The organism is Bacillus sp. IS1, from assembly GCF_032461585.1.
Taxonomy (GTDB): Bacteria; Bacillota; Bacilli; order Bacillales; family Bacillaceae; genus Bacillus; species Bacillus velezensis.
This window is the reverse complement of the sequence record NZ_JAWCWR010000002.1, coordinates 461,370-517,536: the sequence shown is the minus strand read 5'-3', so window position 1 is coordinate 517,536 and position 56,167 is coordinate 461,370. Positions and strand designations below refer to the sequence as shown.

61 protein-coding genes and 2 pseudogenes (2 of these 63 only partly in view) are annotated in these 56,167 nt (G+C 47.1%); 27 read left to right on the top strand and 36 right to left on the bottom strand.

Annotated features, from left to right (window positions below; genetic code table 11):
- Window positions 1–324, bottom strand: the beginning of a protein-coding gene (locus RUW00_RS10730) for a sugar porter family MFS transporter (protein WP_007407509.1). Its footprint begins 1,053 nt before the window's first position; only the first 324 of its 1,377 coding nucleotides appear in the window; the start codon lies at window positions 322–324; its stop codon lies off the left edge, out of view.
- Window positions 325–628: 304 nt separating this feature from the next.
- Between RUW00_RS10730 and RUW00_RS10725 the strand changes: the two genes are divergently transcribed.
- The 3 genes from RUW00_RS10725 (at window position 629) to RUW00_RS10715 (ending at window position 3,458) form a co-directional block, all read left to right on the top strand.
- Complete coding sequence (locus tag RUW00_RS10725) at window positions 629–1,615, top strand: LCP family protein (protein WP_014419036.1); 987 nt, start codon at window positions 629–631, stop codon at window positions 1,613–1,615.
- Window positions 1,616–1,769: 154 nt separating this feature from the next.
- Entirely contained in the window at window positions 1,770–2,627 is an 858-nt protein-coding gene (locus RUW00_RS10720; RefSeq protein ID WP_222885038.1) for a Cof-type HAD-IIB family hydrolase, read from the top strand.
- 105 nt (window positions 2,628–2,732) lie between these two features.
- Window positions 2,733–3,458 carry a sunset domain-containing protein gene (locus RUW00_RS10715; RefSeq protein ID WP_280145416.1) on the top strand — a complete coding sequence of 242 codons (726 nt, stop codon included), beginning with the start codon at window positions 2,733–2,735 and terminating at the stop codon, window positions 3,456–3,458.
- A gap of 38 nt (window positions 3,459–3,496) precedes the next feature.
- On the opposite strand, the gene RUW00_RS10710 is transcribed toward RUW00_RS10715, so the two are convergent.
- The 5 genes from RUW00_RS10710 to pgsB form a co-directional block, all read right to left on the bottom strand.
- Complete coding sequence (locus RUW00_RS10710; RefSeq protein WP_280144674.1) at window positions 3,497–4,732, bottom strand: C40 family peptidase; 1,236 nt, start codon at window positions 4,730–4,732, stop codon at window positions 3,497–3,499.
- A gap of 150 nt (window positions 4,733–4,882) precedes the next feature.
- Window positions 4,883–5,044, bottom strand: a complete 162-nt coding sequence (gene edmS, locus RUW00_RS10705; protein WP_003151344.1) for an extrachromosomal elements maintenance protein EdmS — start codon at window positions 5,042–5,044, stop codon at window positions 4,883–4,885.
- 7 nt (window positions 5,045–5,051) lie between these two features.
- The gene (locus RUW00_RS10700; RefSeq protein WP_007614174.1) at window positions 5,052–6,200 is read right to left on the bottom strand and encodes a CapA family protein; all 1,149 of its coding nucleotides are present in this window, start codon (window positions 6,198–6,200) and stop codon (window positions 5,052–5,054) included.
- A gap of 18 nt (window positions 6,201–6,218) precedes the next feature.
- Window positions 6,219–6,668, bottom strand: coding sequence for a poly-gamma-glutamate biosynthesis protein PgsC (gene pgsC, locus RUW00_RS10695; RefSeq protein ID WP_003151340.1), 450 nt, complete (start codon window positions 6,666–6,668; stop codon window positions 6,219–6,221).
- Window positions 6,669–6,682: 14 nt separating this feature from the next.
- Window positions 6,683–7,864 carry a poly-gamma-glutamate synthase PgsB gene (gene pgsB / locus RUW00_RS10690; RefSeq protein WP_003151337.1) on the bottom strand — a complete coding sequence of 394 codons (1,182 nt, stop codon included), beginning with the start codon at window positions 7,862–7,864 and terminating at the stop codon, window positions 6,683–6,685.
- Window positions 7,865–8,595: 731 nt separating this feature from the next.
- On the opposite strand from pgsB, the gene RUW00_RS10685 reads away from it, so the two are divergent.
- From RUW00_RS10685 to RUW00_RS10640, 10 genes are all read left to right on the top strand, one after another.
- The gene (locus RUW00_RS10685; RefSeq protein WP_072177023.1) at window positions 8,596–10,065 is read left to right on the top strand and encodes a spore germination protein; all 1,470 of its coding nucleotides are present in this window, start codon (window positions 8,596–8,598) and stop codon (window positions 10,063–10,065) included.
- Window positions 10,055–11,146 (top strand): GerAB/ArcD/ProY family transporter, encoded by a 1,092-nt coding sequence (locus RUW00_RS10680; RefSeq protein ID WP_012118599.1) that lies wholly within the window; start codon window positions 10,055–10,057, stop codon window positions 11,144–11,146. Before RUW00_RS10685 ends, RUW00_RS10680 begins: the two co-directional genes overlap by 11 nt.
- Window positions 11,136–12,269 carry a Ger(x)C family spore germination protein gene (locus tag RUW00_RS10675; protein ID WP_014419042.1) on the top strand — a complete coding sequence of 378 codons (1,134 nt, stop codon included), beginning with the start codon at window positions 11,136–11,138 and terminating at the stop codon, window positions 12,267–12,269. Before RUW00_RS10680 ends, RUW00_RS10675 begins: the two co-directional genes overlap by 11 nt.
- Window positions 12,270–12,362: 93 nt before the next feature.
- The gene (locus RUW00_RS10670; RefSeq protein WP_280144675.1) at window positions 12,363–13,352 is read left to right on the top strand and encodes a LacI family DNA-binding transcriptional regulator; all 990 of its coding nucleotides are present in this window, start codon (window positions 12,363–12,365) and stop codon (window positions 13,350–13,352) included.
- Window positions 13,345–14,226 carry a ribokinase gene (gene rbsK / locus RUW00_RS10665; RefSeq protein WP_022553886.1) on the top strand — a complete coding sequence of 294 codons (882 nt, stop codon included), beginning with the start codon at window positions 13,345–13,347 and terminating at the stop codon, window positions 14,224–14,226. The genes RUW00_RS10670 and rbsK overlap by 8 nt, the downstream gene beginning before the upstream one ends.
- Complete coding sequence (gene rbsD / locus RUW00_RS10660; protein WP_061860931.1) at window positions 14,223–14,618, top strand: D-ribose pyranase; 396 nt, start codon at window positions 14,223–14,225, stop codon at window positions 14,616–14,618. The genes rbsK and rbsD overlap by 4 nt, the downstream gene beginning before the upstream one ends.
- 16 nt (window positions 14,619–14,634) lie before the next feature.
- Entirely contained in the window at window positions 14,635–16,128 is a 1,494-nt protein-coding gene (locus RUW00_RS10655; RefSeq protein WP_014419046.1) for a sugar ABC transporter ATP-binding protein, read from the top strand.
- Complete coding sequence (rbsC, locus tag RUW00_RS10650) at window positions 16,118–17,089, top strand: ribose ABC transporter permease RbsC (protein WP_012118605.1); 972 nt, start codon at window positions 16,118–16,120, stop codon at window positions 17,087–17,089. Before RUW00_RS10655 ends, rbsC begins: the two co-directional genes overlap by 11 nt.
- A 13-nt stretch (window positions 17,090–17,102) precedes the next feature.
- Complete coding sequence (gene rbsB, locus RUW00_RS10645; protein WP_014419047.1) at window positions 17,103–18,020, top strand: ribose ABC transporter substrate-binding protein RbsB; 918 nt, start codon at window positions 17,103–17,105, stop codon at window positions 18,018–18,020.
- Between the two features lie 60 nt (window positions 18,021–18,080).
- A complete protein-coding gene (locus tag RUW00_RS10640) occupies window positions 18,081–18,614 on the top strand; it encodes an SH3 domain-containing protein (RefSeq protein WP_007407525.1) in 534 nt (177 codons plus the stop codon).
- Window positions 18,615–18,738: 124 nt separating this feature from the next.
- Here the strand turns inward: RUW00_RS10640 and RUW00_RS10635 are convergent, their stop codons facing one another.
- From RUW00_RS10635 to alsS, 3 genes are all read right to left on the bottom strand, one after another.
- Window positions 18,739–19,263: an NAD(P)H-dependent oxidoreductase gene (locus tag RUW00_RS10635; RefSeq protein ID WP_280144676.1), complete on the bottom strand. Its 525-nt coding sequence runs from the start codon at window positions 19,261–19,263 to the stop codon at window positions 18,739–18,741.
- 102 nt (window positions 19,264–19,365) lie between these two features.
- On the bottom strand, window positions 19,366–20,133 hold the full coding sequence (gene budA / locus RUW00_RS10630; RefSeq protein WP_003151318.1) for an acetolactate decarboxylase: 768 nt from the start codon (window positions 20,131–20,133) through the stop codon (window positions 19,366–19,368).
- Between the two features lie 60 nt (window positions 20,134–20,193).
- Entirely contained in the window at window positions 20,194–21,906 is a 1,713-nt protein-coding gene (gene alsS / locus RUW00_RS10625) for an acetolactate synthase AlsS (protein WP_072177020.1), read from the bottom strand.
- Window positions 21,907–22,062: 156 nt separating this feature from the next.
- Here alsS and alsR point away from each other — a divergent pair, with 156 nt between their 5' ends.
- Window positions 22,063–22,971, top strand: a complete 909-nt coding sequence (alsR, locus tag RUW00_RS10620; RefSeq protein ID WP_007407528.1) for an acetoin biosynthesis transcriptional regulator AlsR — start codon at window positions 22,063–22,065, stop codon at window positions 22,969–22,971.
- Window positions 22,972–23,166: 195 nt separating this feature from the next.
- Complete coding sequence (locus RUW00_RS10615) at window positions 23,167–24,498, top strand: arsenic transporter (RefSeq protein WP_012118610.1); 1,332 nt, start codon at window positions 23,167–23,169, stop codon at window positions 24,496–24,498.
- 47 nt (window positions 24,499–24,545) lie between these two features.
- On the opposite strand, the gene RUW00_RS10610 is transcribed toward RUW00_RS10615, so the two are convergent.
- From RUW00_RS10610 to RUW00_RS10600, 3 genes are all read right to left on the bottom strand, one after another.
- Window positions 24,546–25,220 carry a hypothetical protein gene (locus RUW00_RS10610; protein WP_007407530.1) on the bottom strand — a complete coding sequence of 225 codons (675 nt, stop codon included), beginning with the start codon at window positions 25,218–25,220 and terminating at the stop codon, window positions 24,546–24,548.
- Between the two features lie 41 nt (window positions 25,221–25,261).
- Window positions 25,262–26,155 carry a spore coat protein gene (locus RUW00_RS10605; protein WP_209387664.1) on the bottom strand — a complete coding sequence of 298 codons (894 nt, stop codon included), beginning with the start codon at window positions 26,153–26,155 and terminating at the stop codon, window positions 25,262–25,264.
- Window positions 26,156–26,277: 122 nt separating this feature from the next.
- The gene (locus tag RUW00_RS10600; protein ID WP_095060229.1) at window positions 26,278–27,372 is read right to left on the bottom strand and encodes a CotH kinase family protein; all 1,095 of its coding nucleotides are present in this window, start codon (window positions 27,370–27,372) and stop codon (window positions 26,278–26,280) included.
- Window positions 27,373–27,512: 140 nt separating this feature from the next.
- Between RUW00_RS10600 and RUW00_RS10595 the strand changes: the two genes are divergently transcribed.
- The 3 genes from RUW00_RS10595 to RUW00_RS10585 all read left to right on the top strand — a co-directional run bounded on the left by RUW00_RS10595 (window position 27,513) and on the right by RUW00_RS10585 (window position 29,365).
- Window positions 27,513–28,079 carry a CotG/ExsB N-terminal domain-containing protein gene (locus RUW00_RS10595; protein ID WP_280144677.1) on the top strand — a complete coding sequence of 189 codons (567 nt, stop codon included), beginning with the start codon at window positions 27,513–27,515 and terminating at the stop codon, window positions 28,077–28,079.
- 156 nt (window positions 28,080–28,235) lie between these two features.
- Window positions 28,236–28,856, top strand: a complete 621-nt coding sequence (locus RUW00_RS10590) for a flavin reductase family protein (RefSeq protein ID WP_280144678.1) — start codon at window positions 28,236–28,238, stop codon at window positions 28,854–28,856.
- A gap of 164 nt (window positions 28,857–29,020) precedes the next feature.
- Window positions 29,021–29,365: a DUF4181 domain-containing protein gene (locus tag RUW00_RS10585; RefSeq protein WP_014419052.1), complete on the top strand. Its 345-nt coding sequence runs from the start codon at window positions 29,021–29,023 to the stop codon at window positions 29,363–29,365.
- A gap of 7 nt (window positions 29,366–29,372) precedes the next feature.
- Here RUW00_RS10585 and ggt read toward each other — a convergent pair whose 3' ends face one another.
- Window positions 29,373–30,950, bottom strand: a complete 1,578-nt coding sequence (gene ggt / locus RUW00_RS10580; protein WP_315956611.1) for a gamma-glutamyltransferase — start codon at window positions 30,948–30,950, stop codon at window positions 29,373–29,375.
- A gap of 207 nt (window positions 30,951–31,157) precedes the next feature.
- Here ggt and chrS point away from each other — a divergent pair, with 207 nt between their 5' ends.
- The 3 genes from chrS to chrA are packed head-to-tail and all read left to right on the top strand — an operon-like array spanning window position 31,158 to window position 32,771.
- Window positions 31,158–31,634 (top strand): chromate efflux transcriptional regulator ChrS, encoded by a 477-nt coding sequence (gene chrS, locus RUW00_RS10575; RefSeq protein ID WP_007407537.1) that lies wholly within the window; start codon window positions 31,158–31,160, stop codon window positions 31,632–31,634.
- A gap of 13 nt (window positions 31,635–31,647) precedes the next feature.
- Window positions 31,648–32,238: a chromate efflux transporter subunit ChrB gene (chrB, locus tag RUW00_RS10570; RefSeq protein WP_280144680.1), complete on the top strand. Its 591-nt coding sequence runs from the start codon at window positions 31,648–31,650 to the stop codon at window positions 32,236–32,238.
- Window positions 32,235–32,771, top strand: coding sequence for a chromate resistance efflux protein ChrA (chrA, locus tag RUW00_RS10565; RefSeq protein ID WP_021494837.1), 537 nt, complete (start codon window positions 32,235–32,237; stop codon window positions 32,769–32,771). The genes chrB and chrA overlap by 4 nt, the downstream gene beginning before the upstream one ends.
- A 26-nt stretch (window positions 32,772–32,797) precedes the next feature.
- On the opposite strand, the gene RUW00_RS10560 is transcribed toward chrA, so the two are convergent.
- The 13 genes and pseudogenes from RUW00_RS10560 to RUW00_RS10500 form a co-directional block, all read right to left on the bottom strand.
- The gene (locus RUW00_RS10560; protein WP_017418770.1) at window positions 32,798–33,016 is read right to left on the bottom strand and encodes a hypothetical protein; all 219 of its coding nucleotides are present in this window, start codon (window positions 33,014–33,016) and stop codon (window positions 32,798–32,800) included.
- Window positions 33,013–33,171: pseudogene (locus RUW00_RS10555) on the bottom strand (flavodoxin family protein); the annotation flags it as partial. The gene RUW00_RS10560 and the pseudogene RUW00_RS10555, both read right to left, overlap by 4 nt.
- A pseudogene (locus RUW00_RS10550) lies at window positions 33,160–33,453 on the bottom strand (endonuclease V); the annotation flags it as partial. The pseudogenes RUW00_RS10550 and RUW00_RS10555, both read right to left, overlap by 12 nt.
- Window positions 33,454–33,582: 129 nt before the next feature.
- On the bottom strand, window positions 33,583–33,936 hold the full coding sequence (locus tag RUW00_RS10545) for a hypothetical protein (RefSeq protein ID WP_017418767.1): 354 nt from the start codon (window positions 33,934–33,936) through the stop codon (window positions 33,583–33,585).
- A gap of 12 nt (window positions 33,937–33,948) precedes the next feature.
- Window positions 33,949–35,814, bottom strand: coding sequence for a ribonuclease YeeF family protein (locus RUW00_RS10540; RefSeq protein WP_280144681.1), 1,866 nt, complete (start codon window positions 35,812–35,814; stop codon window positions 33,949–33,951).
- A 19-nt stretch (window positions 35,815–35,833) separates the two neighbouring features.
- Entirely contained in the window at window positions 35,834–36,094 is a 261-nt protein-coding gene (locus RUW00_RS10535) for a YwqI/YxiC family protein (protein ID WP_007614257.1), read from the bottom strand.
- The gene (locus RUW00_RS10530; RefSeq protein WP_007407544.1) at window positions 36,094–36,528 is read right to left on the bottom strand and encodes a coiled-coil domain-containing protein; all 435 of its coding nucleotides are present in this window, start codon (window positions 36,526–36,528) and stop codon (window positions 36,094–36,096) included. The genes RUW00_RS10535 and RUW00_RS10530 overlap by 1 nt, the downstream gene beginning before the upstream one ends.
- A gap of 279 nt (window positions 36,529–36,807) precedes the next feature.
- Window positions 36,808–37,596, bottom strand: coding sequence for a YwqG family protein (locus RUW00_RS10525; RefSeq protein WP_061860938.1), 789 nt, complete (start codon window positions 37,594–37,596; stop codon window positions 36,808–36,810).
- Window positions 37,597–37,659: 63 nt separating this feature from the next.
- Complete coding sequence (locus RUW00_RS10520) at window positions 37,660–38,985, bottom strand: UDP-glucose dehydrogenase family protein (RefSeq protein WP_061860939.1); 1,326 nt, start codon at window positions 38,983–38,985, stop codon at window positions 37,660–37,662.
- Window positions 38,986–39,184: 199 nt separating this feature from the next.
- Window positions 39,185–39,949, bottom strand: coding sequence for a tyrosine-protein phosphatase (locus tag RUW00_RS10515; protein ID WP_103526575.1), 765 nt, complete (start codon window positions 39,947–39,949; stop codon window positions 39,185–39,187).
- A 45-nt stretch (window positions 39,950–39,994) separates the two neighbouring features.
- Window positions 39,995–40,684 (bottom strand): CpsD/CapB family tyrosine-protein kinase, encoded by a 690-nt coding sequence (locus RUW00_RS10510; protein ID WP_021494829.1) that lies wholly within the window; start codon window positions 40,682–40,684, stop codon window positions 39,995–39,997.
- Window positions 40,671–41,417 carry a protein-tyrosine kinase activator TkmA gene (tkmA, locus tag RUW00_RS10505; protein WP_007407552.1) on the bottom strand — a complete coding sequence of 249 codons (747 nt, stop codon included), beginning with the start codon at window positions 41,415–41,417 and terminating at the stop codon, window positions 40,671–40,673. Before tkmA ends, RUW00_RS10510 begins: the two co-directional genes overlap by 14 nt.
- A 215-nt stretch (window positions 41,418–41,632) precedes the next feature.
- On the bottom strand, window positions 41,633–41,776 hold the full coding sequence (locus tag RUW00_RS10500; protein ID WP_003151259.1) for a YwzD family small protein: 144 nt from the start codon (window positions 41,774–41,776) through the stop codon (window positions 41,633–41,635).
- A 203-nt stretch (window positions 41,777–41,979) separates the two neighbouring features.
- Between RUW00_RS10500 and RUW00_RS10495 the strand changes: the two genes are divergently transcribed.
- Window positions 41,980–43,590: an SWIM zinc finger family protein gene (locus tag RUW00_RS10495; protein WP_014419070.1), complete on the top strand. Its 1,611-nt coding sequence runs from the start codon at window positions 41,980–41,982 to the stop codon at window positions 43,588–43,590.
- Complete coding sequence (locus tag RUW00_RS10490; RefSeq protein ID WP_103526574.1) at window positions 43,577–46,351, top strand: DEAD/DEAH box helicase; 2,775 nt, start codon at window positions 43,577–43,579, stop codon at window positions 46,349–46,351. Before RUW00_RS10495 ends, RUW00_RS10490 begins: the two co-directional genes overlap by 14 nt.
- A 112-nt stretch (window positions 46,352–46,463) precedes the next feature.
- On the opposite strand, the gene RUW00_RS10485 is transcribed toward RUW00_RS10490, so the two are convergent.
- The 4 genes from RUW00_RS10485 to RUW00_RS10470 all read right to left on the bottom strand — a co-directional run bounded on the left by RUW00_RS10485 (window position 46,464) and on the right by RUW00_RS10470 (window position 49,101).
- On the bottom strand, window positions 46,464–47,321 hold the full coding sequence (locus RUW00_RS10485) for a Cof-type HAD-IIB family hydrolase (protein WP_014419072.1): 858 nt from the start codon (window positions 47,319–47,321) through the stop codon (window positions 46,464–46,466).
- Complete coding sequence (locus tag RUW00_RS10480; RefSeq protein ID WP_003151250.1) at window positions 47,318–48,100, bottom strand: transcriptional regulator GlcR; 783 nt, start codon at window positions 48,098–48,100, stop codon at window positions 47,318–47,320. Before RUW00_RS10480 ends, RUW00_RS10485 begins: the two co-directional genes overlap by 4 nt.
- A gap of 208 nt (window positions 48,101–48,308) precedes the next feature.
- A complete protein-coding gene (locus RUW00_RS10475; protein WP_007614303.1) occupies window positions 48,309–48,650 on the bottom strand; it encodes a single-stranded DNA-binding protein in 342 nt (113 codons plus the stop codon).
- Between the two features lie 97 nt (window positions 48,651–48,747).
- On the bottom strand, window positions 48,748–49,101 hold the full coding sequence (locus tag RUW00_RS10470; protein ID WP_003151247.1) for a hypothetical protein: 354 nt from the start codon (window positions 49,099–49,101) through the stop codon (window positions 48,748–48,750).
- A gap of 172 nt (window positions 49,102–49,273) precedes the next feature.
- On the opposite strand from RUW00_RS10470, the gene RUW00_RS10465 reads away from it, so the two are divergent.
- The gene (locus tag RUW00_RS10465; RefSeq protein ID WP_007407558.1) at window positions 49,274–49,684 is read left to right on the top strand and encodes a YwpF-like family protein; all 411 of its coding nucleotides are present in this window, start codon (window positions 49,274–49,276) and stop codon (window positions 49,682–49,684) included.
- A gap of 45 nt (window positions 49,685–49,729) precedes the next feature.
- On the opposite strand, the gene mscL is transcribed toward RUW00_RS10465, so the two are convergent.
- Both mscL and fabZ read right to left on the bottom strand, forming a co-directional pair.
- Window positions 49,730–50,125, bottom strand: coding sequence for a large conductance mechanosensitive channel protein MscL (mscL, locus tag RUW00_RS10460; protein ID WP_014419073.1), 396 nt, complete (start codon window positions 50,123–50,125; stop codon window positions 49,730–49,732).
- Between the two features lie 56 nt (window positions 50,126–50,181).
- Complete coding sequence (fabZ, locus tag RUW00_RS10455) at window positions 50,182–50,607, bottom strand: 3-hydroxyacyl-ACP dehydratase FabZ (protein ID WP_003151242.1); 426 nt, start codon at window positions 50,605–50,607, stop codon at window positions 50,182–50,184.
- A 195-nt stretch (window positions 50,608–50,802) separates the two neighbouring features.
- Between fabZ and RUW00_RS10450 the strand changes: the two genes are divergently transcribed.
- A complete protein-coding gene (locus tag RUW00_RS10450) occupies window positions 50,803–51,867 on the top strand; it encodes a tetratricopeptide repeat protein (RefSeq protein WP_017418759.1) in 1,065 nt (354 codons plus the stop codon).
- A 17-nt stretch (window positions 51,868–51,884) separates the two neighbouring features.
- Here RUW00_RS10450 and RUW00_RS10445 read toward each other — a convergent pair whose 3' ends face one another.
- From RUW00_RS10445 to spoIIID, 4 genes are all read right to left on the bottom strand, one after another.
- The gene (locus RUW00_RS10445) at window positions 51,885–52,706 is read right to left on the bottom strand and encodes a flagellar hook-basal body protein (RefSeq protein ID WP_014419076.1); all 822 of its coding nucleotides are present in this window, start codon (window positions 52,704–52,706) and stop codon (window positions 51,885–51,887) included.
- A 24-nt stretch (window positions 52,707–52,730) separates the two neighbouring features.
- A complete protein-coding gene (locus RUW00_RS10440; protein WP_007614310.1) occupies window positions 52,731–53,528 on the bottom strand; it encodes a flagellar hook-basal body complex protein FlhO in 798 nt (265 codons plus the stop codon).
- Window positions 53,529–53,687: 159 nt separating this feature from the next.
- Window positions 53,688–54,689, bottom strand: coding sequence for a cell shape-determining protein Mbl (gene mbl, locus RUW00_RS10435; protein WP_003151237.1), 1,002 nt, complete (start codon window positions 54,687–54,689; stop codon window positions 53,688–53,690).
- A gap of 180 nt (window positions 54,690–54,869) precedes the next feature.
- Window positions 54,870–55,151, bottom strand: a complete 282-nt coding sequence (spoIIID, locus tag RUW00_RS10430; RefSeq protein WP_003151236.1) for a sporulation transcriptional regulator SpoIIID — start codon at window positions 55,149–55,151, stop codon at window positions 54,870–54,872.
- A gap of 331 nt (window positions 55,152–55,482) precedes the next feature.
- Here spoIIID and RUW00_RS10425 point away from each other — a divergent pair, with 331 nt between their 5' ends.
- On the top strand, window positions 55,483–55,896 hold the full coding sequence (locus tag RUW00_RS10425) for a MarR family winged helix-turn-helix transcriptional regulator (RefSeq protein ID WP_007407562.1): 414 nt from the start codon (window positions 55,483–55,485) through the stop codon (window positions 55,894–55,896).
- Between the two features lie 22 nt (window positions 55,897–55,918).
- On the top strand, window positions 55,919–56,167 hold the 5' portion of the coding sequence (locus RUW00_RS10420) for an MFS transporter (RefSeq protein WP_014419077.1). 948 nt of this gene lie beyond the right edge of the window; 249 of the gene's 1,197 nt are visible here — the first part of the coding sequence; it begins with the start codon at window positions 55,919–55,921; the stop codon falls past the right edge of the window.

Below are 56,167 nucleotides of genomic sequence, written 5' to 3'. Positions count from 1 at the left end.
TCCGAGAATGATCCGGAAAAGAACCATCACCTCTGTATTCGGGGCAAAAGCGACTCCTAAACCGCCTATACAAAACAGCAGCGCCGCTCCCATGATGGCCTTCCGCCTGCCGAACCGGTCGGTCAGTTTGCCGGCGAATCCCGATCCGAGAATCGCCCCCGCCAATAACGAACTGACGACGAGGCCTTCTGTAAAGGCGTTCAGTCCCAGTTCTTTTTTCATAAATAAAATAGCTCCGGAAATGACTCCGGTATCATATCCGTATAACGCGCCGCCGAGTGCGCCGAAAAAATAGAGCCATTTATTCGAGTGTATGCTTTTCATGTTATTTAGACTCCCTTCATCCAACGCTGTATCCGCGCGGAATTGTTCTACTGCTTCTTTTGCCTGTTTCCGTCCGTTTCAAACCTTCCGCACCGTTAATATCCATTATTTTACTAATTATTTTTTACAAAGCGACGAAACATTTCCCGCTTCCTGCCGTCCAATATAATGTGAACCTGATGCAAAAATAACAGTAGATGTTGTCGAAATAGAGAGAAAGATTTGGAATTTTCTCATTTACAGAGTTGCTCCAAGTCAACAATTATGGTACGCTTCACAAAGAATAGAAACGAGAGGTAATGATATGGAAGAACGATCTCAACGCAGAAAAAAGAAAAGACGCCTCAGAAAATGGGTGAAATTTGTACTGGTATTCGCCGCTTTCTTATTGGTGATCGCCGGTTCCGTCGGCACCTACGCATTTGTGAAATTGAATAATGCGACCAAAGAAGCGCACGTCAGCCTTGACCGCGGCGACCAGTCCGTAAAACGGATCAAAGAATTTGACCCGAAGAAGGATTCTTTCACCGTATTGCTTTTAGGAATAGACGCCCGTGACAGTAAGGGCGAATCAGTAGATGACGCAAGAAGTGACGCCAACGTGCTCGTCACCTTCAACCGGAAAAAGAAAACAGCGACGATGCTCAGCATTCCGCGGGATTCCTATGTCAACATCCCGGGACACGGCTATGACAAATTCGCGCACGCACATGCTTACGGCGGTTATAATTTAACTTATAAAACAGTAGAAAACATGCTTGATATTCCGGTAGATTATGTGGTTGAGAGCAACTTCGACGCGTTCCGCGATGTCGTCAATGAGTTGAACGGCGTTACGGTAAATGTGAAAAGCCAGAAAATTGCCGATCGTATTAAAGTCGATACAAAAGGAAAAGTCGTGCTGAAGCCGGGCGTCCAAACGCTTGACGGTGAGCAGGCACTGGCTTATGTAAGAACACGCAAAGCGGACACCGATCTGATGCGCGGACAAAGACAGATGGAAGTGCTGAGCGCCATTATTAAAAAATCTAAATCGTTAAGCTCGATCCCATCTTATGACGATATCGTCGACAGCTTAGGGAAAAACTTAAAAATGAACTTATCTCTTAATGACGCCATCGGTCTGTTCCCGTTTATCACATCGCTGAAATCGGTGGATTCTTTGCAGCTGACAGGTTCAGACAGCTATATTTACACTCCTCAGTACGGCAAAAATATTTATTACTTCAAGCTGAATGAGGAAAACCTTCAAGAAGTGAAAACGAAATTAAAAAATGATTTAAACGCGTAAGATGTCACGGCGGGGTTAGCAAATCCCGCCGTTTTTCTGTTGAAAAAAAGGACATGAAGGTATAGCCTTTTAACTGACGGCTTTCTGCTGATTTCGCACAAAGCTGAACATACTACATGAAGCAGCTTTATTTTTAAGGAGGGCATCCATACATATGAAATTGATAGCCATTGACTTAGACGGCACATTACTGAACTCGGACAGTGTGATTTCTCCGGAAAACAGAGCGGCTTTACAAAGAGCGGATGAAGCGGGCATTCTCGTGGCCATCTGCACGGGCAGAGCCACGTTTGATGTAAAAGCGCTCTTAAAGGATTTGGATATTCCGATCATTGCGGCAAACGGCGGGACAGTCCATGACAAAGGATACCGCCTCGTCAGCCGGCTCTTAATGGATCAGCAGGCCGGGAAGGATATCGCCGCTTATTTAACGGACAACGACATTTACTTTGAGGTCTATACAGATGATCATCTGCTGTCCCCGTTTGACGGCGAGTCCAAACTGCAGGCAGAACTGGACATTCTGAAAAGCGCCAATCCCAAGGAAGATATTCGGACATTATGGGAGGGCGCAAAGACGCAGTTTAAACAATTCGGCATTAAACCCGTGCAGGATATACAGGCGATTTTTAACGGAGACGAACATGTTTACAAGCTTCTTTGTTTCTCTTTTGATATGGAAAAACTGAGAAACGCCAAAGAAGAAATTACACATCATCCGAAATTATCCCAGACATCTTCCGGGAAACACATTATCGAAATCCTCCCTGCCGGTTCCGGAAAGGGACGTGCTCTGACGGAGCTTGCCTCACTGTACGGAATTGAAAAACAGGATATTTACGCCATCGGCGACAGCCCGAATGATTTCTCCATGTTTGAAGCGGCGGGAAACCGCATCGCCATGGGCAATGCGATTGATGAACTGAAGGAAAAAAGCACGTATATTACAAAAAGCAACGATGAAAACGGCGTCGCATATTTCATCAACCGGCTTCTCGACAACGATCAATAAAAGGCAAAAGCCAGGTCTTTCACGGCCTGGCTTTTCACGTTTCCCAAAAAAGGAATTCCCAAAAATGAAAATAAATTGTAAGATGAAGAAAAAAGGAGTTTCATGATGTCGAATGCAATCGCTATTATAGGATGTTTAGCTTTTCTCTGCGCAGTCGGATACGGAATATTCCACCTCATATGCAAAGCGGCAAAAAAAGAAAAACATTTTTCAAAAAAGCTGTTTTGGCCCCTTCTCATCGGCGGATTTATCCTGCTTCTGACCGGTGCCTCCCTCGCAGAGCCGGACGCCTCGGCCGTGAAGGCAGAGGAGAAATACAGCACCCTTGATACCGCTTATCAAAAATTGACGAAAGAACACCAGGCGCTTGAGAAAAAATATGAAAGCATCAGTGCCGCGGCCGAAAAGGAGAAATCCGAAGCCGAAGCCGGCAATGAAGAAAAACTCAGCAAACTCAGCCAAGAGATAAGCGAGCTGAAAAAAACAAACAAATCACTCAAACAAGACAATGAGAAATTAAAAAATTCACAAAAGAAGCTTGAAAAGACCGCTGAAACGCTTCAGTCAGAAAATAAAACTTTAAAGCGGCAGAAAGCAGAAACAAAAACATCCGAAAACGCGGAAACGGCGCAAAACAACGCCCCTTCCTCCAGCGGACATGCAGAAACGAAAGCAGCCGGCACCTCACAGGGATGCGACATTAAAGGCAGCCGGAACGGCATTTATCACACGCCGGGAAGTACATACTACGACCGGACGACAGATCCCGCGGAAATGTTCTGTTCCGTAGAGGATGCGGTAGCGGCCGGATACAGAGCGCCGAAACGGTAAAAGAAAAAGACGTCAGAGACACTCTCTGACGTCTTTTTTTACGGAAGCCGGATGCTGCCCGCATATTTGTCCTTCCAATAAGCGCTTGTGTTCATATTTGTTATGGTAACGCCTGCGGACACGGTGACATGAATCACTTGTCCGTTCCCGATATAAATGGCCGGATTCAGGCTTTCCGCTTTAAAGAAGACCAGATCACCGGGCTTCAGATCTTGTTTATCGACCGGAACGCCCGCCTCCATCTGCTTGTCCGCATAACGCGGCAGGCTGATTCCTTTCGCTTTTTGATAGATGTATTGAACAAATCCCGCCGTATCAAAGCCGGTTTCCGGTGAAACGCCGCCTTTCAGATAAGAAATTCCGATATGATCGGCCGCTGTGGACACAACGGGATTTTCTTTAGAAATGGCTAAATTGCTGAATCGGCGCACCCCCGTAAAATGTTTTTTCCAGTAATCTTCCGACAAGTAAGAAATGGTGACTTTTGCGGAGCGGCTTGCTTGGATGAACCTTCCCTCTCCCGCATAAATGCCCGCATGGGAAATTCCTTTTTTATACGTGTCGCTGAAATAAATCACGTCCCCGGGCTTTATGCCGCTCAGTTTGATTTTCTCACCGACCAGCCACTGCTGTTCCGCAGATCTCGGCAGGTAAATGTGAAGCTTGTTTTCAAAAACATATTGGACCAGCCCCGAACAGTCGAATCCCTCCTCGGGCGTGCTTCCGCCGAATACATACGGAATGTCGAGGTAACGGGCTGCCTCCTGAACGATCGGATCATCAGCCAGTTCCGGATCTTTTGTAATCCGCTTGGCGCCAAGATATAAATTCATCCAATAACTGCTTTTTTGAAAGCGTGTGACGGTTACGCCTTCAGACGGAGAACTGTGTATCATCTCTCCGTTTCCGATATAAAGACCGTCATGGACGGGCGCGTTTTGTGTTGAATCCGACTTTTTGAAAAACACAAGATCTCCCGGTGAAAGGTCATTTTCTTTGACGGCGGCTCCGACTTTCCATTGATCACTGACCGTTCTCGGCAGATGGATGTTCTGTCTGCTGAAAAGATAATGGATCAATCCGGACGGATCAAAACCGTCCTCAGGCTCTTCGCCTCCGTAAACATATTTATTTCCGACAAGTTTTTGCGCGTCTGAAACGATCAGGACAGAAACTTGAGAATCCGCTTCAGCAATTTCCGTTCTCGTCACTGCAGGTGCCACAAGACAAATCATAAGGCCGGCAAGGATGTACTTCCTCCAGCTTGTGAGCATGTTTTCTATTCACTCTCCTTATTTTTGGTAGTTTTTACATCGGTAACTTTTAACAAATGTTTAGGAGAGTACACAAAAAAAGAATGCCCGATATGGGCATTCTTTACTGGATTCGGAACAAACAATATGCCGGCAAGCGGAATCATGCGCTTATTTTGCGCCCGCTGTGTCCTCTTGCTGAATTTTTTGCATTTCCGTGTCAATTTTTTGTTTTTCCTGATCTGTGAGCTGATCATTGTATTTAAACGCTGACATAAACATAAAGACCATAATGATCGCGGCAAACGGCCATCCCGCTTTAATGATTTTCATTTGTTTTTCACTCCGCTTTCTTTTTTAAGATATCGCTGTGATCCACATCAAACGTTAATTTTCCATCCTTGACGCTCCAATCGAAATTCGATTCTTTCGTCAGTTCACGTACGATCGTTTTATGATTGATGCTGCCTTTTTTAACCGGTGCAGGCGTTGCTTCATGAATATTCATCGGCGTGACTTCAAAGCGTCCCGTGCCGTTTTTCTGCAGATGATATTGAACAAGCGCCGTGTCTCTCGTTCTTGTCCACCCCTGGTCGAATACGAAGTTGCCCAGGCTGTAGAAAATTACGGTGCCGTGGTACATTTCGATCGGTTCTAGCACGTGCGGATGGTGTCCGACGATAATATCCGCTCCGGCATCTGACATTGCTCTTGCCAATTGGCGCTGTCTGTCATTCGGATCATTATCGTATTCCTGTCCCCAGTGTGTTTGAACAATGACAAGATCGGCTTTCTTTTTGGCTTTAGAAATCATCGGAATAAACAGCTCTGGATCGGCCGGAAGCACACCCGGCGCATTTCGTTTAGCTGCAAAGCCTTTTCCTGAAACATCAGTGAAACCCAGTGTTGCGATTTTGATTCCGTTTACATCTTGATACGAAATGTTCTGCTCGGCTTCCTTCAGCGTGAGGCCCGCGCCGACAAGTTCAAGATTTTGCTTTGAAAACTCTTCAACCGTATCCCGCATTCCTTGAGGGCCGTAATCCATCGCATGGTTGTTGGCTGCCGTAAGAACGGTGAAATTCATGTCCTTCAATACTTTTACGGCATCTTTGTTTGACTGAAGGTGGATATTTTTTTCTGCTTCTTTGTAGTTCTTTTTATATGTAACCGGGTTTTCAAAGTTCCCCGACACATAGTCGGATGCTTCGAAGAATGGCTTTGCGTAACGGAAGACACTCTCCGTGCCTTTATGCTTTGTCACTTTCTCGACATTCCGGCCCATCATAATATCTCCGACGAATGAGGCTGATACAAGGTCATCTGCATTCCTTTTCACACTCGGCGTTTCCGCCTTCCCTGTCAGGATGCAGACGAACATCAGGCAAAAGACGATCGGCAGCGCGATAAAAACGTGAAGATTGGTCTTCTTTTTCTGCTGTTTGGTCAGCTTCAGCAGTTTTTCTTGAAAGCTTAATTGTTTTTTCATCGTTTGACACACCTTACATTAGATTAAGTAGTAAGCAAACATAATGGCAAAAGTTGCGCCGCTTAAGAACAGCGTGCTGGCAAATGTAATCGTTAATCCCTGTTTCTGAATGGTATTGGCGATCAGACCCGGTACGATGATACCGATTCCGCGGAATTCTGATATCTCAAACGGTACGATCGGGTAAAGGAAATCAAGGGCGATTTTTAAGCAGATTCCCGTTATCAGCATAGCTGCGAACTTTCTGCGTCCGTACAAAATCATAAATCTGGATAAACCGTATTTGACGATCACGTATGTAAGAAGACTCACTAACAATACGAGTAAAATAAAGACCGGCTGGTTAAAAACGAGCCCTAAATAACCCGGCACGACTAAACCGGCAGGTACGATACCTGTTTTTTCCGCGAAAATTAAACTGATTAACACGCCTAAAATAAGTGAGATGTATAAATCTGATCCGAACATTTATCCTTTTCCTCCTAGCTAACGAGCTGTTTCACCTTATACTCTTGAATTTTTTCAATTAATGGTTCCGCTGAACCGTGGATATTGCCGACGCCATATATGACACGGTTTTGCATTCTTGTTTTCAGCACGTCCATGATTTCGTCTGTTGATTTATATTCCAGATCGTGCAATGTATCGGCAGGAATCTTGCCTTCTTCATAAGCTCTGACGATCGGTTCTGTCGTCTCGCCGATGAGTATGAGTTCCTTCGTTTTAATGTACGGAAGCACGTCGTTTGCGAACTGAATCGTTCTGTCCACACGGTCGGCGCGGCAGTTCATGATGACGATCGGTTCATCTGTCGGGTAGCCGATTTCCTTTACACGTTTCCATATATTCAAAGTAGAAGATGCATCATTTGCGGCAAAGCCGTTTACGAAATGACCGGGCTCCTTCGTGCTGAGCAGCGGCAGGATTCTCATGGCGCCAGGATCAGGCGGCGCATTCAGCATTCCTTTAAACGCCGTTTCTTCATCTATCCCAAGAGCCTGGGCAACGCCGAGCGCAAGGGAAGCGTTATCAGGAAAGACCATATATTCAAATTTTCGAAGGTATTCATCTGTAATTTTAGAGTTATCCGCAATAATGACCTCGGTATTCCGCTCTGCGGCTTTTTCTTTAAAGAAGTCTGTGTATTCACTGTCTGTAATGACAAGGTGACCGTTATACGGTATCGTCGCGGTAAAAGCTTCAGCGATTTCATCAAGCGTCGGCCCCATGACATCCATATGGTCTTCAAGCACATTCACGATGACGCCGATGTTGGCTTGAAGGAGTTCTTCCTGAAAGATAATCTGATAATCCGGGTTTACCGCCATACATTCACTGACAATGGCATTGGCGCCCCGTTCTACGGTTTCCTTCATTACTTCTTTTTGCTCGCCGATATTCGGGCCCTGCGGTTTCCGTTTGATCGGTTTCTCCTCAGGTGTATCCCAATAGATCATCCTTGCATCTGTTCCCGTCGTTTTTCCGACTGTTTTGTAGCCCGCCTCCATCAGTATTCCGGTCGTCAGCCTTGTTACGGTTGACTTTCCGCGGATACCATTAATATTGACGCGTACTGGCAGAGCATCGATATTCTTCTGATGCCGCCTTTTTTCAATGATTCCGATGATTAGTACGGCAGCACAGGCTATAATGAGTAACCACATTGATTTTTGACATCTCCTTCTGTATTGATAAATTCATTCATCAGTATATAGCTTCACTATGAATTCTCAATCGGCATTATGTAACATAATCTTCCCGCTTTCACTGAGCCAAACTTCTCTATTAGTGACGCTATTCTTCCTATTATCGAATTGCTTTTTTTGGGAATAGGCAGGACTTCAACCTTACTTTAATTTTTCAAAAGAAAAATGAATGCGTTTACATTTCCGCGCAGAAATTCATTTAGACCAATGGAACTATTCGCGTTCCGGAAGAAAAAGATGTAATGATAATCCATCTTTTCCAGCCCGTTTGTATCAGCGTTTTTCGCACTGCGCATACGTTTCGGGACTCTCTGTCCGCTGTATGCAGACTGCCTGTTTTGTTAAGGATAAGGTCTTAAAGTCATTCATTTCTCCCCCGTATCCTGCTTTCAGTCCCATTCCAAAATAACTAGCGGAATGACTGGTACATGACAGAAAAAGACGGGTCCGGAGTGTTTACAAGAAATACACATTTTATATGCGGAAAGCCTTTCTCCTTTTAAACCATTTACAGGACATTTATCCCTCTTTTGAAATAATTTTAATAAATCTTTATATTCGTTCAAGAAATATTCATCCATAAATGTGAAGTTCTTGGTAAAACATCGAGGAGCTCCTCTATTTTATAAAATGCATAAAAAAGGAATACCCGCTGAAAACTACAGATAACCAGGAAAGGAGGCGGTCTGATGTCTGCGGATAAACAAAACAAACGGATTCCCGGCGATTTTGAATCGGCTGTACGGGAAATGCAGGAGCTGATGTGTGTTTGCGGTGATTTTAAAATACGAAGGATCAAACTGCAGGACCGTCATACCGCTTTCTTTTATATTGAACAAATGATAGAAGAACAGAAGCTGAATGAGTTTCTGTTAAGCGACACCCTGCAGAACGGCCCGCTTGAGGAAACGATGAATGCCGTCAGCAGTGCGGAAACGGATGAAACCAGAAAACTCATTGACGGGATTTTGGCAGGACAGGTTGTTTTTCTCAGCGATGCATCGAGGAAAGCGAAGCTGTTTTCCGTCGGGCAGAATCCGCTGCGTTCCATTATGGAACCCGAATCTGAAAGTATCGTCCGCGGCGCCCATGACGGGTTTGTGGAAAGTTTGGAAACGAACATTCATCAGCTGCGGTTTCACATACAGGACCGCCATCTCTCCGTTCATTATATGGATATCGGGGAAAGAGCCAAATCAAAGGTTGCGGTTATCTTTGTTGAGAATATCGCCAATCCGGAGATTGTCGAGGAAGTGAAGCGGCGCCTGTCATACCTGCGTATAGACAGCGTGCTTGCGCCCGGGATTATCGAGGAATCAATAGAAGATAATTCGTTTTCCATTTTTCCGCAGATCATTCATACGGAACGGCCGGATAAAGCAAAAGCATGCGTGATGGAAGGCTGTGTACTGATCATGATGGATGGGAGCCCGTCGGCTTTGATTGCGCCGATCACATTCTTTTCTTTTTTTCAATCGCCGGATGACTACAGCACGAGATGGATTTCCGCCAGTTTTTTAAGAGTGCTGAGATTTTTCGCCTTTATGATCGCGATTACGCTGCCCGCTTTTTATATCGCGCTGATTGCATTTCATTTTGAAGTCATTCCCAACGATCTGATTATCACCATGAAAAATTCGATTGTTGATATTCCCTTCCCTCCGCTGATAGAAGCAATGATTATGGAGATTACGATTGAACTGATCCGCGAAGCCGGTATCAGGCTGCCGAAACCGATCAGTCAGACGATCGGCATTGTCGGCGGTCTCGTGATCGGTGACGCAGTCGTTCAGGCGGGACTCATTTCTAATATGATGATTATCGTCGTAGCCGTTACGGCCGTTTCTTCTTTTGTGCTTCCTTCATATGAAATGAGCACCTCCATCCGAACGCTTAGATTTCCGCTTATGTTTCTGGCATCTTCGTTCGGTTTTATCGGCATCGCACTCGGCTTCGGGCTTATTCTGATGAACCTGTGCAAGCTTGAATCACTCGGCGTCCCTTATTTATCATCTCTGACGCCGTTTCATTTCAGCGACTTGAAGGATGCATTTATCCGGCTGCCGGCTTGGTTTATTAAAAGAAGGCCTTTTTATTTGAGACCGCAAGACTCAAAGCAGATAAAACATGTTCGGGGGTGGAGAAAAGATGAAGCCTAAAAAAATCAGCCCGCTTCAAGGCGTGTTTTTCATCAATCAGACGCAGATCAGCATCGGCATTTTGGCGCTGCCCCATTTACTGATGATGAAATCGGGAAGCAGCGGATGGATTTCCATTCTGCTTACCGGATTGCTCGTCCAGCTTACATTCAGCCTGTATATGATATTATTTCACCGGTTTCCGAAGCTGAACCTGTACGAAATGCTGGAGGAGGTGTTCGGAACACTTGCCGGCAAAGGGGTGCAGGTGCTGTATATTTTATATTTCGCGTTTCTCTGCACGCTCATTCTTTCTGTATTTACACGGATATTGGATATCTGGGTGCTCCCGCAGACTCCGAATTGGGTGGTCAGCTTAATGCTGATCCTCGGTTCTGTCTATATCGCCCAGGCCCCGCTGAATGCGATCGCCAGGTTCAGCTTTATCTTAACACCGTTTTTGCTGCTGATCTCTCTGCCGATTTTATACACGCTGGGAAAAGCCGATATCACATACATTATGCCGATTTTTCACGGAACCGCAAAAGACATGCTTACCGGGGTGCAGCAAACACTTGTCAGCATTACCGGCTTTCAGGCGGCGCTCGTGATCGGGCCCCTAATCAACTGCACCGTCAGCCAGCGCTACAAAATACTGACGATTTCAAACATCTTGATTATCCTTTATTACCTGTATATCACCCTTACTTGCTTTGTCACAATCAGCCCCGAAGAAATAAAAATGATCCCGGAGCCTGTGCTGTACCTGTTAAAAACCGTTTCATTCAGAATTATCGAACGGACGGATCTGCTCTTTTTGACGTTTTGGTTCGTGACCGTCTTTTCAACACTGGCCAACGTGTTTTACTTGGCAAGCACCGGCATCGCCAAGCTGTTCAATCAAAAAGACCACAGCCGGTTTGTTTATCCGCTGGCCCTGCTCGTCTTCCTTCTGTCTATTTGGGCCACAAGCACGGATAAAACGATACAGCAGCTGGATCAGTTTTTCCGCATTTCCGATATTGTGTTTGTGTATTTGTTTCCGTTATTTATGGTATTGATTGTCCTTGTACGCAAAAAGGGTGTCCGCCATGCGCATTAAAAAAGCGGTTCTTATCAGTCTCATGTGCGCAAGCCTGACACTTGCGGGCTGCTGGGATCAAAATTTGCTGAAAGATATTTCTCTCGTGCTGACCGCAAGCCTTGATGTTGATCATGACGGTAAAAATAAAATCGGCATCACCTATCGGAAGGTTCAGTCGTCCCAGGCGGAACAGGAAACGGGCGGCTCATTCATTACGACGGTGCTCAGCGCTTCCGGGCACACCATCCGTGAAGCGCGGTTTCAATTGGATAAGCTTGTCGATCAGCGCATTGACACGTCCAAGCAAAGAGTCTTATTAATCGGTGAGAAAATGGCGGAAAAACCGCTTTTTCCTTATCTCGATGTCTTTTACAGAGATCCGAAAAGTCCGCTTCTCGCTCATCCGGCGGTTGTAAAAGACGGCGAGGCGATTGAAGTGCTGAAGCTGATCGTCCGGCAGAAATTGATCGTCAGCAAGTATTTAACGAATTTATTAACAAGCGCTAATGCGGAATCAAATATCAGCATGGAAAATTTGCAATCCATCCGTTCAAGCATGCTGACGGCTGATAAGGATTTCGCCCTTCCTTATTTATCGATTAACGGACAGACGATAAAGGTAGAGGGTTCTGCCCTGTTCAGCGGCCAGCGGAAAGTGACTGAGGTGCTCGGTCAGGATTCGACCCTCCTGACCCTTTTAAGCGGGCAATTTAATAAATCGGCTAATATTAATCTGAAGCTGTGGGACAAATACAAAATGGATATTGAAAATTATCTTTCTCTCGGCATCACGGATGCCACGCGAAAGATTGTATTTATAGATACAGATCCGCAGCATATAAAAGTGAAAATCCGTTTAAAACTGAATGCACGCGTCTTGGAATATCCGAAGGACAAGCTGAATTCTTATACGGCAATCGACCAAATGAACAAACAAGCATCAGCAAATCTGAACGGGCAGGCCAGATCGGTGATCAGCCATATTCAGGAGCACAACTCGGATATCCTCGGCATCGGCCGGAACTATCAAACCCATTATTATGAGCGGGGCAAGCGGCTCAATTGGCGTGAGGTCTATCCTTCCATCGAGATCGTCCCTGATATCAAAGTGAATATCTCGCAAATCGGTATCGTGAATTAGTAGAGGCCCCGGCCTCTTTTTTTGTTGCCAACCGAAATTATTCGTGTTACTCTTTTTATGTAAACGGTTACATAAATGAAGGAGGAGTGTTTGTTGGCAACGATTAAAGATGTCGCAGGCGCTGCCGGCGTCTCTGTTGCCACGGTTTCGCGTGTCCTCAATGACAACGGCTACGTGCATGAAGATACACGAACGAAGGTCATGCTTGCCATGGAGAAGCTGAATTATTATCCGAATGAAGTTGCCCGCTCTCTTTATAAAAGAGAATCCAGACTGGTCGGGCTTTTGCTTCCGGATATTACGAATCCCTTTTTCCCTCAGCTTGCCCGCGGGGCTGAAGACGAGTTGCAGCGGGAAGGATACCGGCTGATCATCGGCAACAGCGATGAAGAATTGGAAAAAGAACTCGACTACCTGCAAACATTTAAACAAAATCAAGTTGCCGGTATTTTGGCGGCCACCCATTACCCCGACCTTCCCGAATACAGCGGCAGCCTTTACCCGGTCGTATTTCTGGACCGGACAAAAGAAGGCGCCCCATCCGTATTCAGTGACGGACGGGCAGGCGGAAAACGGGCGGCTGAGGAAATGCTTCGCGGCAAAAGCACAAGCATCACGCTTGTCAAAGGCCCAGCCCACCTTCCGACCGCTCAGGAACGTTTTAACGGCGCACTTGATGTGCTGCAAAAAGCGGGCGCGCAGTTCAATGTCATCTCCGCCGCTTCATTTTCCATCAAGGATGCCGCCATTTTAGCAGAAGAATTGTTTGCAGCATACCCGGAAACCGACGGAGTCATTGCCAGCAACGACATTGCGGCGGCTGCCGTCCTCCATGAGGCGCTGCGGCTCGGCAAAAAAGTTCCGGAGGAGATTCAGATCATCGGATACGACGATATTCCGCAGAGCAGGCTTTTGTTTCCGCCTCTTTCAACCATCCGCCAGCCTGCATATGAGATGGGAAAAAAAGCGGCAAACCTGCTGCTGCAATTGATAAAGAAAGAGCCGCCGAAAGAGACGGCCATTCAAATGCCCGTGACTTACATAAGAAGACAAACGACGAGAAAGGATGATCACCATGAGTGAAATTTGTGTTATCGGAAGCTGTTCTATGGATCTGGTCGTCACATCCGATCGGCGTCCGAAAGCCGGAGAAACCGTACTGGGCACAGACTTTCAAACCGTGCCCGGGGGAAAAGGCGCAAACCAGGCTGTAGCCGCTTCCCGTCTGGGCGCAAACGTATATATGGTAGGAAAAGCAGGCAATGACGGCTACGGAAAAGCGATTATTGAAAACCTGAAGGCAAACGGTGTCAATACGGACTACATGGAAACGGTTACACATAAAAAAAGCGGAACGGCTCATATTGTGCTCGCAGAAGGAGACAACAGCATCGTCGTCGTAAAAGGCGCAAACGATGACATCTCCCCCGATTATGCCAAAAGTGCGCTAGCAAAACTTCCCGGCATTGATATCGTGCTGATCCAGCAGGAGATTCCTGAAGAAACCGTTGAAGAAGTGTGCAGCTACTGCCGCGCGCAGCAGATTCCGGTTATCCTGAATCCCGCGCCGGCCCGGCCGCTGAAACAATCGACGATTGAGGATGCCGCATATCTTACGCCGAACGAACATGAAGCATCCATTTTATTTCCTGACCGGACGAAAGAAGAAGCGCTCGCCGGCTATCCCGGCAAACTGTTCATTACCGAAGGAAAACAAGGCGTGCGCTACTCAGACGGCACCAAGGAACGGCTTGTTCCCGCTTTCCCTGCAGAAGCGGTCGACACGACGGGAGCCGGCGATACCTTTAATGCGGCACTTGCCGTCGCACTCGCGGAAGGACGGGACATCGAGCAAGCGCTCCTGTTTGCCAACCGCGCCGCCTCCCTGTCCGTGCAGCACTTCGGCGCCCAAGGCGGGATGCCGGCCAGAAAAGAAGTTGAGGAGCTGTTGTCATGAAAAAACACGGAATGTTAAACAGCCACATTGCCAAAGTATTAGCCGATCTCGGGCATACAGACCTCATCGCGATCGCCGATGCGGGTCTCCCCGTCCCTGACGGCGTCCTTAAAATTGATTTGTCCTTAACGGCGGGCGTTCCCGCCTTTCGGGACGTGACTGGCCTGGTAGCCGGGGAGATGGCAGTCGAAAAGGTGATAGCCGCTTCCGAGATCAAAGACGCAAATCCTGAGAATGCAAGTTTCATAGAAAGCCATTTCTCAGCGCAGACGATCGAGTACATGTCCCACGAGGAATTCAAACGGCTCACACAGAAAGCAAAAGCCGTCATCCGAACGGGTGAAATGACACCATACGCCAACTGCATCCTGCAGGCGGGTGTGATTTTCTAGAAAGAAGGGATCCAGCATGCACATCGGCATGACAGACATTCATAAAGCATTCGGCAAAAACCAAGTGCTCTCCGGCGTCTCATTTGAGCTTCTGCCGGGAGAAATCCACGCTTTAATGGGAGAAAACGGAGCGGGAAAATCGACGTTAATGAATCTGCTCACCGGGCTCCACCGGCTCGACAAGGGAAACATTACGATAAACGGAACAAATATGAGCTTCTCCAATCCAAAGGAGGCCGAAAAGCACGGAATCGCCTTTATCCATCAGGAACTGAATATATGGCCGGACATGACGGTGCTTGAAAACCTTTTTATCGGCAAAGAGCTGACGACGGCGTTCGGCGTTTTGGAAACGAAGAAAATGAAAGCGCTAGCAAAATCACAGCTTGAAAAACTGGGAGTCTCTCTTCCTCTCGACCGGGAAGCCGGACAATGTTCCGTCGGCCAGCAGCAGATGATTGAGATTGCCAAAGCGCTGATGACAAACGCCGAAGTCATTATTATGGACGAACCGACCGCGGCGCTGACCGAACGGGAAATCAGCAAACTGTTTGACGTAATGACGGCGTTAAAGCGGGACGGCGTATCCATCGTCTATATTTCGCACCGAATGGAAGAGATATTTTCGATTTGCGACCGGATCACCATTATGCGGGACGGCCTCACTGTCGATACGGCGCATATTAAAGATACTAATTTTGATGAAGTGGTCAAAAAAATGGTCGGGCGGGAGCTGACCGATCGGTATCCGACTCGCACGCCGTCACTCGGCGATAAGGTGCTCGAAGTGAAAAACGCCTCAAAAAAAGGAAGCTTTTCACAGATCAGTTTCCATGTGAGCGCCGGAGAAATCCTCGGCGTTTCCGGCTTAATGGGTGCCGGACGGACAGAAATCATGAGGGCGCTGTTCGGAATTGACAGGCTCGATTCCGGAGAGATCTGGATTTCCGGCCGAAAAACCGGCATTCGGGGTCCGTACGATGCCATCCGCAAGGGCCTCGGCCTGATTACGGAGAACCGCAAAGATGAAGGGCTGCTGCTGGATACGTCCATTCGTGAAAATATCTCATTGCCGAACCTGACCAGCTTCTCTCCGAAAGGCATCATTGACCGAAAACGCGAGGCGGAGTTCGTTGAGCTGCTCATCAAGCGTCTGACCATTAAGACCGCATCTCCGGAAACCGCCGCCCGGCATTTATCAGGAGGAAATCAGCAAAAAGTCGTCATCGCCAAATGGATCGGAATCGGCCCGAAAGTTCTCATCCTTGATGAACCGACAAGAGGCGTCGACGTAGGCGCGAAAAGGGAAATCTATTCATTAATGAATGAACTGACCGATCGCGGAGTCGCCATCATCATGGTGTCTTCCGAGCTGCCGGAAATTCTCGGCATGAGTGACAGAATCATCGTCGTCCACGAAGGGCGCATCAGCGGAGAAATCAATGCGGCCGGCGCAACACAAGAACACATCATGACACTTGCCACGGGAGGGCAGCAGAATGAAAACTGAACCAATGACATCAACTGAACAAAAGCGATTTTCCATTCATACCTTTACGCAAAAACTCGGTCCGTTTCTCGGCTTACTGATTCTTGTGCTGATCGTTTCCGTTTTAAACCCGAGTTTTCTTGAACCCCTCAATATTCTCAACCTTCTTCGGCAGGTTGCGATTAACGCTCTGATTGCATTCGGAATGACGTTTGTCATTTTAACGGGAGGCATTGATCTCTCTGTCGGAGCCATCCTCGCCTTATCGAGCGCATTGGTCGCAGGTATGATGGTCTCAGGCATCGATCCGATCTTAGCCGTCATCATCGGCTGCGTGATCGGCGCCGTACTCGGCATGATAAACGGATTATTAATCACAAAAGGAAAAATGGCGCCGTTCATCGCCACTTTGGCGACAATGACCGTCTTTCGCGGACTGACCCTCGTCTATACGGACGGAAATCCGATTACGGGGCTCGGTTCAAATTACGCATTTCAATTATTCGGGCGCGGTTATTTTCTCGGCATTCCCGTACCTGCCATTACGATGCTGATTGCATTTGCGGCCCTGTGGGTTCTTCTGCACAAAACACCGTTCGGCCGCCGGACATACGCCATCGGCGGCAATGAGAAAGCGGCGCTGATATCGGGAATCAAAGTGCCCCGCATCAAGATCATGATCTATTCTCTGACAGGTTTATTATCGGCGCTGGCAGGAGCGATTCTGACATCACGCTTAAATTCCGCACAGCCGACGGCCGGGGAATCATACGAGCTGGACGCCATCGCAGCGGTCGTTCTCGGCGGAACGAGCCTGTCCGGCGGTCGAGGGCGCATCATCGGTACGCTGATCGGGGTTTTGATTATCGGAACGCTGAACAACGGCTTGAACCTTCTCGGCGTATCATCTTTTTATCAGCTCGTCGTCAAAGGAATCGTCATTTTAATCGCGGTGCTGCTGGACCGCAAAAAATCGGCATAGTAGGAGGACCATTATGAAGAAAGCCATCATCACGATCGCGGCATTATCACTGTTTTTGCTGTCCGCCTGTTCACTTGAACCGCCACAATGGGCAAAACCGTCAAACACAAAACATAAAAAAGAATTCACTATCGGGCTCTCCGTCTCTACATTGAACAATCCGTTCTTCGTTTCATTAAAAGAAGGCGTTGTAAAGGAAGCCAAAAAACGGCGCATGAAGGTCATTATTGTCGATGCCCAAAATGATTCATCTAAACAGTCAAATGACGTAGAAGATTTGATCCAGCAGGGAGTCGATGCGCTGCTGATCAATCCGACCGATTCATCAGCGATTTCAACAGCCGTCGAATCGGCAAATTCCCTCGGCATTCCCGTCATTGCGCTTGATCGTTCAGCCGAACACGGCAAAGTCGAAACGCTTGTCGCCTCTGACAATGTCAAAGGAGGAGAAATGGCGGCTGACTACCTCGCCGATCAGCTCGGAAAAGGCGCCAAAGTGGCTGAACTGCAAGGGGTGCCGGGCGCATCCGCGACACGGGAACGCGGAACGGGCTTTCATCATATTGCCGACAAAAAGCTGGATGTCGTAACAAAGCAAGCGGCGGATTTTGACCGTACAAAAGGATTGACCGTCATGGAAAACCTGCTGCAGGGACATCCGGATATTAAAGCCGTGTTCGCCCATAATGATGAAATGGCACTCGGGGCGCTCGAAGCGATTAACAGCTCGGGCAAACACATTCTGGTCGTCGGTTTCGACGGAAATAAAGATGCGATTTCTTCCATTAAAAACGGGAAGCTGACAGCCACGGTCGCCCAGCAGCCGGAGCTGATCGGAAAACTGGCGGCCGAAGCGGCGGAGCAGGTGCTCAAAGGAGAAAAAGTCAAAAAAACCATTTCCGCTCCATTGAAACTTCAAACACAAAAATAACCGGCCGATGTTTAGACTTCCGGTAAAACGTGAAAGGATGAAGTAAAAGGAGAGATACAGATGAAGAAAACAGCCAAAGCGGCATCCATTCTGACCCTTGCAGCGGGAATAACAGCGGCTTCAGCTGCCGGAATAACGCCTCTTCCGGAGACACACGCGCAAGAAGCGGTCAAAATTGACGATCTGTACAGCTACCCGCTTGACTCTTATCTCGTTTCCGCGGAAGCATTGAACGTCAGAACAAAAGCATCAGCAGCCAGTCCGAGAGCTGATACCCTTCATTTAGGCGACAGCTTAAAGATCGTTTCATTCCAGAACGCTGACTGGGCAAAAGTACATTATAAAAACGGAAAAACAGGATTTGTATCTACTCATTATATTGTTAAAGAAGCAACAACCGTAAAAACGACGGCAAAAACAAAAGTATATACAGACAAACAAGCGGTCAAAGCTTCCCTTGCTAAAAACACGAGCGTTTCTTTCCTCGGATGGAAAAAGACAGCCGGCGGCGGCATTGACTTCGGCTGGGCGCTTGTCGATTACGGGGGCGCAACGGGATATATCAGCACAAAAGATCTGCAAAAACTGACATAATATCAAAACGGATTTCGCAAATTCAGCGCGAAATCCGTTTTTTCTTTCTTGAGCAGTCAGAAACGTCTAAGGTTCGAAATATTTCTCAGGAAATATTGTCGGATGAAGATGAATGCATACGACTCTAAAACGGCTTCTTTATGTAATCCGCCAGGCGTTTGGCATTGTCACGGATAGCCGCAGCATCGGCGCTGCTTACCCCGTACATCGCAAAAGCCGGCAAATAGGTCATACCCGTAAAATTAGCCATTGCCTGAAACGGCCTTAAGAGCTCGCTCAGTGAAAAATGGTTAGACCCGCCTGCCTGATATGCATCCTCTCCGGCACCTACGGAAACAGCCAGCAGCAATTCTTTGCCGTGCAGCGCCTTTCCTTTGGAGCCGTAAGCCCAGCCATACGCCAGCACATGATCCATCCATGTTTTTAAAAGCGGAGGCGCACTGTACCAGTACAGCGGGAATTGAAATACGATCCGGTCATACTCTTCACACAGCTGCCGTTCCTTTTCCGCATCTATTTTCCCGTCCGGATATTCTTTATAAAGCTCACGGACCGTGATATCATCATGATTTTTTAATTCTTCTGTCCACGCCTTATTGACCGCTGAGTTGTCCATGTCAGGATGAACCGCTAATACCAATACTTTCACAGCTACCACACCTTTCCCTTTTGACTGTATTTTACCTAATCTTTGCCGGTTCAGCCAAATAAAAAGAAAGCCCCCGAGAAAAATGGGGCTTTCTTTTTTAATTTATTCCGGGCTTCCTTCGGTTGTTTCGATATCCTTCGCAAAATTCGGATTATCTAAATTTGCGTTGAAAAAGTCCGCCGTGTTCGGAAGCTTGAGGTTCATATTCATTTTTTGAGAAATGGTCACTTTACAATCTTTAATGACATAGTCAAACACGTGTCCGCCGGAATTGCGTCCTTCATCAATGAAGTGCAGGTGATATCCGGAAACAGCGATGCCGTTTGCGTATCCCGGCGTCCAGAAGCCGGCGATTGTACCTTGAATGTCGTCAAAGTTGAACACAGGCTGTGTTTTCACCGCTTCGATCATCGGAACGTACGGTTTCTCCTGGCGTTCTACCGTTCTTGTCTGCACCTTTTTAAATACGCCGTCTAAACGGATCGCATAAAATAAGTTTTTACTAGGCAGAAGGCTGGCGATTTCCTGCTCGAATTCTTCACGGGTCATTTCGCCGTCGATCGTATGCGTCATATCCGGCGTGAAAAATGTGAATGAGCAGAATGGTGACAGGTCTCCGCCTTTAACAGGCGTAGCCGTTCCGTCGCCGCGCAGACGGTAAAATTCTCCGTCAAATCCGATTAATTCGCCGTCCAGTTTGTTGAACGTGCCGATTCCGAAATCACCGAATTTCGGAATGTCAGCCATATCAAAATCTCCGTCATATACTCCGTCCAGCAGAGATGTCATTGTGGATACTTGATAGATCTGATCCTCAGGTGAGCCTTTTTCTCCGCGGCTCATCATATGGATGTCGCTTGCGTTTTTCATATTCCCTTCACTCCTTTTAAATTGGGCTGTTTTAGAAAACAGGTCATGGTGCGCAGAGTGCTAGAGAGCTTTTGCTTTCATTTTTTCTTTGAATTGCTTCGGAAGCATGTCGCTTGATAAATGGACATTGTCACTGTAATCGACAGGAATGTCAATGATGACAGGGCCTTCTGTGTTCAAGCCTTTTTGCAGCACGTCTGCCAGCTGTTCCGGTGACTCAACGCGCAAGCCGGTGGCGCCGAAGCTTTCTGCATATTTTACGATGTCAATGTTTCCGAAATCTACGCATGATGTACGGTTATATTTTTTCATTTGCTGGAATGCGACCATATCATATGTGCTGTCATTCCATACAAGGTGAACGATCGGCGCTTTTAAGCGGACTGCCGTTTCCAATTCCATTGCAGAGAACAGGAATCCTCCGTCTCCTGAAACGGATACGACTTTTTCACCCGGATTCACCAGTGTGGCGGCAATCGCCCAAGGAAGCGCTACGCCCAATGTCTGCATGCCGTTGCTGATCAACAGTTTCAGCGGCTCATAAGCGCGGAAGTAGCGGGACATCCAGATCGCGTGAGAACCGATATCGCAAGTGACGGTTACGTCGTCATCAATTGCATTGCGCAGTTCCTGGACGATTTGCAGAGGATGCACTCTGTCGGATTTATTGTCGCTTGGCGCCTTCTCGCTGTCTGTGAGCATCTGTTTTAATTCGCTCAGCACTTCTTGTTCACGGCTGCCCATATCAAATGTCACAGCGTCGTGTTCAATTTGTTTAACCGTAGCGGCGATATCGCCTAATAATTCTAATTCCGGCTGATAGGCATGATCGATATCGGCTTGGATTTCATCAAGATGGATAATAGCACGGTCGCCGTTTACGTTCCAGAACTTCGGATCGTATTCAATCGGATCATAACCGATCGTTAATACGACATCCGCCTGTTCAAGCAGAAGATCGCCCGGCTGGTTGCGGAACAGTCCGATCCGGCCGAAATATTGGTCTTCCAGCTCTCTGGACAATGTGCCGGCCCCTTGGTACGTTTCTACGAAAGGCAGTTTTGTTTTGGCAAGCAGTTTGCGGATTTGTTTTACCGCTTCCGGTCTTCCGCCTTTCATGCCGACTAACAGAACGGGAAGTTTCGCCGTCTGGATTTTCGCGATAGCCGCGCTGACCGCTTCTTCCGGTGCAGGGCCTTGTTTCGGCGCCGGCACGCTGCGTACGTTTTTCACGTTTGTGATTTCATTCACAACATCCTGCGGAAAGCTCACAAAAGCCGCGCCTGCCTGACCTGCTGACGCTGCCCTGAAGGCGTTTGTTACCGCTTCTGGTATATTCCCTGTTTCCTGTACTTCTACACTGTATTTTGTAATCGGCTGAAATAGCGCCGCATTGTCCAATGATTGGTGTGTCCGTTTTAACCGGTCTGCGCGAATTACGTTACCCGCCAGCGCCACTACCGGATCACCTTCTGTATTAGCCGTTAACAAGCCGGTCGCCAAGTTGGATGCCCCCGGGCCTGAAGTAACGAGACAAACGCCTGGTTTTCCAGTCAGTCTTCCGACAGCCGCAGCCATAAATGCAGCGTTCTGTTCGTGACGGCATAAAACCAGTTCAGGTCCTTTATCTTTTAACGCATCAAATACTGCATCAATTTTTGCACCCGGAATGCCAAAAACATGTGTGACACCTTGCTCCACTAAGCAATCAACAACAAGCTCCGCCCCCCGATTTTTTTCAGAGGTTTTTAGTTCATTTGTTGCTTTTGCCAACACCCTCACTCCTTATTATGCATATTAAATATAAAATTTTAAGTAATTTGTGATATTATTCACTATACACTCTTTGGAAATTGACCTCCAATATCAATTCGCCGTATGATTAATATGTTTCACGAATAATTAACAAAGAGAAAGGAATGGATAAGGATGGAGCTTCGCCATCTTCAATACTTTATTGCCGTTGCCGAAGAACTTCATTTCGGCAAAGCTGCGCTTCGGTTAAATATGACACAGCCGCCTCTCAGCCAGCAGATCAAACAGCTTGAGAAGGAAGTCGGCGTGACCTTATTAAAGCGCACGAAACGGGTTGTAGAGCTTTCAGCTGCCGGAGAAAGTTTTTTAAAACACAGCAGAAACGCGATCGAAGAAATAGACAAAGCGATTGAAATGGCGCAGAGAACGGCGCGGGGAGAGCTCGGCCGCCTTGTCGTCGGTTTTGTCGGCTCGGCCACATATGAATTTCTGCCGCCGATCATTCGGGAATTCCGCGAAAAATTCCCCTCCGTCAAGCTTGATCTGCGTGAAATTTCTTCTTTCAGACAGCAGGAAGAACTTCTGAAGGGGAACATTGATATCGGCATCCTTCATCCGCCTTTACAGCATTCCGCGTTACATATGGAAAAGGTGCAGAGCAGTCCGTGCATTCTGGCTTTGCCGAAGCAGCACCCGCTTACCGCTAAACAGACAATCGACATTCAGGATTTAAAAAATGAACCGATTATCACACTGTCGAAAGAAACATGGCCGACTTTATACCTAGAGTTTGTAAACTACTGCGAGCAGGCGGGCTTCAAACCGAAAATCGTTCAGGAAGCGACGGAGTATCAAATGGTGATCGGATTGGTTAGTGCCGGTATCGGCGTAACCTTCGTGCCTTCTTCTGCTAAAAAGCTGTTTAATCTCGAAGTCGCCTACCGCGGCATTAATCAGGTGCAGCTCACTGCCGAATGGGTCATTGCCTACCGCAAGGATAATCAAAACCCGATTCTGAAACATTTTCTGGATATTATGAATAAACGTCAGGCTTTATTGCAGGCGGATAAGGAAAATGCATAAAAAAGAGGGCCGCCGAAAGCAGCCTCTTTTTTTTGTGCTTTTATGGAATTTTACTAAATTGGTAGAAACGCTCAGTACACCTTACGACCTGTACCCGTATACATACAGTACAACTGATCAGGAGGGATAAAAATAACGGGGCGGCAATGACCCATCTAAAAGGAGGCAGAACACATTACACATATTACCGTCATTTTGACCCTGATTTCTTTCTTTGTGACCATTATTTTTATATTTTGGAGACCCGGGGGATTAAATGAAGCCGTTCCGGCGTCGCTGGGCGCCATTCTCGTTTTGTTATGCGGAACCGTTTCCTTTCATGATTTGGGGGATATAGGGTCAAAAGTCACCGGAGCATCAATCACCATTATCTCCACAATGATTATGGCGATCGCGCTGGAAAGCTTCGGTTTTTTTAACTGGGCGGCGGCCAAACTGCTTCACCGCGCCAAGGGATCGGGCATCCGGCTTTTTTGGCTGACCAACCTGCTCTGTTTTTCAATGACGCTCTTTCTGAATAATGACGGCAGCGTCTTAATCACCACTCCTATTTTACTATTGGTCTTACAATATCTCGGACTTAAAAGACATCAGAAAACACCGTATTTAATAAGCGGCGTATTAATTGCGACGGCGGCAAGCACCCCGATCGGCGTCAGTAATATCGTCAATTTAATTTCTCTCAAAATGATAGGCATGGACCTTTATTTGTACACCAATATGATGTTTATCCCCGGCACGCTGGGACTGGTGTTTATGGCCTTTCTGCTGTTTGCCGTTTTTTACCGCCGTTTGCCGAAACAGCTCCCCGATATTCCGGTTCATTTTGACTCGCTGGAACACAAACGATATCATCCGCTTCAGCCTCCGCCAGACCCGACCCAAAACAGCCGTACGAACATCATGTTTTGTGTTTTGGCATTTGTATTGTTCGTCCGGATCAGTCTGTTTGCAGCTTCTTACAACGGCATATCCGTTTCGCTCGTGGCTGTCATCAGTTCAGTCATCCTGCTTGGCTGGAGATGGTTTTATTTAAAAATCGGACCGGCAGACTTATTAAGGAAAGCGCCTTGGCATATCTTTATTTTTGCCTTCACGATGTACATTATCATCTACGGACTGCATAATATCGGACTGACGGCGCTGCTTGTTCAGTCTATTGAACCTTATGTCTCACAAAGCATTGCCCACGCTGCATCTATTATGGGCATTGCTACATCCGTCCTCTCTAATTTGTTCAATAACCATCCCGCCTTAATGATCAGCACTTTGACATTAACTGAAATGTCCATCGACCCATTAACCGTAAAAATCATTTATCTGGCTAATATTATCGGCAGTGATATCGGATCATTGCTTCTGCCGATCGGGACATTAGCCACGCTGATCTGGATGCATATCATCAGACAGCACGGCGAAAAAGTTTCTTGGTCAGAATATATCAAAACGACCATTATCGTTGTCCCTCTCACCGTCGTGTTTACCATTACCGTTTTATATGTTTGGATCAGTTGGATTTACCTTTAGCTCCCATAAAAAAACTGCCTGCTGTATAAGAGAGGCAGTTTTATCATTTATGGCAGGTGCATGGTCTTTAAATGATTCAATTTCCAAAAAACAGTATCGCCGTCTGCATTGGTCAATTCAAGAATATTATCTGAGACATCCTGCAACAGCCCCACTTTATTCGGTATATCTCCTAAATCCAGAATAATCAGCTTCCCGATATATCTTTTTAATTGCTCCTCAAAATTCCGGACCAGGGGCACATTAGCGGGAACAACCGGCAGCTCTGAACTGTTTAATGTATACGGCGTCTGCTCATCGGAATAGGGTGTCAGCCATTTCAAATGATGCATCGAGATGAAAAGAGTCTTATAAACCGGAGAGAAGAAAACAAAATAATCATTTAAAACACTTGTCACATACCCATGAATAGAACGGTCTCCCGTAACAAATATTTCTGTGAATCTGCCTTTTATATGCTGGAGGGTATTCCGGTAAGAAAATGAATGTTCCTGTTTTTCGGGATGCGGACTTTTTTTTCTTGCGTACGGTTCTTTATTCTCTTCGTCCGGGAGCGTCAATGTCATCCGCTGAAGATGCAGCAGCGGAATATAAAGAAACGTCCGGCCGTCATGAATCACAATGATATCCTGACCGATATCCAAAAGAGTTCCTGAAAATGTCGTATTCCCCGATATCTCAATATCGACTTGTTTATCCAGAAATCTGCTTAATCCAGCCATTTCATTCCCCCCTCTCCCGCGTTTACGGACAATCTTTCCAATCATTTACGGCCGCGTTTCCACCGGTAATCTATTGTCCTTAATACAGTGGCGTAGCTATAAGAGACCTCTTTTTCCCGTTTTGAGGATCGAACGGATCTTGATGATCTTTTCGACTTTTTAGAGGAAGTACGCTTCTCTTCGCGTGATTCTTCTTCATGCTGCTTTTCTTCTTCGGTGCTCTCTTTCTCACCTTTATTCTCGTCGTCTTTATTCTCCTCTTTTTTAGCTGCGCCTTTTGCCCCTTCGCTGATGCTCTTGATATGAAAAGGATAAATCCGCAGCACTTCTTTATCTTTCACAAGAGTGTAGTGGCCGTCGGAATTATCCACAAGTATACCTTCAACGGCTTCAGGACCTCCGCGGTTGATGGATACCCATTTGTGGATCAGGCGTTTAAATATGCCGTGAAAATCATCAGCCATTTCAAATTCCGGGCGCTCCTCCTCTTGGCCGTCTTCTTCTTGTTCCGCGCTGATGCTTTTGACATGGTCGGCGTTAAAATATACGATTCCGTCATCTTCCGTTTCCAGCACGAGAAAATCATCCCCTGTTTCGTGAAGCTTTCCTCTTTTCGATTCCGGACCTCCCTGATTCAATTGCACCGTGCGATTGGTCATCCGGCTGATCAGGTCTTGAAAATCATCAGCTTTTTCACATTCTGCCGCTTCGGCCGGCGATACGGTTTCACTCGTATTTTCCGTCACACTTTTCACGTGTTTCCATTGATAATAAACGATTTTATTATCAACCTGAAGAGCGATATAATCCGATTGAATGTCTGCTAATCTCCCTGTCTTGGACTCCGGGCCTCCCCGGTAGACAGTAATCACTTTTCCTTCCATCGCATGCAAAAAGTTGTCATCAGACCGCTGCCGCTTCGTATTGCGTTTCATCTATTGTCCTCCTAGTCATTTTTCTCATAATGTAAAAAGCATAATGCATATATACGTATCACGATTATTTTCGGGAACTGATTCACCAGCCTATTTGTAAAAAATCTTTCTTCATTTCCAAATCAGATATTCCACCGCTCTAACTCACTGCTGATGAAGGCGGACCGCTCCTTAATGTACTCGCAAATCACTTCAGGCTCCCGGTCAAAGCAATCAATCTCCTCTTTCTTATATGGGTCCTTCGCGACATGCGGCCTGATCTGCTCATACAGTGACATGACCTTCGGCTTCATATATTCAATGGTAAACCGGGTCTGAAGCGTCTCTTCCAAAAGCCGTTTGTACGCTTTGCGGAAATACGGTTCATCCAGAAGCCTTGCAGTCAAGGTATTAAACCCTTGTATTCTGACATAATCGGCCTCCATCCGATCACCGTGAATGTCTCTTCCCCATGTCGCATCGTAATCCCACGGAATGACTTCAAAAAGTCCCGTTTCATGATTCCGGTACAAAGCGTAATTATGAACAAATCCATCGTAGTTTGAGGTAAACACGATGCCCGCAAGCCACCGCAAATACTTATCGGCGTCCAAGTGTTTGACGATCTCCCCCTTGAACTCTGACTTCGGCACGGTATTAATTTTATAGATCATATCCTGCAAGTATAAATCGTCTTCTTTCGTTCCCGTTTTCTTTTCATAACCAAGTTCGAGCGATGTTTTCGTATCCCGCTCCAGATCACTGACGAGGGAGAAATTGGCGTCGTCATCAACCGCGTAAAAAACAGCGCCGTCCGCCAAATTCCGTTTCGCCAGAAAATATTCATCCACTGACTCCAGCTCAAGATACACCCCCTCATGTCTGCCATTGATTTGCAAGGTTACGAAATTCGCCTTTGGTGACAGCGTCCCAAGCTCCGCGAAGAAATCGAGAGACAGCTTATTCCGCATCATCGACGGATCTTTGTATTCGGCGTTTAAATGTATCTCTTTCGCCTTGCGAAATGTTTTCGGCGAATAAAAAGCGATATGATACGACTTTTTCTTGAAATCTCTTATATGAGAGCCGCGGTACGCCAGATCAATGTCAAGCCGTTTTTGATTCACTCTCAGCACCGCGGGCACCGGATCATCATCCCAAATGTCTTTTTTCAGCTCCATTAAGTCTTTCGGGTGAATAAACAGCTGGTATAGAGGCAATGTTGATTGGTCTTTCATCAGTAACCCTCCCTGTATTAATTTAGGCTGTGCTTTTTATATAAAACTCAGCGAATCACACATACACTTTTTTCATCCATGCGTACTATGTGGTAGTAAGGATCGCATCCTTAAAACATATATCATGAGGAGGTTTCAAAATGGGCCACTATTCCCATTCTGATATCGAAGAAGCAGTAAAGTCCGCAAGCACCGAGGGATTGGAAGATTATTTGTACCAAGAACCAAAAAGCAGTAAGAAGAGAAAATCTCGCAGCCATAAAAAATCTCGTTCTCACAAAAAATCTCGCAGTCATAAAAAGTCCCGTTCTCACAAAAAATCTCGCAGTCATAAAAAATCGTGCCGCTCCCACAAAAGATCTCGCAGCCATAAAAAATCCCGTTCTCACAAAAAATCTCGCAGCCATAAAAAGTCCCGTTCTCACAAAAAATCTCGCAGCCGTAAAAAATCATGCCGGTCTCACAAAAAATCTCGCAGCCGTAAAAAATCCCGCTCTCACAAAAAATCCCGCAGCCGTAAAAAATCATGCCGGTCTCACAAAAAATCTCGCAGCCACAAAAAATCATGCCGCCGCAAGAAAAAACGCACGCAGAAAAAACCTTATCGTCCTCATAAAAAAGACCCTTGCAAAAAAGACGATTACTGCAGCAAAACAGAGTACTGGAAAGACGGGAACATCTGGGTTGTAAAGAAAAACTACAAGTAACACCATTCGTAAATAGGCTGCCGGCTAAACGGAAGCCTTTTTCCTCAATCAGATATATGCCACGTGATAAGATATGCAGCCGGTTTTCTTTTGTTGTGTTTCCGAATTTTCTTTCTGTATAATCAGGTCATACGATAAAGAAAGGCGGCCGAAATCATGCATATCTTACGAGCAGACGAACTGAACGCAAAAGACACTTACAAATTGCTTTCGGGCACAGTCGTTCCCCGGCCGATCGCATTTGTCACTACGCGGTCATCCATCAACGGCGCCGTAAACGCGGCGCCCTTCAGTTTCTATAACGTTGTCTCCGCGGAACCGCCGCTTCTGGCCATCTCAGTCAGCCGCGCGGACGGGCGGCAGAAAGACACCGCGAGAAACGCACTCGCTCATCGGGAATTCGTGGTGCACGTCAGTGATGAATCCATTATTGAAGACATTAACAAAACGGCGGCAAGGCTTGATCCTGATGTCAGTGAACTTGGCATGACAGACCTTTCTGTGACAGACAGCGCTTGCATCAGCGTTCCCGGTATAAAAGAAGCAAAAGTCAAGTTTGAATGTATACTCGAACGCCATCTTCCGTTCCAAAATGACAGCGGAGAAACGACGACAGACCTCATCATCGGCAGAGTCGTTTGTTTTCATTTGAATGACCAAGTATATGACGCCGATAAAGGCTACATACGGACAGATGAGCTGAAGCCTGCGGCAAGGCTCGCGGGGAATGAATACGCCAGACTCGGGAAGACATATACGCTTGTCCGCCCGACCTGAAGCAGGAACCATTATAATAGAAGAAACTAGTCAAAAAGACCCCTTTCGAAAGGGGTCTTTTTGAGCCTTTTACCATGTAACTCAGCCTAATGTCTTGTAGAATGCCGAAACTTACAAGGTCCTCACCCGTATGAAACGAGTGGCACATTTTTAGGAGGCAGACGATGGATTTCACTCAGTTACTGATTTTTTCAGCCGTATTTATTTTGCTCAGCCTTATGTTTCAAGTATTTGCCGTCAAAGTTCTCAATTTGCCAAAGCCTGTTAAAAAGCAGAAGCCGATAAACGGCACACATCGATTAATCGAAATCACACTGCTTATTACGGGCATCGCAGCGGTGAATTTTTTCAATGAAATGTACGTATTTGCGGGAGTTGTTTTCATGCTATTTTGCTGCAGCGGCTTAATGGAATGGCGGCACCGGCGGGAGGAAAAGCAATATGTGTACGATTCGTTTTACGCGGGTCTTTCTGCCGCGCTTGGCGTGCTTATTTTTTTCATCAGTTAGCGCAGCTCTATACTCCTGCGGCCGCTCCGTCGCCGCGCGGGTCGGCCCCGCCTTGGAGAAAGCCTTCTTCATCAATGACGATCGCTGCCGCATGACCCATAAGCCCGTCAAAATCACCAACGGTCTCGACGCGGTGGCCGCTCTGCCTTAGGGCTTCTCTTGTTTCAGGGCTGATTCTGCTTTCAACCCTCAGCCCTTCATACTCCTCTCCCCATGTCCGTCCCCAGACCCAGCGCGGCTCATTGATCGCCTGCTGGGGGTCCATTTTGTAATCAATGATGCGCGTAATCATCGCTGTCTGAGTTTGCGGCTGGCCTTCTCCTCCCTGGGTTCCGTACAGGATGTGCGGCCTTCCTTCTTTACAGGCCATCGCCGGCATGAGGGTGTGGAACGTCCGCTTGCCGGGTTCAAGTGTATTGATATGGGATTCGTCCAGCGAAAAAAATGACCCGCGGTTTTGCAGCAGAATGCCCGTCTCCCCCGCTGTAACGGCAGATCCGAACTCAAAATAGAGGCTCTGAATAAAGGAAACGGCATTTCCTTCCGCATCGGCGACGGCGGCATAAGCAGTGTCGCTTCCGACCGGCCGGCTTACCGCCGGCGCAGCCACGTTACCGATTTCTTCCGCAAGCTGCTTTGCATACCGTTTATCAAGCAGCCGATCCAGCGGAATATGAGAAAATGCCGGATCAGTCAGCACTTCATTCCGGTGCTGAAAATTCTTCTTCAGCGCCTCGATCAGCAGATGATAATAGTCAAAGGAACCGTGTTCGATCTGAGAAAAATCATAGTTTTCCAATATATTGAGCGTCATTAAGCCTGTAAAGCCCTGTGAATTCGGCGGAGCCTGATAGATTTTGCACCCGCGGTAATCGGAGGATACCGGGTTCGTCCACTCGCCGCGGTGGGCTTTAAAGTCATCAAGTGTCAGACGGCCGCCGTTGTTTTGCAGAAAGGATGTGATGCGTTGAGCGAGGTCTCCTTCATAAAAAGCGCTTCTGCCTTTCTCGGCAAGCTGCTCCAAGCTGGCCGCCAGATCCTTCTGGACAAACCGTTCACCGGGCATGGGCGCTTTTTTGTTTCTCGTAAAAATGGCCGAGGTGTAAGGCATCGAGGCTAAAAGAGCGAGATTGCGTTCTGTGTGGGCGCACTGGTCGGCGGACACCGGAAATCCGTTTGCCGCATAATCAAGAGCTGGCTTCAGCACCTCAGCGAGCGAAAGACGCCCGTACGCCGAAAGCACGGCATCCCAGCTGTCCGCCATTCCCGGAACGGTAATGGCGCTTTCTGTCCCGCGCAGAGGGATCGCTTCTCTGCCCCGATACAAGTCTCTCGTCACATGCTTCCCTGAACGGCCGCTCCCGTTATAAGCTTTGATTCGTCCCGTTTCTTTATGGTAAGTGAGCCAAAATGAATCCCCGCCAAGACCCGTCATATGCGGATACACAACTGCCAGACAGGCGCTGACCGCCACTGCCGCGTCAAACGCGTTTCCGCCCTTTTCCAGAATGCCGGCCCCCGCTTGAGAAGCGAGATAATGCGGACTGACGACCATTTGTTTCGTTCCGATGGTTGAAGTATTCATGGCAAGCCCCTTTACAAATTTTCTCAAGTATAAAAAGCGGCTTCGCGGCCATCCACATTCCTGAAAGAAAATCTCACACACTATTTACTTTTCGATAAGAAATAATTCTAAGTTATTACGCATCGAAAACAATAAAAAAATTCTCCCTTCATACCGTAATGTTTCATGATACAATAATGTCTACCAAATGAAGGAAGGTGAAGCGGGTTGGAACATGAATACAGCATTCCGAATCTTGTCCTTGATGAAACGGATAAACAGATTCTTTCGATTTTGCACGAGGAAGGGAGGATTTCCTATACAGACGTAGGAAAGCGGGTTAACCTGTCGCGAGTGGCGGTTCAGCACCGCATTCAGCATTTACTGGATGCCGGTGTGATTGAAAAATTCACCGCTGTCATCAACCCGGCGAAAATCGGCCGTCATGTGTCCGTGTTTTTTAATGTGGAAGTGGAGCCGCAGTATTTGGAGGAAACCGCATTAAAGCTTGAAAAGGAGCCGGCCGTGACAAGCCTTTATCACATGACCGGACCGAGCAAGCTGCATATGCACGGCATTTTCGCAAATGATCAGGAGATGGAAGAGTTTTTGACAAAACGGCTCTATACGCAAAAAGGCGTCGTCAGCGTCGACTGCCAAATGCTGATTAAACGGTATAAAAGCAGAACGGGCATGAAGCTGTAAGGAGGACATAGCCATGAAACATCCCTATTGGGACATTACGGCGGCGATGGCCCGAACGGGCATTCTCGGATTCGGGGGCGGCCCGTCGGTGATCCCGCTCATCCGCCATGAAGCCGTCAATAAATACAAATGGATAGATGATGATGAATTCGGAGAAATATTAGCGATCGCTAATGCGCTTCCCGGACCGATTGCCACAAAAATGGCTGCGTATCTGGGCTTCAAGCTAAAAGGCACGTTAGGCGCAATCGTGGCAACCCTCGCCCACATTCTGCCTACATGCCTTGCTATGGCAGGCTTGTTTGCGGCTGTCAATGTGTTAAGCCACTCAGCAATTGTTGCCGGCATGATTGGCGCCGTCACGCCGGTAATCGCGGTCATGCTCGGCATCATGGCGTACGAGTTTGGCCAAAAAGCGCTTAAAGGTTTCGGCTGGGTCACCGGCATCCTGTTTTTTATCATCGCTTTTATCGGCCTGCAAACGCTGCAGATTAATCCCGGCTTTGTCATTATCATTTTCTTGGCGTACGGCGCGTTTCATTTTAAATTAAAGGACAAAATCACAAATAAACGTTCAAAAGATAAAGGAATGTCGGCCTCATGATCATGATTTATATATTTATGGCGTTTTTTGTCGCAAACGTACTCGGATATGGAGGCGGACCGGCGTCGATCCCGCTGATGTTTGAAGAAGTCGTCAACAGATACAGCTGGCTCTCAAACGATCAATTCTCAAATATGCTCGCACTTGCGAACGCATTGCCGGGCCCGATCGCAACCAAAATCGCGGCGTATGTCGGCTACAGCGCAGGCGGGTGGCCCGGGTTCCTGATTGCGCTGATCGCCACCGTCGTACCGTCGGCGCTCGCATTGATCGTCCTCTTGCGCATCATTCAGCGCTTCCGCCAATCTCCCGTCATCAAAGGTATGACGCTGTCCGTCCAGCCTGTCATCGCCGTCATGATGCTCATTCTTACCTGGCAAATCGGCGCAGACGGCATCAAAGCGATCGGCTGGGTTCAAGCGATAGTGATTGCGGGGATTTCCCTTCTTGCCTTGACAAAATTCAAGATGCATCCGGCCTTCCTGATTATCGCGGCGTTTTTGTATGGAGGTCTTGTGGTTCCTCATTTATAAAGAAAAGCACCTGGACAGGTGCTTTTTTATTTTGGCCCAGAAATACCATTTGATATGACAACTGTTTCTTCGCCTGCATCACTCTTGATGATTTGCTTGACTTGCAGCGTTGCGCCTGCCATTCTCACAAATTGCTGAACCTGAGGCGAATTGGTTTCAGCCTGTATCCAAACAGAAGTCGGCGCTTTCCAAGCTAAAAAGAGTGCGAGAATCAACATACCAGAGATAACCAGCAGCAGCTTCATAGAGCATCACTTCTTTTCAATAAGCTGCTCGCCGCGCTCAGCGCCTGATGATCATGAAGAATATCACCGGGACGATTGCCTTCTCCCAGCACATAGCCTTTAAAGGACATCCCCATAAAATGAAAAATATGTTCAAATTGCTGAATCAGCGGCAGCTCGCGAAACGCAAGAAAACCGGAAACATACGGCATGCTGATTTTCCCCATGCTGTGCACTTTTTCAATCACTTCTTTTGTATCAGCTTCAATCACGATGATACTGCATACGCCGTACGGTTCCCCGTCCTGATCCCAATAAGCGAGGTCGACGCCTGCGCAGGTGTTGACGGAGTCTGGGGTGATGGAATGAGATAGGTTAATTTTATGTTTAAGGGATTGTTGTGTTTGAACAAAATCTTCTTTGCTTAGTTTGAAAAGATGTATTTGTTTAACATGCATCTAAAATCAATCCTACCTCTTGTTAACTAGTGCCTTTTTTGTATTTATTTCCACTTTAAAAATTCTAGTTTGAAAACTTGCAACTTCAGGCCCTGCAAGCTTTTTTTAATAGTTTAAATGAATGTTTAACTACATTTCATTATTCGTAACTTTGTTTAATAAAGATTCTATATTTTCAACTATTTCAATATGGCTATTTGACTGAAATTCATACACAGGTTGATCCCAATCCTCATTTTGTATCAAAACTAGTTGATAAAATCCATTAGCATCCGCATCTGGATACCACCCTAAATCAAGTAAATAATTTTTACGAGAGTATGTTAATTGCAATAAATCTTGTGAAAAAAATAACCACTTTTCATCGTCTGGATCTAGATTTTTCGGATCAATTTCTCTAAAACTGTTTTGATTTATGGTCCACCCTTTTGGAATCCTTAAGGATTGTAAACTTACTTCTGGCATTTTTTTTATCTTTCTCATAAAAGCCTCCTATTACTTATCAATACCAAGTTGTTTTAAATACTTATCCAATCGACTGCCAGCAATCGGATGACCATGATATTCACCACCAGAAAACTCTGCTCTAATCCAGCTTGTTGGTGTACCTAGATCATAACCGACTGTTTTTCCTGCATCATAAATAAAATAATAGTTGTTATTTCCATTATCAATAATATGACCTTTTAGAAGTGCCTCTTTCTCTAAAGCTTTGTTATTCACATTTGGTAAGTACTGAGCAGCTTTTTTACCTGTCACACTAAAACGTTTTGCTTCTTCAAGTGTTTTAGCCTTAACATGTTTATGTCCATGCGGAGTAAACGAAGCATTATTAAGCATCGTTCTAAATTCTTTACGACCATAATATCCATCATGCGCTACTTTATCGTGATTTTTAGAAATGTTAGGACTATGAGATTTTCCCTTACGGACGCCATCACTAACCATCTTCACAATCCCAAGTTCTTTAACAGCCGTCTTTTCCACATCTACACGAACTGTCGGAATTCCGAACGTGAAGCCATCCGGAGTTACAGGGCGTTCTGCATACACGCGGACGTTGGTCGGGACTTTGAATTGTTTAACTTTTTCTAGTGTCTTGTTAGCTTTTTGAACTTTTGAATGGGTTGCAAGCGGTATGCCTTTGTTTACATGCTTCGCCAGCGCCCCGGCACCAACCAAACTCAGCGCAGCTTCCAGCGCCCCTTGCTTCCGCTTCTCCTCAGACACTTTGTTTCCGAACATATCACGGCCTGTGACGGCTTCGGAGAATCCGTTTGAGGCAACAAGGCCGTATGCGCCCATTTCTGTCATTTTGAGAATGTCTAAGGATTTTCCGGTTTTATAGGCATCTAAAGCATGTTCTGCGGCAATGACGGTTTTTCCGGTTTTGTAAATGGCTTTTCCGCCTTTGAAAGCGCGGCCCGCCCAGCCGACGACCGGTATGAATCCGGCGGCGGCCATCGCTCCTGCTGTGACGCGTTCTGCGGTGGAGAGTTTTTCGCCGGTCACCGGATCAACGCCTTCGGCTGCTCTTTTATAATCATAATAGCCGGTGACTTCGCCGGTAAAGTTGCAGATGCCGTCCCATGTTTTTTCGTACCATGGTTTATTGGCTTCTTCTTCAGCCTTTTCCTGAAGCCGTCTTGCTTCGGCCTGCTGGGCTTTTGCGTCAATATAGCCCGTTCCCTGTTTTTCTGTCGCCATGACGCTTTTGTAGATTTCATTGCTGTGGAAAGCTTTTTTGTCATAGTACATAGGGGATGCGCTTTTCCCGTTGCTGGTGGCCTGCATGAGAACGGAATACTTGCTGAGCACTGCGTTGTCCAGAGATTCTAAGTTTTGATATTCAGCGGTCAGGGATTCATCAAGCGTATCGACTGCCGTGATCGTGTCGCGTCTGGTTTTCTGGGCATCGCCCATTTTATCAGCGTAATCATCCAGCGTATATGTGTCGAGATGAATAATATCGCTGATGCCTGACAAAATTGAATCGATTTCTGCTTTATGAGCGGAGACAATCTCTGAAGCTTTCAAATCCGCATTGGGCAGCTCATGCTCCAAAAATGAAGTCTCCACATATGTATCGCTGAGTTCTTGATCTTTAATGTCACCTGAAATGCCATTTAAAAACGCAATTTGAGCAGAGACAAGCGTCAGCCAGCTGTCGGCGATTTCCGCTTGTCCCTGAAAAAAATCTTTTATATTGTCTGCGCCTTTCCCTTTCAAAGCATCGCCCAGATCGGCCACGCCTTGAAAGGCTTGTTTGAGCGCACGCAGCTGCTCTTCAAGGGCTTCGTATTGTTTCCTTCTCTTATCTGCTTCGTCCGTTAACGATTGTGATTCAAACACTTTGCTCATCGGCAAGTCCTTTCTTTCGTTATTTTACGGCGATCGCCTCGTCCTGTTCTTTCAAAGAATCTACGTTGTCTTTAACGTCCGCGATATTCTTATGAACGGCCTGCTTGTATTCGCTGATCATTGATACAAGCTTTGCCTCGCGGGATTGGTACTTGGAGGTATAGTCGAGCTTGTTTTTTCCGTTTGAACCGGCGTTCCCGATCGAAACGGCCTCCAAAGCGCTGCTGACGGATTCAAGCTGCTTCATGACGGCTCCGTATTTGAGTTTTATTTCTGCCATTAAAACCAACTCCAGCTTCTTTTGATTGATTGTATTTTTTCTCCGACCGTGTCAAGGGCTTCTTCTCCCAGCGTCAGCAGGTGCTCTGCCTCTCTCGCGATGCTTCTGGCGGCAAGGAGCCCTCCTTTTTCAATTTCAAGCTGTGTCATCTTTAAGCCGATTCGGTAAATATAACCGTCGTATTTGTCTGTGACGATTCTGTATGCTTCTGTATGGGCCTGATCGCGCCGGTCATCAAATTCTTCAGCAAAAGTGCCGGTCCAATGATGGTCCAGGTGCGGCCTGAGGATGTCTCTGATTTCAGATACGCCCTCTTCCTGCAGAGATTCTATCTCTCTTTTCGCTTCTTTTAATTTATCAATTTGGTGTTCAACCTCGCCCAGTTTATGGCTGATCGTGCTGTTAATATGGCTTAATGTGCTTGAATGGCTCATCTGTTTTCACCTCGTCTTACGCAAAAAGTCGTACAAAAAGCACAGACTTTTCCATACTATATTTCCATATATTATATTTTAAAATAGACAGAAAGCAGCTTAAATAGGTTAAATGACTTATTTTCAGCAGCCGAGATGCTCATCATTAACGCCAAAAGACTCACATAAACGGCATATCCATTCATTGATCTCCTCTATGTATCCATGATAAATTCCCTAAAAAAAGGAGACAGTGATGAACCGTCTCCTTTGCCTTGTATCATGATCATCATACTGTCGTTAACTGCAGTCCCAGTTGTACAAAACGTTTGAGAAATCTTTTTTCTTCAAATCTTCCGGTCTGATAAAGAAATTGGCGATTCCCACATCTCCCCACATCGAATCAATGTCATCATCTGAATCAATTTGCAAAAGCAGAATCGTATGGTTTTGATGGGAGTAAGACCGCGGATCTTCCTGGGTGAAGGACGCATAGCCGCCGATTTTATGGCCGAATGCGTTCGCCGTATATTCGTCATACACCTCATCGTCAAACTGCTCGAAATAGTCAAAGGCATCCATCCCGGCATACCGCCCGAATTGAAAATCAGACGGGAGCACCCATTCAGCAGACAGCTCAGGGGTGATCAGCGCTTCGGATTGAATCGGAAAATCGTACTCCTCTTCAACCTGAACGAAAGAAAAATCATCCATGAGCTCCGCTTCTTCTGCTGTCACATGTTCAAAATATTTGACGCAGAAACCCGTTTGCGCGCACCCGTCGTCAAAATTCAAACCGTATACGTCATCACTGACCGATATGTAAAACTGAAGAATGCCGGTGTCCGGAAAATCAGGAAGTCCGGGCATATCCGCAAAATTGATTTGAGCGAGAAGCTTCATCGGCCTGCCGCTTTCATCTTCAGGATATGGTTCATGTTTCGGAAAATAGGGGTCTCCGGCAATTTTACTGTCATACCGACCCGTTTCAGCTTTTTTGACGTGCAGTTTGATAAAGGGCCGTGCTGACGTTTCCAGCAGACCGCGGGATGATTCCATTTGCTTCGGCAATTTCCATGTTTTTTCCACGATAAATATCCCCTTCGTCTCTAATGATTGTATGATAAAAGGCCGGCGCGGTCCGCCGGCCTTTCAAGTGACAGAATCAGTCTGAGGCACGACGGCTCTTCTTCCGATTGAGATATATTCCACGCCCGCCTGTTCCGCTTCCTCAAGCGAGTGGCAGTTTCTCCCGTCGAAAATAACCGGGGTTTCCATCAGCTCTTTGTACGCTTCAAGCGGGAAGTGTTTAATTTGTTCCCAATCTGTCAGAATCAGGACGGCATCCGCTCCCCTGACGGCTTCTTCTATGGACTCCCGATAGGAAACCGCAGCCGGAAGCAGTCCGGAAGCCCGGAATGAAGCGATCGGATCGTACGCTGTCATCCGGGCGTCAAGAGCCGCCAGACGATCCGCAATGACAATGGACGGCGCGTCCCGCATATCATCTGTATTCGGCTTAAAAGACAGCCCTAATAATGCGATGGTTTTCCCCGTCACACCGCCGAGCCTGTTCAGCACTTTATCAACCAGCATGGACTGCTGGTTATTGTTGACTTTAATGACGGACTTCAGCAATTCAAAATCATGCTCCACATGTCCCGCGATCTGCACGAGGGCGTTTGTATCCTTCGGAAAGCAGGAACCGCCGTAACCGATGCCGGCTCTTAAGAATTGATTGCCTATCCGTTTATCCAATCCCATTCCGTGTGCGACTGATTCCACATCCGCACCGACTTTTTCACATATATGAGAAATTTCATTAATAAAACTGATTTTTGCCGCTAAAAATGCGTTTGACGCATATTTGATCATCTCAGCGCTTCTGATGTCCGTATGATATACCGGAATCGCAAGCGGCGCGAAAACCCGGTCAAGCGTTTCCCGCGTCTGCCGGTCTTCAGCCCCGATCACGATGCGGTCGCCGTGAAAGGTATCGTGAATCGCCGAACCTTCACGGAGAAATTCCGGATTCGAGGCGATTGAAATGTTCACGTCCGCTTTCAGCCGTGAATGAATAACTTCGCTGATCCTGTCATTCGTTCCCACGGGAACCGTGCTTTTTGTCACAACGATCGCATCTTTAGAAATATGTTCGGCAATCCGTTCGGCGACATTTTCAATATAAGTAAGGTTTGCGTGCCCGTCTTCTTTTTGCGGCGTTCCGACCGCTATAAAAATAACGTCCGCTTCCGCAAGCCCTTTTTCGTAGCTCGTTTCAAATGCCAGCCGATGCCGGCCGATATTTCGTTTCATCATATCTTCAAGGCCCGGTTCAAAGATAGGGGACAACCCCTTTCTCATCTGCTCAACCTTACGTTCGTCAATATCTATGCATGTTACGTCATGGCCGATTTCTGAAAGAGACACTCCTGTCACAAGACCGACGTAGCCTGTTCCGATCACTGTTATTTTCATCGTGTTCCCCCAACCGTTTAGAAATTGCTGCTGGGCAGCTTACCGTTATTATCATATGATCCCGGCGCCGGCGGAATGCCGGAAGCCTGAGGTCATGATAGGAAAAAACGGCGCCGGCCGCTGATAATAGCATAAGCATAAAAGAATCATCTTGCAAAACAGCCGCTTACGCTTCATTTAAACGGGATGGAGACGACGATTAAAAAAGACCCCAGCGCTTACGGCGGGCCACAGGCAGCGGAGGTTCCTTATAAACGGCTTTGTTTTCAGCGAGAAGCGCCGCATTTTCCGTGAGCATGTAAATCAGCTCAGCCCCTGCTTCTTTTTTCAGAACGCCGAGCGCCTCCTGATAATAAAAATTTCTCGGTCCGAGATTATGGGCGTCAGATGCGAGAAAGTGGATCAAATTCGCTTCCATCAGCTGCAGCGAAAAGGATTTCGCTTTCCGCCCGAATACTCCGGCAATGCAGCCGGCCGTCACTTGGGCGGCCGCGCCTTTCTTCACAAGACTGTATAGAACGGAAGGGTTTTCGCGAATTTCCCTGTTCCGCTCCGGATGGGCGATGACGGGGACATATCCGTTCAGCTGCAGTTCATAAAACAGCCTTTCAGCGTAGGCCGGGACATGATCCGCCGGAAATTCCGCCAGCACATACTTCGTATCATGGAGCGGGACAAGCGAGCCGCTTTGAAGACCTGTCAGCAGATCTCCGTCTGTTCTGATTTCCTGGCCGGGCAGAACAGTCAGCGGAATGCCTTCCTTATTCAAACGTTTGTTTAACATGCTGACCGCTTCGCTGACCGTATGCCGGTCCGTGTCATAGCGGTATTTCACATGATGCGGCGTCGCGATGATCGTATCAATCCCCTGTCTGACCGCTTCTCTCGCCATCTTCAGGCTTTCTGTATCATCCGCCGCGCCGTCGTCTATGGAAGGAAGGATGTGACAATGGATATCTATCATATTTCAATCCCTCCTTAAAAAGAATGGACCGCGCCCATTATGACATTATTGTCCGTAATAGGCGTAGTCCGAGTGTTTCGTTTGTTTCTTCCCGTTCATCACGGCCCCAAGGAGCTTGCACGGGCAGTAATCGAGCGCTTCTTTCGCCTTGGCCGCTTTTTCCTTGTCCGTTTTCCCGCTTGAGATCACCATAATGGCCCCGTCAGTGTAGCTGCCTAATATTTTCGTATCGGCTACGGCCAAAACGGGAGGCGTATCCAAAATCACCTTATCATAAACTGCGCCGGCTTCTGACAGAAGATCTTTCATGGCGCCCGTCGATAAAAGCTCCGCCGGATTGGGCGGGATCGGCCCGCTCGTTAAAATATCCAGGTTTGCTTCATCAGCCGGCAGGACGGCTTTCTGAAACGGCATCTGTTTTAACAGCAGTGACGTTAATCCGGTTCCGTTGTCCAATTTGAAGGTGAAATGAACCGTCGGTTTGCGCAGATCCGCATCAATTAAAAGCACTTTTTTCCCCTGCTGTGCAAATACGACGGCAAGGTTGGCCGCGGTTGTCGATTTTCCTTCTTCCGGGCCGGCGGATGTAATCAAAAGGGACTTCACCTCCGTATCAACGGAAGAAAATTCAATGTTTGTGCGGATCGTACGATATTGTTCTGAGTTGATGGATTTCGGCTCAGACATCGCAATCACACTTCGTTTTCCGAGTTTGTCTTTTTTACGCGTCAACATGTCCGCCCCCCGCTTGTTTGGTTTCCGCCATCCTCAAGTTTTTGGCAACGCTGTCTTTTGTACTGATTGAAGTAACCGTTCCCAGGATCGGGATGCCGAGCAGCGATTCCAGCTGTTCTTCCGATTTGATCGTATTATCCAGATGTTCCAGCAAAAAGGCGAGACCGATTCCGCCCAAAAGTCCGGCGGCAAACGCAATCGCGATGTTCAGCTTACGGTTAGGCTCTGCCGGTGACTGGCTGTCCGCCGCTTCGGCCTTTGAAAGGATGCTGACATTATCCACGTTCATGATGGCGGTGATCTTGTCCTGAAAAACGGCTGCAACCGCATTTGCCATAACGGCCGCCCGCTTAGCATCCGTATCCCTCACGGCAATCGTCACGACTTGTGAATCCTGCTCGCTGGACACTGTGATTTTCGATTCCAGCTCTTTCGAAGTCATGGACAGATGCAGCTGTTTAATCACTTCGTCGAGGATGACCGGGCTTTTGATGATGACATTATACGTGTTGATTAATTGGAGGTTGGTTTGAACGTCATTGAATTGGACTTCTTTTTGATTGTTTTTGGATTGGCTGACCAAAATTTGAGTTGAGTTTTCATAGACCGGCGTAAGAGCGAAGAAACTGATGAGTCCGCCTGCGGCAGATGCCGCCGCGGTAATAATAAGTATAAACAGCAGACGCTTTCTCAGTATTGCGAATATTTCCTTTATGCTTGTAGATTCTCCCATATAACCTCCATATCACTTTCCGCGTATTCCCATTCCCTCCAATGATCTTTTCCAATTACGATTATACAGCTTTAAACTGTCATTTCTAACCTTTTCAAATGACAAAATTCGACAAAAATAGACAATCACTTCAATCTGTTTTATTTTTGTAAGCGCTTTAAATACTGGTGTTACAGGAAGATTAAAAAATCCCGCGGCCAAGAGCCTGCGGGATTTTATGTTGCATATCCATTTTTAATATAAGAAATCAAATTCTCAAGCATTTCTTTTGTGGTCATCTCAGAGGACTGCTCACCGATGTCGTGCGCATGCATTAAAATCTTCAGAAACTCCTCTTGATCTAACTTCGTTTTCTTCATCATTCGTTTCCTTTCGGCTTCCATTAAATTGAAAACAAGATTATTATATGCTGTCGGGTGCTGTTTTGCAATCTCTAATACATCATTCGACACATTCGGGTTTTTATGTCCTTTTTTAGGAAAAACTTTTTCCGGGCCATGTGTTGCGATATAATAGAGGAATTGGAATCTTTTTATTTTGTGACTCGTTAGGAGCGATAATCATGCTTCAGGATATGATTGCTAAAGAAGATGTGCTCGCAGCGGCTGAACAGCTTAAAGAACTTCTTCCTTACAATGAAGACAATGTTCAGCTGATGAAGAAAGCACTCATTTTATATCGGCAGGATTCCGTCTATCGTATACAGGTTCAAACCCCGACAGAGATTTCCGCATATGTGCAGGATGTTGTGCCTGTAAGGGTCACGCTGAACTTATTTTTCATGGTGAAAAGCGGCTGCGCATGCCCGTCTGAGGCGATCTGCCGCCACGTGCTGGCCGTTTTTCTTTACGTATATGCCCAATTCGAGCGGGTCGGTACCTTTACCGAACATTGGCTGGAAAGAGAAAAGCTTGAGGAAAGCAGGGAGCTTGTCCGCCGGCAGTTTCAGGAAAAAGTGCTGCCGAATGAAGAGTCGCTGTCAAGCTGGCTCGCTTTTTTTGATTCGGAATTCTCGCTGTGGGAGGCGCGGACGCCGGCCGGAAGCCAGACGATGCAGGGCCTTTATTACGGCTATCTGTCAGCGCTCAAAAAACACGCCCCGAAAAAACCCGAGCTTAAAAGCTTATATCAGATTCATTCGGCGCTTGCCGTCTGGCTTCACATGTTCACTTTGATTGAGTCAGGCAGATTGGATGCCGAAAAAGATTATTACAGCATCAATCCCTACGTGGAACAGCTGATGGATACGATTTATTCCTCCATTGACAGACTGAAAACGTACGCCTTGTCTTTTTCACTCGATCCTTTTTTAGACCGGACGCCCCCGGTGCTGCGCAGACTGCTTGTGAAAGAAGAGCTTTTTCAATACGAACGCCTCCGGGTATTCGGTGAAATGTGGAGCGCGCTTTTGAACCGGCCGAAATGGGTCGCGCGTGAACAGGAGATTCTCGCACAGGAAAGCGGGCGCCGTTTTTCGCCGGAAGTGCGGTTCGGACGGCTTCATCTGGCCTTTTTGCAAAAAGATGATGAAGCGGTCTTCCAAGATATGTCCCGCTTCCCTCCTGAAGCGCTGCCGTATACTTTTCAATGGCTCGGTGAACTCACCGCGAAAAAAGACTGGAAACGGCTGAAAACATGGTATGGCCGGATCGAACCGCTTGCCGTGAACTATACGAAGCTTGATAAGCCGTTTAAAGAAATGCGCGACATCATCGGAGAGCTGTTCGCGCTATTGGCGGATTACGCGCGGCACTCACGGGATGATCAGCTGTTTGAACGGTTTGCTTCCGGCTGCCTTCCCTATACCTTTACCGAATACAGCCAGTACCTGTACGAAAAACGGCGGTACGCGGAGTGGGTGGAGATTCACAGCCTCGTCGGTTTTTCCGTCTGGGAAATCGAAAAGGACATCCTGAAGGAAATTGCCGCCAGTGATCCGGAAGCGCTCATCCCCTCCTATCACCGGGCGGCGGCCTTTTTTATCGATCAAAAAAACCGCAGCGCCTATAAAGAGGCTGCACGCCATCTGAAAAAACTGCGGACGCTTTATAAAAAGGCAAAAAAACAGCAGGTATGGGAACGGTATATCAGCCGGCTGAGCGCAAGTTACAAGAGGCTGCGCGCCCTTCAAGAAGAATTGCAGAAAGGAAAGTTGATTGATGGCGAGTCTTAAGGAAATTTTCATTCATGTAGAACAAATGGAAGATTGGACATTTACGCTGTCAAGCCATGATGAGAAGGAGCAGCCGCTTACTCTCAGTCAGATGAAGACTCATTTGTTCCAATGGCATGAGTCCACCTTTTACGGAACGTTTCTTGAAGACGTCAGCTTCATAGGCACTCCGGCCGTTCTGCTCAGCCCGTGGATGACCGTCGAGCTGCTCGGAAAAAACTCGTTCAATTCATTCAGCACCGTGCAGCTGACAAAGGAAACGGAACCATTAATCGAAGCGGCTTCGACGATATACGAATTTATTGCCGACGGCGATTTTCTTCCGGACTATGAGGCTTGGCAAAATGGCGTCCTGCGTTTCAAAGACCGCGAGCTTTTGCTGGAAGGCTTTACGGCAGACTGGTTCTCAGCCGCGGTCCAGGACTACATTCAGTACAATGATGACCTGCTGGAAAAATGGCGGCGGATCGAAACCCGCTCACCGGCCGTTCATACGTTTAAAGGCTCCTTTTTGGATGAAGATGATTTTCTCGAGGGAATCGGCTGGCATGACGATGTGACGCCGTTTACCGTCGGGCTTCGATTAAACGAGCCTGATTTCGACGGTGACGACTGGAAAATCGAAATGTTTTTACGTGAGAAAAAAACCGGCTCCATCACCTTTTTTGACGGACTGAAGGGACTGAAAAAAGCGTGGCAGGCATACAGCGGAAAAATCGCGCGCGAACAGGACCGCTTCCGAAGAACGGTTCCCTGGCTTTCGTTTGATTCAGGAACGACGCTGATTTCTGAAGAAGAGGCTTGGATCTTCTTATCGGAAGCGAGTGAGACGCTTGTCAATATGGGTGTGGAGATTCTTCTCCCATCATGGTGGCAGATTGTCCGGGACAGCAATATGATGCTTAAGGCGAAAGTGTCATCCTCCCCGCGGGGCGAGTCCTTCGTCGGTATGAACGCTCTGCTTGATTTCAACTGGAGATTCGCCACTAACGGAATTGAGCTGACAGAGGATGAATTCAATGAGCTTGTCGCAAACAACAGACGTCTCGTCAACATCCGCGGCCAATGGGTGAAAATTGATCCGCAATTTATTAAACAGATGAAAAAACTGATGGAAAAAGCGGAATCTGAGGGCCTCCACATGTCCGACGTGCTGGCGCGCGAACTGATGGATCACGGGGAAAACGGAGCCGAGGACACGGACATCATTGACTCATCGGCATTTGCCGGGATCAAGATCGAATTATCAAAGCATCTCAGAAGCCTGATCCGCAAACTGACGGAAGCCCGGGATCTGCCGGAACATGAAGTCAGCGCCGCGTTTCAGGGCCAGCTCCGCCCTTATCAGATGTACGGCATGAACTGGCTTCTGTTTTTACGGGAAAACGGCTTCGGCGCCTGTCTCGCAGATGACATGGGACTTGGAAAGACGATTCAGATGATCGCTTATTTTCTCCATGTGAAGGAAAGCGGCCGGCAAAAAGCGCCTGCCTTAATCATTGCGCCGACATCGGTGCTCGGCAACTGGCAGCGTGAGCTCCAGACCTTCGCGCCGCAGCTGAAGGCCGTGCTTCATTACGGCCCCCGCCGGCCGAAGGGGGAAGCATTTGTCCCGGCCTATCAGGACGCGGACGTCGTTCTTACTTCTTACGGCCTGTCGCACGCCGATCAGGAAGAGCTTTCTTCCGTGACATGGAGCACCATCTGCCTTGATGAAGCGCAAAATATTAAAAACGCGCATACGAAGCAGTCCCGCGCGATCAGAAAGCTGAAAGGCGTCCATCATATCGCGCTGAGCGGAACACCGATGGAAAACCGCCTGACAGAGCTTTGGTCGATCTTTGATTTTATGAACAAAGGCTATCTCGGCAGTCTGACCGGCTTTCATAAACGCTATGTGCTGCCGATTGAGAAAGACCGTGACGAAAAAAGAATCAACCAGCTTCAGCAGTTAATCCGGCCGTTTTTACTGCGCCGGACAAAACGGGATGAAGAAGTGGCGCTTAATCTTCCTGACAAGCTGGAACAAAAAGAGTTTATCCCGCTCTCAGCCGAACAGGCATCCCTTTATGAACAGCTTGTCAAAGATACATTTGAACATATGGCTTCTCTGACCGGGATGCAGCGGAAAGCGCTGATTTTGAGCATGCTCGGCCGCTTGAAACAAGTATGCGACCATCCTGCGCTCTATTTGAAGGAAGAACAGACAGAGCTGTTAAACGGGAGATCCGTCAAACTGGAAAAGCTGCTTGATTTAATGGCGGCGATCCGCGGACAAGGGGAAAGCTGCCTCATTTTCACCCAATACATTCAGATGGGCAACATGATGAAACGCCTCCTGGAAAAAGCATTCGGAGAACCGGTTCAGTTTTTAAACGGAAGCCTGTCCAAGCTGGAACGCGATTCTCTCGTCGAACGGTTCCAGAAGAAAGAATACCCGACGCTGATTTTGTCACTGAAAGCGGGCGGAACCGGCCTGAACCTGACGGCTGCCAACCATGTCATTCACTATGACAGATGGTGGAATCCGGCGGTGGAAAACCAGGCGACCGACCGCGCCTACCGAATCGGCCAGGAACGGTTCGTCCATGTTCACAAACTCATTACGACGGGAACGATTGAAGAAAAAATTGATGCCATGCTAGAAACGAAACAAACGCTGAACGATCAGATTATCCAAAGTGAAAATTGGATTACCGAGCTGTCATCCGATGAGCTTGAAGAATTATTCACCCTCAGCGCATCGGCGCAATCACATTAAACGCAAAAAGACCGGCTCTCTCAGAAGAGCCGGTCTTTTATGTCGTCCTTACTGTTACGCCGCATTTGCCATGAATGCGTCACGCCAGTCATGAACAGTATCGCCATACCTTTCACAGTAAATTCCTGATCATATGCGCAACGCCGTTTTGATCATTTGTCAATGTAACGGCATCAGCGATCTCCTTAATATCTTCTCTCGCATTCCCCATCGCTATGCCTTTTCCGGCCGCCTGAAGCATTGAATAGTCATTTAAGCTGTCACCGACCGCGGCGGTTTCAGCCATCGGAATGCCGAGCTTTTGCGCCAGCCGTTTGAGCGCCTGCCCTTTAGAGGCGTTTCGAGACGCCAGTTCGAAGTTGTGGTCGGCAGAGCTGACAAGGGTGAGATCTTTCTGACCGCTGAATCGGTCCCAGCCCGCTTTCAGCTTCCGCTCATCAAACGAAAATCCGAGAATATTATAAAAATCCAGATGCTCTTCTTTCTCAAAGAGCTCACGGTATGAATGAATGTAAGCAAAGCCGGACTGGCTGTATTGCACTGAAGCCGCCTGTTCCAAAACGGAAAGATCGGTTTCCGGATTGGCGCTTTTCACCCGGTCCATTTCGATATCGAGCAGCTGCCTGCCGGTTTCAGGCGTATAGATGGCTTTGTTTGTAAACACCTCATAGTAATATTGATTCTCTTCAAGCCATGACAAAATGCCGCGGGCTCTTGTTTCTTCAATCGCATCACAGTGGTACAGGCTGCCGTCAGGAGCATGAATGGCGGCTCCGTTTGCGCTGATGACCCACGTTTTTATGCCGAGCGGTTCGAATATGGAATGCACGTCAAAATGCGCGCGTCCCGTGGAAACCACGATTTCAATTCCCGCTTGCCGGGCTTCCCTTAAAGCCCGCTCATTTTCATCGCTTACTTGATGACTGCTGTTCAGCAGTGTGCCGTCCAGATCTATGGCAATCAGTTTCACATGTCCTCATCCTCTTCTTCAGATTCAGTTACAAGCAATTCTACGCCGTGCCGGTCGAGCAGATCGCAAAAATCCTGATCAGGCAGCCGATCGGTAATCAGCAGGTCAACCTCGTGCAGGTCTGCATACTGATAAAAACTCGTACGGCCAAGCTTGGAGTGATCGCTCAGCGCAATCACCTGTTCCGCCTGTCGGATCATTTTACGCTTTACCATGCCGTCTTCTTCATGAGGTATCGTCAGGCCGTTTTCCGAGATGCCGACAACGCCGATCAGCACCTTATCGGCGTGATAATCCCCCAGTTTTTCTACGACGGAAGCCCCGTATAAAAACCGGTGTTCCTTCTGGAGCTTTCCGCCGAGCAGGTGAATATCAATTCCCTCTTTTGCGGAAAGGATATCGGCCTGATTGATCGAATTTGTAATAACAGTGCAGCCGGTGACATTTAAATGCTCCGCGCAGGCCTGCACGGTTGTCGAGGTGTCCAGGATGATCCGGTCTCCTTTATGGATCAGGGATGCGGCCAGCTTGCCGATTTTGTTTTTCTCTTCAGAAACAGTTTTCAGCCGGCCCGAATAGCCAGGAACTTCCTGATTCACCGACGGCAGAATCGCACCGCCCCGTGTTCTGATAATGGCCCCGCGCTCTTTCAGCTTTACAAGGTCCCTTCTTGCGGTATCTCTTGAAATATGAAGCAGCGAACATATCTGTTCAGCGGTGATCCGCCGATGCTGTTTCAAATATTCCATTATCGCAATCAGTCTTTCTTCTTGATACACGTCCTCATTCCCTTTTTCGTCACTTATCTGTAAGTAATTATAAGTTTTTATCCCGATATATTCAATGTTTTTAAGTATTCATAAGCGAAATCACTTCTTTTTAACCATTTTTTAGCTCCCGCACAAAAAAACCAGTCTTTCGACTGGCGAGTGGGAAGGAGGTATTGCGGGGCCCGCTGAATGGCGGGAAATCGAGGAGAAAAGCATGCTATTCAGCCAGCGGCTCTTTCTGTTTTTGATCCATAAACCGAACGGTATCAGCCATGACCTCGGTCACATAAACTTTTACGCCGTCTGTCTTTTCATAGCTTCTCGTCTGGATTCTGCCGCTCACACCGACCATTGACCCTTTTTGGCAGTACAATGCCGTGTTTTCAGCGTTTTTTCTCCAGATGGTGCAGTTGACGAAGTCGGTTCCGGTTTCACCCGACGCGCTTTTAAAATTGCGGTTTACCGCCAGCGTAATATGCGCGACGGGAATGCCCGCTGATGTAAAACGGAGCTCCGGGTCTTTCGTCAGCCGCCCGACAAGCATAACGTGGTTAAACAAGCCGTATCCTCCTCTCTTTTTCGAGGCTGGCTTCATTGTAGTACAAGGGCTCTTGAAAGCAAAAAGCGGAAAAAGCCGTTATCCGTTCAGGCTGCTCTTATGTTTTCGTTTTTCTTTCTGATAAAAAAAACTTTTGTTTTTGACCGCTTATGTAATATGTATTTTTGAGCAGCCGCGAGAAAAGTTTCGTTTTGAGCCAGTCTTTCTCAAACATGCGGACAAACTTTCCGCCGTCCCATGCGAACCAGTAAAAACTCAGCTTTTTATCAGTCAGTGAAAGCTGAATTTTATACTGTTCCATGCGGTCTTTTGTTTCATATAAAAAGACGACATTTCCCCTTCTGTTAAGATGCACCTCACAATCTTCCTTTTTGCATACCAAGTAGGAATGATCGTCTTTTCGCCTTGAACCGTCTTCTATATAGATTTCCTTCAGGCGCAATTGATTCATAAGCATCTCTCCATGACCATATTCTTTTACATTATAATGAAAAAATAGAAATGATTAAATGTTGACCACCTACAAAAATGATGAAGCATGTCTTACAGCATTTTCCCGGGAAAAATGATATGTGTTATAATAAATGAACGAAAAACATGGACAACAGGGGTGAAAATAAGAGATGAAAACCTTTAAACTGGTTGATCTGAATGTGGAACGTTTAGATAAAGACGATCAGCCGATTGAGCAGTTTCCCCTTTTAGACGGATTGATTATTAACAAAGAGGACGGAGAAAATCACTGGTTAATTGAAGCACTGGTCCCGGCCGAACACTTTTCTTTTTTTGACATGCTGATGAAAAGCCAGAAAGAAGCGAAGGTGTTTGTAACGATTACGAAAAAAAGCAACCGTCCCGCCCAGCTGACGGGAAGCATCAAAAATATCGTCGAGCTGGAAAGAAGTATACAAGTTTTAATTTACGGTCAAATGGTGTCAAGAAACCACCCCGGATCAGAAAGCATTCTGGAGTCGCTCGTGAAAGAAGGCTACTCGGGCAGCCGGCTGATTGAAGCGTTTAAACAAAAATTATAATCATGAAAAAGGCCGGACGTTAATCATCCAGCCTTTTTTTGTGCCTTAGTCATTGTGAGGAGCCCGCTGTTTCAGCAGATCTCTGATTTCAGTCAGCAGTTCTGTCTGCTGATCTGTTTCCTCGGCTTCTTCAGCCTCTTCTTCTGCTTCTTTTTTACGTCTCAGCTTGCCTATTGTGCGGATCACGATAAAAATAGAAAATGAAATAATGAAGAAGTTCACAATCGTTTGAATGAAGCTTCCGTACTTGATATGAGCCTCGCCGAATGTCACGGCCAGCCCTGAAAAGTCAAGACCGCCAAGAAGCAGGCCGACAAGCGGCATGATGATGTCTTCAACGAGCGACGTCACGATTTTGCCGAAAGCGCCGCCGATGACGACACCGATTGCCAGATCCATGATATTGCCCCGCATCGCAAAGCTTTTAAATTCTGACCACATTAGATTCACCCCTTTCTATACAAAATGGGCTTTTTTATAAGCCCATTTGTTTGTTTTTATTCTCCGAGCGCAAAAGTTAATTCAGCTTCACACACGAGCTCGCCGTCAACTTTGGCAACGCCTTTGCCGCGTCCGATCGTACCGCGCGCGCGGGTAATATCAACCTCAAGCTCCAGCTTGTCACCCGGTTTTACCTGCTTTTTGAAACGGCAGTTATCAATCCCCGCAAAAAATGCAAGTCTGCCCCGGTTTTCTTCTTTAATCAGCATCGCAACCGCTCCGACCTGCGCCAAAGCCTCTACGATTAATACGCCCGGCATAACAGGGTATTCAGGAAAATGGCCGTTGAAAAAATCTTCATTCGCCGTCACATTTTTATATCCCGCCGCCCGTTTTCCTTCTTCGACTTCCGTAATTCTGTCTACCAGAAGAAACGGATAGCGATGGGGAATAATTTCTTTAATTTGCTGAGTATCAAGCATTCTCTTGACATCTCCTTCATCGACAATAGTATGTATAGAAGGTATATGTGGCAACCAATCTGTACATTTGGAAGTATATTATGAATCAATTTCTTTTTCAACCGCGCTGTAAACTGTAACCAGCTGGCAATGAGCCTCGTCCATTAATGTGTTATGATAAATAAAGATTTTTACCCTATGCAAAGAGGTTGGAAGATGATTGCTAAGTTTACTGAAAAACGTACGCGGGTGATGCTGAATGAGTGGTATGACGCCATGGGAAAACGCCAATTCGATCTAGCCCGTTCCCTTCACGAACAAATCAATCAGCATCTCCCCAAATTACAAAAGAATGCAAAGCTCAAACTCAGATATCAGCTGTTTTTCGCACGGTTTCAGCTGCTGTTTGAGAAAAAAGACGGTCTGAATAAACTGTTCTGCGAGCTGAAGCGGCGCAAAGATGAGATGGATCATGAATTAACTTATTATTTCTATTTTTTCAAAGGGTTATTCCATATGGTGAATGGCGCTCCGAACCGTGCTGTCTGCCGCTTTAAAGAAGCTGAACAGTACCTGCCGGCCATACAGGACCGTTTCGAAGCCGCTGAATTTTATTATAAAACAGCGGGTGCATATTACATGATGAAGTCGCCTGCGCTCTCCATTCAATATGTCAATAAAGCGCTGGAAATCTATCAAGATGAAGCCGGCTACATCAAAAAAACGCTCAGCTGCCGGCTGCTTCTCGCCGTGAATTATATAGACGAGGCACGCTATGAAGACGCAGAACAGCTCTTTAATGAATCCATAAAGATAACGGACCGGATCAATGACAATAACCTGCTGTGCCACGCCTATTATAATTTTGGTTTTTTAAAGACCGCCCAGAAAAAAGATAAAGAGGCCCTCCCTTTTTACAAAAAGGTATTGGGCAATCAGCGTTTCGAGAAAGAGTCTCCCGTTTCCTACCTTCATTGTGTATACGAAGCGGTCAGAGCACTTTTTAAAACCGGTTCTGCCGCCGAAGGACAAACCGTGCTGCAGAAAGGTTTATACATATCTGAAAAAGTGCAGAACAAGATTATGAAATTGAAGCTGACCGCGCTCAACATACTGTACACCGCTCAGGAGGACCCGTACGACCGATTGCAGAAGCTTGTGCTGGAGCTGCAGAAAATTGAAGCGTGGGTGGATTTGGAAGTGCTGCTTCAGGATATTACTGATTACTACAAAAAAAAGGGCGATTTTGAGAAAGCCGCATTTTTTATCATGCGCGGCTGATCAAAACGCCCCTTCTTTTATCTGACTGAGTTGATTAAGCCCAGCATTTGGTCTCCCAATGTAATCGTGCGGCTGTTCAGCTGATAGGAACGCTGAGACACGATTAAGTCGGTCATTTCTTTTGACATATCGACATTTGAACTTTCAAGCGCGCCCTGCTCCATGCCGATTGCCTGCCGGTTTGCGCCGGTAAGCTCTTCAATCGCTGAAGCCCCCGCGCCGTTTACGGAAAACAGATTATCCCCTTCCGCATGAAGCGCCTGAGGATTATTGACATTGACGATGCCGAGATTAAACGTCTGCGAACGGGTTCCCGCCTGGTCTGAAGCAGTCAGCGTTCCGGTTTTGCTGATTTTCAGCTGAGTCAGCGAACTGTCAATTTGTATGGGCTGACCGTTCTCATCGAGAATGGGATTGCCTCCCGCTGTCATCAGCTGAAGCAGCCGGTCATTTCCGCCGGCCGGCTTGAGGGAAAGTGAGCCGTCCCTTGTATACACCCGCCGTCCGTCCGCTTCTGCCTGAAGATATTGATAAGGTGATGTGAACGCGATATCAAGGTCACGGTCGGTTTTTTTGATGCTTCCCTGCCCTGAGTCCAGCTGCGGGGTCATGACCGTTCCGGCGCCGAGACGCAGGCCGGGCGGCGTTTTCCGCATGTCCGGCGAATTTTCCTTTTTGTCATCTATATGGTCATACTGCTGTCTGATCAGCTCGGAAAAGCGGGAGTCCCTCGCTTTATAGCCTGTCGTATCACTGTTTGAAAGGTTGCTGCTGACTGTATCCATCTGCTGCTGAAGCTGATTTAAGGCTGTTGAAGCCGTCAGCATTGATCTGAGCATCATAATTGAACGTCCCCCATTTTGTTACACTTTGCCGATTTCATTTGCGGCTTTATCCATGCTTTTATCGTAAGCCTGAATGACTTTCTGATTGGCTTCAAATGATCTGTATGCTTCCGTCATTTCTGTATACGTGCTCGTCACGTCCACGTTCGAAAGCTCCGAGACGCCTTGCTTTAATGAATACGAGACTTGGGGATTCGCCGCCGCGCTCGGCAGTTCAGAGCCGTCGGCCGTGCTGTATAGGTCATTGCCGTCCCGTTTCAGATTGCGCACGTCTTCTTCCATTCTGATGTCAATCTGCCCCGCCGGCCGGCCGTTTGTCGTGACCGTTCCGTTTTCTGATACGGTGAATTTTTCATTGTCGACTGTAATCGGCTGTCCGTTTGTTGATAACACAAGGTTTCCGTTTATCGTAAGCTGATTGTTTTCATTTAATGAGAAAGTGCTGCTTTTTGAATAGCGGACGCCGCCCGCGGTCTGCACGGGATAAAACAGCTCGGCGTTTTCATTCGTTTCGGCATTCTTGGGAACCTGATTCTCCATCAGCGCGATATCCGTCGGCTGATCGGTCGTTTTCAGGCTTCCCTGCGTAAACAACGGTTTCAGCTCCTGCATGTATACGCCTGTGTTGACGGAGCCGATTTTCGTTTTTTTATCGCCTTCTATTCGGCTCAGAAGCATCTCGGGAAAGGCGCGGATTGAACCTTGATCCTCTTTGTACCCTGATGTATTCGCGTTTGCGATGTTATTTGACAGCATTTCCGTTCTTCTCTGCTGTGTAATCATTGCGGACGTTGCGGTATATAATCCTTTTAACAAGTCTTCCACCTCTGAAATAGCATTATTTCCAGTTGCCTCACCGGAACATTTGTTCTATAATGAAAATCAGCATTTTTTCTTATTATCGGATTTACATTCCCGTTCGTGAAGGGTTTGGCAGAAAAAAACCCCATTCTTTTTCAGAATGAGGTTTTATCATCAGCTCAGTTTGCGTTTTGGAAGCTTGTCCATGTTATCCAGCATGACGCCGGTTCCGACCGCAACACAATCCATCGGGTTCTCAGCGACAAGAACAGGCACCCTCAGCTCTTCGGCAAGAAGCTGGTCAAGCCCGTTTAACAGCGCTCCCCCGCCGGTAATGATAACGCCGCGGTCGATGATGTCAGCGGACAATTCAGGCGGTGTTCTTTCAAGAACCTGCTTGGCGGCCTGCACAATGACGGCAACTGATTCACGAAGGGCTTCTTCTACTTCTTTGCTGTTTACTGTAATCGTTCTCGGCAGACCGGAAACCATGTCACGGCCGCGGATGGTGATTTCTTCATGACGTGCGTCTGGGAAAACCGTTGCGACCTTCACCTTAATATCTTCAGCGGTACGTTCACCGATCAGCAGCTTATACTCGCGTTTGATATAATTTAAGATTTCCATGTCAAACTTGTCCCCAGCCATCTTAATAGAAGAGGAGGTGACAATATCGCCCATAGAAATAACTGCGATATCTGTCGTACCGCCTCCGATGTCAACAACCATGTTACCGCTCGGCTGGAAGATTTCCATACCCGCGCCGATAGCGGCAACTTTCGGTTCTTCTTCAAGGTACACATGCTTTCCGCCGCTTTTTTCAGCTGCTTCTTTAATCGCTTTTTGCTCAACGGATGTAATATTCGTCGGGCAGCAGATCAGCATGCGCGGTTTTGAGAAAAGTCCTTTTACATTCAGCTTATTAATGAAATGTTTCAGCATGGCTTCTGTTACTTCGAAGTCTGCGATTACGCCGTCTTTCAGCGGACGGATCGCAACAATATTCCCAGGTGTACGTCCAACCATTCGTCTGGCTTCTTCACCGACAGCCAGCACTTTGCCGCTGTTTTTATCAAGTGCCACAACGGAAGGCTCATTCAGAACAATTCCTTTTCCTTTTACATGGATCAGTACATTTGCAGTACCGAGGTCAATTCCAATATCCCTTGCAAACATCTATTTATATCCTCCTTGATATCTGTTTCACAGTAAAATATCCACATTGTGCCCTAATTATATATATTATCATAATTTATCAAAAAAAAGCTGCTGAACGATATAAGTTCTTGACAAAATTTTGCGGATATTCGCGAAACCGCCCGGGAGGAGAAAAAAGGGCCCGGCAGACGTCAGGCGCTACGGCTGCTGAACGGGCTCCCCTTCAAGAATTTCATCCTTCTTGTACTTTAATTTCGTCGCCTCTCCCCCTCTTAAATGTCTGATGGATTTATGATAATCGAGTATTTCTTTTACTTCATTCGCCAAGTCAGGATTAATTTCAGGCAGGCGCTCCGTCAGATCTTTGTGTACGGTACTTTTGGAAACACCAAACTCTTTCGCAATGACACGAACGGTTTTTTTCGTCTCCACGATATACTTACCAATCTTGATTGTTCGCTCTTTGATGTAATCGTGCACACCACTCGACCTCCCCAGTTGGATGTGAGAAGTGTGAAATGAGATCCGTATTCTGTAACAAATTCACTGATGATGCAGCTTCTTCGTTGTCCGATTATATAAGAAGGTTTTAGAAATATGCCCACGATCCCTCACCTCAAACACTCTCTTTGATAGGTTTGTAACAGTGTATTAGCAATGAATTGGGAATATGCTAAAAACTCAATAAGGACAAGGGGCGGGTCATAATTTTCTGCTTTTTGATCGGGGGGTTTACATCCGCGCGATCCTGCTGTAGAATGAAACAGCGCAATTAGTTACTTAGGTAAGTTTTTTGAAAAGGAGAACGGAAATGATCCACGTCAACAGACGCCTCATTCATCAAATCAATCAATGCGCCCGCCTGATTACGAAGAAAGCCAATGAACGGCTGGAACCATTCGGCCTGTACTCCTCTCAATGGTCAATCCTATATTGCTTAAAAACGATCGGACCGATGACCCAAAAAGAAATCTGGTCCTATCTGAACGTTGAGGCGCCGACCGTTACCAGAACGATCAAACGCCTTGAAGAAAACGGCTGGATTCAGCGGGAACAGGGAGAAGACAAGCGGGAAAAGCTCGTCGTCCTGACGAAGGAAGCTGAATTGAAATACGACAGCATCAATCAAGAGATGCTGAAGTTCGAGGAAGACATGCTTGCGGATTTCCAAGATGGAGATAAGGAAGCTTTTTCTGAGTTTCTGAATGTGTTTTTAACGAAATAATAAAAAGGGAAGTGCTGTACTTTTGAGTAAATCTGACTCGATCTGGACCAAAGATTTTATTATGGTCGTACTCGTGAATTTATTTGTCTTTGTGTTCTTTTATACATTTTTGGCCGTGCTGCCTATCTATATGATTCAGGAGCTTGGCGGCAGTGAATCGCAAGGAGGGCTTTTGATCAGTCTGTTCCTGTTATCTGCTATTATCACCCGTCCTTTTTCAGGGGCGATTATTGAACGGTTCGGCAAGAAAAGAATGACGATTGTATCTCTG

Bases quoted from the DNA above. Each gene is read 5' to 3' on its own strand.
- RUW00_RS10725 (WP_014419036.1), top strand. From the start codon at position 629: ATGGAAGAACGATCTCAACGCAGAAAAAAGAAAAGACGCCTCAGAAAA.
- RUW00_RS10720 (WP_222885038.1), top strand. From the start codon at position 1,770: ATGAAATTGATAGCCATTGACTTAGACGGCACATTACTGAACTCGGAC.
- RUW00_RS10715 (WP_280145416.1), top strand. From the start codon at position 2,733: ATGTCGAATGCAATCGCTATTATAGGATGTTTAGCTTTTCTCTGCGCA.
- RUW00_RS10710 (WP_280144674.1), bottom strand. From the start codon at position 4,732: ATGCTCACAAGCTGGAGGAAGTACATCCTTGCCGGCCTTATGATTTGT.
- edmS (WP_003151344.1), bottom strand. From the start codon at position 5,044: ATGAAAATCATTAAAGCGGGATGGCCGTTTGCCGCGATCATTATGGTC.
- RUW00_RS10700 (WP_007614174.1), bottom strand. From the start codon at position 6,200: ATGAAAAAACAATTAAGCTTTCAAGAAAAACTGCTGAAGCTGACCAAA.
- pgsC (WP_003151340.1), bottom strand. From the start codon at position 6,668: ATGTTCGGATCAGATTTATACATCTCACTTATTTTAGGCGTGTTAATC.
- pgsB (WP_003151337.1), bottom strand. From the start codon at position 7,864: ATGTGGTTACTCATTATAGCCTGTGCTGCCGTACTAATCATCGGAATC.
- RUW00_RS10685 (WP_072177023.1), top strand. From the start codon at position 8,596: ATGTCTGCGGATAAACAAAACAAACGGATTCCCGGCGATTTTGAATCG.
- RUW00_RS10680 (WP_012118599.1), top strand. From the start codon at position 10,055: ATGAAGCCTAAAAAAATCAGCCCGCTTCAAGGCGTGTTTTTCATCAAT.
- RUW00_RS10675 (WP_014419042.1), top strand. From the start codon at position 11,136: ATGCGCATTAAAAAAGCGGTTCTTATCAGTCTCATGTGCGCAAGCCTG.
- rbsK (WP_022553886.1), top strand. From the start codon at position 13,345: ATGAGTGAAATTTGTGTTATCGGAAGCTGTTCTATGGATCTGGTCGTC.
- rbsD (WP_061860931.1), top strand. From the start codon at position 14,223: ATGAAAAAACACGGAATGTTAAACAGCCACATTGCCAAAGTATTAGCC.
- RUW00_RS10655 (WP_014419046.1), top strand. From the start codon at position 14,635: ATGCACATCGGCATGACAGACATTCATAAAGCATTCGGCAAAAACCAA.
- rbsC (WP_012118605.1), top strand. From the start codon at position 16,118: ATGAAAACTGAACCAATGACATCAACTGAACAAAAGCGATTTTCCATT.
- rbsB (WP_014419047.1), top strand. From the start codon at position 17,103: ATGAAGAAAGCCATCATCACGATCGCGGCATTATCACTGTTTTTGCTG.
- RUW00_RS10640 (WP_007407525.1), top strand. From the start codon at position 18,081: ATGAAGAAAACAGCCAAAGCGGCATCCATTCTGACCCTTGCAGCGGGA.
- budA (WP_003151318.1), bottom strand. From the start codon at position 20,133: ATGAAAAACGCAAGCGACATCCATATGATGAGCCGCGGAGAAAAAGGC.
- alsR (WP_007407528.1), top strand. From the start codon at position 22,063: ATGGAGCTTCGCCATCTTCAATACTTTATTGCCGTTGCCGAAGAACTT.
- RUW00_RS10610 (WP_007407530.1), bottom strand. From the start codon at position 25,220: ATGGCTGGATTAAGCAGATTTCTGGATAAACAAGTCGATATTGAGATA.
- RUW00_RS10605 (WP_209387664.1), bottom strand. From the start codon at position 26,155: ATGAAACGCAATACGAAGCGGCAGCGGTCTGATGACAACTTTTTGCAT.
- RUW00_RS10600 (WP_095060229.1), bottom strand. From the start codon at position 27,372: ATGAAAGACCAATCAACATTGCCTCTATACCAGCTGTTTATTCACCCG.
- RUW00_RS10595 (WP_280144677.1), top strand. From the start codon at position 27,513: ATGGGCCACTATTCCCATTCTGATATCGAAGAAGCAGTAAAGTCCGCA.
- RUW00_RS10590 (WP_280144678.1), top strand. From the start codon at position 28,236: ATGCATATCTTACGAGCAGACGAACTGAACGCAAAAGACACTTACAAA.
- RUW00_RS10585 (WP_014419052.1), top strand. From the start codon at position 29,021: ATGGATTTCACTCAGTTACTGATTTTTTCAGCCGTATTTATTTTGCTC.
- ggt (WP_315956611.1), bottom strand. From the start codon at position 30,950: ATGAATACTTCAACCATCGGAACGAAACAAATGGTCGTCAGTCCGCAT.
- chrB (WP_280144680.1), top strand. From the start codon at position 31,648: ATGAAACATCCCTATTGGGACATTACGGCGGCGATGGCCCGAACGGGC.
- chrA (WP_021494837.1), top strand. From the start codon at position 32,235: ATGATCATGATTTATATATTTATGGCGTTTTTTGTCGCAAACGTACTC.
- RUW00_RS10560 (WP_017418770.1), bottom strand. From the start codon at position 33,016: ATGAAGCTGCTGCTGGTTATCTCTGGTATGTTGATTCTCGCACTCTTT.
- RUW00_RS10545 (WP_017418767.1), bottom strand. From the start codon at position 33,936: ATGAGAAAGATAAAAAAAATGCCAGAAGTAAGTTTACAATCCTTAAGG.
- RUW00_RS10540 (WP_280144681.1), bottom strand. From the start codon at position 35,814: ATGAGCAAAGTGTTTGAATCACAATCGTTAACGGACGAAGCAGATAAG.
- RUW00_RS10535 (WP_007614257.1), bottom strand. From the start codon at position 36,094: ATGGCAGAAATAAAACTCAAATACGGAGCCGTCATGAAGCAGCTTGAA.
- RUW00_RS10530 (WP_007407544.1), bottom strand. From the start codon at position 36,528: ATGAGCCATTCAAGCACATTAAGCCATATTAACAGCACGATCAGCCAT.
- RUW00_RS10520 (WP_061860939.1), bottom strand. From the start codon at position 38,985: ATGAAAATAACAGTGATCGGAACAGGCTACGTCGGTCTTGTGACAGGA.
- RUW00_RS10515 (WP_103526575.1), bottom strand. From the start codon at position 39,949: ATGATAGATATCCATTGTCACATCCTTCCTTCCATAGACGACGGCGCG.
- RUW00_RS10510 (WP_021494829.1), bottom strand. From the start codon at position 40,684: ATGTTGACGCGTAAAAAAGACAAACTCGGAAAACGAAGTGTGATTGCG.
- tkmA (WP_007407552.1), bottom strand. From the start codon at position 41,417: ATGGGAGAATCTACAAGCATAAAGGAAATATTCGCAATACTGAGAAAG.
- RUW00_RS10500 (WP_003151259.1), bottom strand. From the start codon at position 41,776: ATGAAGAAAACGAAGTTAGATCAAGAGGAGTTTCTGAAGATTTTAATG.
- RUW00_RS10495 (WP_014419070.1), top strand. From the start codon at position 41,980: ATGCTTCAGGATATGATTGCTAAAGAAGATGTGCTCGCAGCGGCTGAA.
- RUW00_RS10490 (WP_103526574.1), top strand. From the start codon at position 43,577: ATGGCGAGTCTTAAGGAAATTTTCATTCATGTAGAACAAATGGAAGAT.
- RUW00_RS10470 (WP_003151247.1), bottom strand. From the start codon at position 49,101: ATGAATCAATTGCGCCTGAAGGAAATCTATATAGAAGACGGTTCAAGG.
- RUW00_RS10465 (WP_007407558.1), top strand. From the start codon at position 49,274: ATGAAAACCTTTAAACTGGTTGATCTGAATGTGGAACGTTTAGATAAA.
- mscL (WP_014419073.1), bottom strand. From the start codon at position 50,125: ATGTGGTCAGAATTTAAAAGCTTTGCGATGCGGGGCAATATCATGGAT.
- fabZ (WP_003151242.1), bottom strand. From the start codon at position 50,607: ATGCTTGATACTCAGCAAATTAAAGAAATTATTCCCCATCGCTATCCG.
- RUW00_RS10450 (WP_017418759.1), top strand. From the start codon at position 50,803: ATGATTGCTAAGTTTACTGAAAAACGTACGCGGGTGATGCTGAATGAG.
- RUW00_RS10445 (WP_014419076.1), bottom strand. From the start codon at position 52,706: ATGCTCAGATCAATGCTGACGGCTTCAACAGCCTTAAATCAGCTTCAG.
- mbl (WP_003151237.1), bottom strand. From the start codon at position 54,689: ATGTTTGCAAGGGATATTGGAATTGACCTCGGTACTGCAAATGTACTG.
- RUW00_RS10425 (WP_007407562.1), top strand. From the start codon at position 55,483: ATGATCCACGTCAACAGACGCCTCATTCATCAAATCAATCAATGCGCC.